The 56057-nt window shown below is 70.1% G+C and carries 53 protein-coding genes and 2 pseudogenes (2 of these 55 cut by a window edge); 34 read left to right on the top strand and 21 right to left on the bottom strand.

Going from position 1 to position 56057, the window contains the following annotated elements; translation table 11 throughout:
- Positions 1–22: the 5' portion of a hypothetical protein gene (locus tag ACGF5C_RS23010; RefSeq protein ID WP_393304656.1), read on the bottom strand. Its footprint begins 1106 nt before the window's first position; the window shows 22 of its 1128 coding nt (coding positions 1–22); it begins with the start codon at positions 20–22; its stop codon lies off the left edge, out of view.
- Positions 23–211: 189 nt separating this feature from the next.
- On the opposite strand from ACGF5C_RS23010, the gene ACGF5C_RS23005 reads away from it, so the two are divergent.
- The 4 genes from ACGF5C_RS23005 (at position 212) to ACGF5C_RS22990 (ending at position 6674) form a co-directional block, all read left to right on the top strand.
- The gene (locus ACGF5C_RS23005) at positions 212–1018 is read left to right on the top strand and encodes a DUF2249 domain-containing protein (RefSeq protein WP_393304654.1); all 807 of its coding nucleotides are present in this window, start codon (positions 212–214) and stop codon (positions 1016–1018) included.
- Positions 1019–1149: 131 nt separating this feature from the next.
- Positions 1150–1599 carry a hemerythrin domain-containing protein gene (locus ACGF5C_RS23000; protein ID WP_393304652.1) on the top strand — a complete coding sequence of 150 codons (450 nt, stop codon included), beginning with the start codon at positions 1150–1152 and terminating at the stop codon, positions 1597–1599.
- A 171-nt stretch (positions 1600–1770) separates the two neighbouring features.
- On the top strand, positions 1771–2475 hold the full coding sequence (locus tag ACGF5C_RS22995; RefSeq protein WP_393304650.1) for a hypothetical protein: 705 nt from the start codon (positions 1771–1773) through the stop codon (positions 2473–2475).
- Between the two features lie 875 nt (positions 2476–3350).
- The gene (locus ACGF5C_RS22990; protein ID WP_393304648.1) at positions 3351–6674 is read left to right on the top strand and encodes a beta-N-acetylglucosaminidase domain-containing protein; all 3324 of its coding nucleotides are present in this window, start codon (positions 3351–3353) and stop codon (positions 6672–6674) included.
- Positions 6675–6694: 20 nt separating this feature from the next.
- Here ACGF5C_RS22990 and ACGF5C_RS22985 read toward each other — a convergent pair whose 3' ends face one another.
- A complete protein-coding gene (locus ACGF5C_RS22985; RefSeq protein ID WP_393304646.1) occupies positions 6695–7468 on the bottom strand; it encodes a GntR family transcriptional regulator in 774 nt (257 codons plus the stop codon).
- 140 nt (positions 7469–7608) lie between these two features.
- Between ACGF5C_RS22985 and ACGF5C_RS22980 the strand changes: the two genes are divergently transcribed.
- From ACGF5C_RS22980 to ACGF5C_RS22940, 9 genes are all read left to right on the top strand, one after another.
- On the top strand, positions 7609–8901 hold the full coding sequence (locus tag ACGF5C_RS22980) for an ABC transporter substrate-binding protein (protein ID WP_393304644.1): 1293 nt from the start codon (positions 7609–7611) through the stop codon (positions 8899–8901).
- Positions 8880–9830, top strand: a complete 951-nt coding sequence (locus ACGF5C_RS22975) for a carbohydrate ABC transporter permease (protein ID WP_393304642.1) — start codon at positions 8880–8882, stop codon at positions 9828–9830. Before ACGF5C_RS22980 ends, ACGF5C_RS22975 begins: the two co-directional genes overlap by 22 nt.
- Positions 9831–10730, top strand: a complete 900-nt coding sequence (locus ACGF5C_RS22970) for a carbohydrate ABC transporter permease (protein ID WP_393304640.1) — start codon at positions 9831–9833, stop codon at positions 10728–10730.
- Positions 10727–11662, top strand: a complete 936-nt coding sequence (locus ACGF5C_RS22965; protein ID WP_393304638.1) for an N-acetylglucosamine kinase — start codon at positions 10727–10729, stop codon at positions 11660–11662. Before ACGF5C_RS22970 ends, ACGF5C_RS22965 begins: the two co-directional genes overlap by 4 nt.
- 14 nt (positions 11663–11676) lie before the next feature.
- Entirely contained in the window at positions 11677–12903 is a 1227-nt protein-coding gene (locus ACGF5C_RS22960) for a hypothetical protein (protein WP_393304636.1), read from the top strand.
- Complete coding sequence (locus ACGF5C_RS22955) at positions 12896–13645, top strand: sugar isomerase domain-containing protein (RefSeq protein WP_393304634.1); 750 nt, start codon at positions 12896–12898, stop codon at positions 13643–13645. The genes ACGF5C_RS22960 and ACGF5C_RS22955 overlap by 8 nt, the downstream gene beginning before the upstream one ends.
- 466 nt (positions 13646–14111) lie before the next feature.
- Complete coding sequence (locus ACGF5C_RS22950; RefSeq protein WP_393304632.1) at positions 14112–17579, top strand: LamG-like jellyroll fold domain-containing protein; 3468 nt, start codon at positions 14112–14114, stop codon at positions 17577–17579.
- A gap of 800 nt (positions 17580–18379) precedes the next feature.
- Positions 18380–18733, top strand: coding sequence for a hypothetical protein (locus ACGF5C_RS22945; RefSeq protein WP_393304630.1), 354 nt, complete (start codon positions 18380–18382; stop codon positions 18731–18733).
- 230 nt (positions 18734–18963) lie between these two features.
- Positions 18964–19443, top strand: coding sequence for a nucleoside deaminase (locus tag ACGF5C_RS22940; protein WP_393304629.1), 480 nt, complete (start codon positions 18964–18966; stop codon positions 19441–19443).
- A gap of 413 nt (positions 19444–19856) precedes the next feature.
- Here the strand turns inward: ACGF5C_RS22940 and ACGF5C_RS22935 are convergent, their stop codons facing one another.
- Together ACGF5C_RS22935 and ACGF5C_RS22930 are read right to left on the bottom strand one after the other, a co-directional pair.
- The gene (locus tag ACGF5C_RS22935) at positions 19857–21209 is read right to left on the bottom strand and encodes a serine hydrolase domain-containing protein (protein ID WP_393304627.1); all 1353 of its coding nucleotides are present in this window, start codon (positions 21207–21209) and stop codon (positions 19857–19859) included.
- A 91-nt stretch (positions 21210–21300) separates the two neighbouring features.
- Entirely contained in the window at positions 21301–21570 is a 270-nt protein-coding gene (locus ACGF5C_RS22930; RefSeq protein WP_393304625.1) for a hypothetical protein, read from the bottom strand.
- A 106-nt stretch (positions 21571–21676) separates the two neighbouring features.
- Between ACGF5C_RS22930 and ACGF5C_RS22925 the strand changes: the two genes are divergently transcribed.
- The 3 genes from ACGF5C_RS22925 to ACGF5C_RS22915 all read left to right on the top strand — a co-directional run bounded on the left by ACGF5C_RS22925 (position 21677) and on the right by ACGF5C_RS22915 (position 23795).
- Entirely contained in the window at positions 21677–22063 is a 387-nt protein-coding gene (locus ACGF5C_RS22925) for a VOC family protein (RefSeq protein WP_393304622.1), read from the top strand.
- 174 nt (positions 22064–22237) lie between these two features.
- Complete coding sequence (locus ACGF5C_RS22920; protein WP_393304620.1) at positions 22238–22645, top strand: YciI family protein; 408 nt, start codon at positions 22238–22240, stop codon at positions 22643–22645.
- A gap of 4 nt (positions 22646–22649) precedes the next feature.
- A complete protein-coding gene (locus ACGF5C_RS22915; protein WP_393304618.1) occupies positions 22650–23795 on the top strand; it encodes an RNA polymerase sigma factor in 1146 nt (381 codons plus the stop codon).
- A gap of 238 nt (positions 23796–24033) precedes the next feature.
- Here the strand turns inward: ACGF5C_RS22915 and rox are convergent, their stop codons facing one another.
- The 3 genes from rox to ACGF5C_RS22900 form a co-directional block, all read right to left on the bottom strand.
- Positions 24034–25497, bottom strand: coding sequence for a rifampin monooxygenase (gene rox / locus ACGF5C_RS22910; RefSeq protein WP_393304616.1), 1464 nt, complete (start codon positions 25495–25497; stop codon positions 24034–24036).
- A 475-nt stretch (positions 25498–25972) separates the two neighbouring features.
- Positions 25973–26236: a type B 50S ribosomal protein L31 gene (locus ACGF5C_RS22905; protein WP_393304614.1), complete on the bottom strand. Its 264-nt coding sequence runs from the start codon at positions 26234–26236 to the stop codon at positions 25973–25975.
- Complete coding sequence (locus tag ACGF5C_RS22900) at positions 26233–27531, bottom strand: CobW family GTP-binding protein (protein ID WP_393304611.1); 1299 nt, start codon at positions 27529–27531, stop codon at positions 26233–26235. The genes ACGF5C_RS22905 and ACGF5C_RS22900 overlap by 4 nt, the downstream gene beginning before the upstream one ends.
- A gap of 163 nt (positions 27532–27694) precedes the next feature.
- Here ACGF5C_RS22900 and rpmB point away from each other — a divergent pair, with 163 nt between their 5' ends.
- Genes rpmB through rpsN form a run of 3 tightly spaced genes read left to right on the top strand, consistent with a single transcriptional unit; the run spans position 27695 to position 28405 of the window.
- Positions 27695–27931: a 50S ribosomal protein L28 gene (gene rpmB, locus ACGF5C_RS22895; RefSeq protein WP_363708474.1), complete on the top strand. Its 237-nt coding sequence runs from the start codon at positions 27695–27697 to the stop codon at positions 27929–27931.
- Complete coding sequence (gene rpmG / locus ACGF5C_RS22890) at positions 27931–28098, top strand: 50S ribosomal protein L33 (RefSeq protein WP_393304609.1); 168 nt, start codon at positions 27931–27933, stop codon at positions 28096–28098. The genes rpmB and rpmG overlap by 1 nt, the downstream gene beginning before the upstream one ends.
- 1 nt (position 28099) lies before the next feature.
- Complete coding sequence (rpsN, locus tag ACGF5C_RS22885) at positions 28100–28405, top strand: 30S ribosomal protein S14 (protein WP_393304607.1); 306 nt, start codon at positions 28100–28102, stop codon at positions 28403–28405.
- Between the two features lie 240 nt (positions 28406–28645).
- On the opposite strand, the gene ACGF5C_RS22880 is transcribed toward rpsN, so the two are convergent.
- Positions 28646–30577, bottom strand: a complete 1932-nt coding sequence (locus ACGF5C_RS22880; RefSeq protein WP_393304605.1) for a hypothetical protein — start codon at positions 30575–30577, stop codon at positions 28646–28648.
- A 390-nt stretch (positions 30578–30967) separates the two neighbouring features.
- Between ACGF5C_RS22880 and ACGF5C_RS22875 the strand changes: the two genes are divergently transcribed.
- A complete protein-coding gene (locus ACGF5C_RS22875) occupies positions 30968–31981 on the top strand; it encodes an acetylxylan esterase (protein WP_393304603.1) in 1014 nt (337 codons plus the stop codon).
- 101 nt (positions 31982–32082) lie between these two features.
- Positions 32083–32835: pseudogene (locus ACGF5C_RS22870) on the top strand (heavy metal translocating P-type ATPase); the annotation flags it as partial.
- Between the two features lie 142 nt (positions 32836–32977).
- Here the strand turns inward: ACGF5C_RS22870 and ACGF5C_RS22865 are convergent.
- Both ACGF5C_RS22865 and ACGF5C_RS22860 read right to left on the bottom strand, forming a co-directional pair.
- Positions 32978–33766, bottom strand: a complete 789-nt coding sequence (locus ACGF5C_RS22865; protein ID WP_393304601.1) for an ABC transporter permease subunit — start codon at positions 33764–33766, stop codon at positions 32978–32980.
- Complete coding sequence (locus tag ACGF5C_RS22860; RefSeq protein ID WP_393304599.1) at positions 33759–34685, bottom strand: ATP-binding cassette domain-containing protein; 927 nt, start codon at positions 34683–34685, stop codon at positions 33759–33761. Before ACGF5C_RS22860 ends, ACGF5C_RS22865 begins: the two co-directional genes overlap by 8 nt.
- A gap of 142 nt (positions 34686–34827) precedes the next feature.
- Between ACGF5C_RS22860 and ACGF5C_RS22855 the strand changes: the two genes are divergently transcribed.
- A complete protein-coding gene (locus ACGF5C_RS22855; RefSeq protein ID WP_393304597.1) occupies positions 34828–35226 on the top strand; it encodes a GbsR/MarR family transcriptional regulator in 399 nt (132 codons plus the stop codon).
- Positions 35227–35525: 299 nt separating this feature from the next.
- Here ACGF5C_RS22855 and ACGF5C_RS22850 read toward each other — a convergent pair whose 3' ends face one another.
- Genes ACGF5C_RS22850 through ACGF5C_RS22840 form a run of 3 tightly spaced genes read right to left on the bottom strand, consistent with a single transcriptional unit; the run spans position 35526 to position 36345 of the window.
- Positions 35526–35816 (bottom strand): sulfurtransferase TusA family protein, encoded by a 291-nt coding sequence (locus tag ACGF5C_RS22850; RefSeq protein ID WP_393304595.1) that lies wholly within the window; start codon positions 35814–35816, stop codon positions 35526–35528.
- Positions 35813–36016, bottom strand: a complete 204-nt coding sequence (locus ACGF5C_RS22845) for a hypothetical protein (protein WP_393304593.1) — start codon at positions 36014–36016, stop codon at positions 35813–35815. The genes ACGF5C_RS22850 and ACGF5C_RS22845 overlap by 4 nt, the downstream gene beginning before the upstream one ends.
- Positions 36013–36345, bottom strand: coding sequence for an NAD(P)-binding protein (locus ACGF5C_RS22840; RefSeq protein WP_393304591.1), 333 nt, complete (start codon positions 36343–36345; stop codon positions 36013–36015). Before ACGF5C_RS22840 ends, ACGF5C_RS22845 begins: the two co-directional genes overlap by 4 nt.
- Positions 36346–36371: 26 nt before the next feature.
- On the opposite strand from ACGF5C_RS22840, the pseudogene ACGF5C_RS22835 reads away from it, so the two are divergent.
- Positions 36372–36706, top strand: a pseudogene (locus ACGF5C_RS22835) (SDR family NAD(P)-dependent oxidoreductase); the annotation flags it as partial.
- Positions 36707–36895: 189 nt separating this feature from the next.
- Here ACGF5C_RS22835 and ACGF5C_RS22830 read toward each other — a convergent pair.
- The 6 genes from ACGF5C_RS22830 to ACGF5C_RS22805 all read right to left on the bottom strand — a co-directional run bounded on the left by ACGF5C_RS22830 (position 36896) and on the right by ACGF5C_RS22805 (position 42562).
- Complete coding sequence (locus ACGF5C_RS22830; protein ID WP_357695054.1) at positions 36896–37543, bottom strand: GntR family transcriptional regulator; 648 nt, start codon at positions 37541–37543, stop codon at positions 36896–36898.
- A gap of 55 nt (positions 37544–37598) precedes the next feature.
- A complete protein-coding gene (locus ACGF5C_RS22825; protein ID WP_393304589.1) occupies positions 37599–38441 on the bottom strand; it encodes a cytochrome c biogenesis CcdA family protein in 843 nt (280 codons plus the stop codon).
- Positions 38438–39238 carry a DsbA family protein gene (locus ACGF5C_RS22820; RefSeq protein ID WP_393304587.1) on the bottom strand — a complete coding sequence of 267 codons (801 nt, stop codon included), beginning with the start codon at positions 39236–39238 and terminating at the stop codon, positions 38438–38440. Before ACGF5C_RS22820 ends, ACGF5C_RS22825 begins: the two co-directional genes overlap by 4 nt.
- Before the next feature lie 289 nt (positions 39239–39527).
- On the bottom strand, positions 39528–40610 hold the full coding sequence (locus ACGF5C_RS22815; RefSeq protein WP_393304585.1) for a hypothetical protein: 1083 nt from the start codon (positions 40608–40610) through the stop codon (positions 39528–39530).
- Positions 40607–41173: an RNA polymerase sigma factor gene (locus tag ACGF5C_RS22810; protein ID WP_393304583.1), complete on the bottom strand. Its 567-nt coding sequence runs from the start codon at positions 41171–41173 to the stop codon at positions 40607–40609. Before ACGF5C_RS22810 ends, ACGF5C_RS22815 begins: the two co-directional genes overlap by 4 nt.
- 189 nt (positions 41174–41362) lie before the next feature.
- On the bottom strand, positions 41363–42562 hold the full coding sequence (locus ACGF5C_RS22805; RefSeq protein ID WP_393304581.1) for an FAD-dependent oxidoreductase: 1200 nt from the start codon (positions 42560–42562) through the stop codon (positions 41363–41365).
- Positions 42563–42652: 90 nt separating this feature from the next.
- Here ACGF5C_RS22805 and ACGF5C_RS22800 point away from each other — a divergent pair, with 90 nt between their 5' ends.
- Both ACGF5C_RS22800 and ACGF5C_RS22795 read left to right on the top strand, forming a co-directional pair.
- On the top strand, positions 42653–43321 hold the full coding sequence (locus ACGF5C_RS22800) for a TetR/AcrR family transcriptional regulator C-terminal ligand-binding domain-containing protein (protein ID WP_393304579.1): 669 nt from the start codon (positions 42653–42655) through the stop codon (positions 43319–43321).
- Between the two features lie 216 nt (positions 43322–43537).
- A complete protein-coding gene (locus ACGF5C_RS22795) occupies positions 43538–44386 on the top strand; it encodes an alpha/beta fold hydrolase (RefSeq protein WP_393304577.1) in 849 nt (282 codons plus the stop codon).
- Between the two features lie 134 nt (positions 44387–44520).
- Here the strand turns inward: ACGF5C_RS22795 and rph are convergent, their stop codons facing one another.
- Entirely contained in the window at positions 44521–47121 is a 2601-nt protein-coding gene (gene rph, locus ACGF5C_RS22790; RefSeq protein WP_393304575.1) for a rifamycin-inactivating phosphotransferase, read from the bottom strand.
- A 633-nt stretch (positions 47122–47754) separates the two neighbouring features.
- Here rph and ACGF5C_RS22785 point away from each other — a divergent pair.
- Complete coding sequence (locus tag ACGF5C_RS22785) at positions 47755–48258, top strand: HAD domain-containing protein (protein WP_393304573.1); 504 nt, start codon at positions 47755–47757, stop codon at positions 48256–48258.
- A complete protein-coding gene (locus tag ACGF5C_RS22780) occupies positions 48243–48455 on the top strand; it encodes a hypothetical protein (RefSeq protein ID WP_393304571.1) in 213 nt (70 codons plus the stop codon). The genes ACGF5C_RS22785 and ACGF5C_RS22780 overlap by 16 nt, the downstream gene beginning before the upstream one ends.
- An 87-nt stretch (positions 48456–48542) precedes the next feature.
- Here the strand turns inward: ACGF5C_RS22780 and ACGF5C_RS22775 are convergent, their stop codons facing one another.
- Entirely contained in the window at positions 48543–49649 is a 1107-nt protein-coding gene (locus ACGF5C_RS22775; RefSeq protein WP_393304569.1) for a LacI family DNA-binding transcriptional regulator, read from the bottom strand.
- 117 nt (positions 49650–49766) lie between these two features.
- On the opposite strand from ACGF5C_RS22775, the gene ACGF5C_RS22770 reads away from it, so the two are divergent.
- The 7 genes from ACGF5C_RS22770 to ACGF5C_RS22740 all read left to right on the top strand — a co-directional run.
- Positions 49767–50993, top strand: coding sequence for an amino acid ABC transporter substrate-binding protein (locus tag ACGF5C_RS22770; RefSeq protein WP_393304567.1), 1227 nt, complete (start codon positions 49767–49769; stop codon positions 50991–50993).
- Positions 50994–50999: 6 nt separating this feature from the next.
- On the top strand, positions 51000–51887 hold the full coding sequence (locus ACGF5C_RS22765) for a branched-chain amino acid ABC transporter permease (RefSeq protein ID WP_393304565.1): 888 nt from the start codon (positions 51000–51002) through the stop codon (positions 51885–51887).
- Complete coding sequence (locus tag ACGF5C_RS22760; RefSeq protein ID WP_393304563.1) at positions 51871–53034, top strand: branched-chain amino acid ABC transporter permease; 1164 nt, start codon at positions 51871–51873, stop codon at positions 53032–53034. Before ACGF5C_RS22765 ends, ACGF5C_RS22760 begins: the two co-directional genes overlap by 17 nt.
- Positions 53035–53190: 156 nt before the next feature.
- Positions 53191–53931 carry an ABC transporter ATP-binding protein gene (locus ACGF5C_RS22755; RefSeq protein ID WP_393304561.1) on the top strand — a complete coding sequence of 247 codons (741 nt, stop codon included), beginning with the start codon at positions 53191–53193 and terminating at the stop codon, positions 53929–53931.
- Positions 53921–54670, top strand: coding sequence for an ABC transporter ATP-binding protein (locus tag ACGF5C_RS22750; protein ID WP_350682651.1), 750 nt, complete (start codon positions 53921–53923; stop codon positions 54668–54670). Before ACGF5C_RS22755 ends, ACGF5C_RS22750 begins: the two co-directional genes overlap by 11 nt.
- Positions 54671–54773: 103 nt before the next feature.
- Positions 54774–55730, top strand: coding sequence for a LamG-like jellyroll fold domain-containing protein (locus tag ACGF5C_RS22745; protein WP_393304559.1), 957 nt, complete (start codon positions 54774–54776; stop codon positions 55728–55730).
- Between the two features lie 37 nt (positions 55731–55767).
- Positions 55768–56057 carry the start of a PQQ-dependent sugar dehydrogenase gene (locus ACGF5C_RS22740; protein ID WP_393304557.1) on the top strand. It continues 1798 nt past the right edge of the window, so the window shows 290 of its 2088 coding nt (coding positions 1–290); it begins with the start codon at positions 55768–55770; its stop codon lies beyond the right edge, outside the window.

Here is a 56057-nt window from a genome sequence, read left to right as displayed (position 1 = left end):
GTATCGGCCGGGGCGTGGTCATGACCGGCCCGAGCCGGACGATGCCGGAGGCAGGGAGAGCCGCACGAGGTTGCGGATCGCCGTCCGGCTCTGGGTGCCGAGGGCCCGATGGCGGGGAGTGTCGATCGTCTCCCCAACCGGCCCTTCTCGACGGGTTTTCACGATGGTTAACGTTACAACGTCAAACGGCATCAAAACCCGGGAGGGCGCCATGTCACAGTCGGAAGCGACCGCGGACCGCCAGGCGGCCGAGGCGGTCGTACGGCACCACGCCGCACTCGCCACCACCCTCGACACGCTGACCAACCACCTGGTGGAGGCAGCCGGCTGCGGCGACGACGCGGAGGCGATGCGCGCTCGCGACGAACTCGTCCGGTGGCTGCACGCCGAGCTGCTGCCGCACGCGCACGCTGAGGAGGCCGCCCTGTACCCCGCCGCGGCGGCACTCGCCGAGGGGAAGCTGCTCGTCGACGGCATGCTCGGTGAGCACAAGGCGATCGTCGGGCTCGTCTCCGAGCTGGCCGGCCTCACCCGCGCGGTGCCCGCGGCAGCGGCCGCCCGCGCCCTCGCCGCGCTGTTCGCGGTGCACCTCGACAAGGAAAACCACCTGGTCGTACCGCTACTGGTCGGAGCCGCGGACGTCTCGCTCGCGGGGTTGCTCGCCGGCATGCACGACCTGCTGGGTGAGGCGACGCCGGCCGCCGGGGGCGGGTGCGGCGGCGGCTCCTGTGGTTGCGGCGGGGACGCCCCGGCCGGCGCAGGCGCGGCGCCGGTGTTGAGCATCGACCCCCGGCTGGACGTCCGGGACCTGCCGCACGGGCAGCGGCACGCTACCGTGCTCGCCGCCCTTGACGGGCTGCGGGCGGGAAACGCGCTGGTCCTGGTCGCGCCGCACGCGCCCCGGCCGCTGCTCGCCGAGATCGACCAGCGCTACGGCGGCGCGGTGACGACCGAGTGGCTGCAGGACGGCCCGCAGGTGTGGCAGATCCGGCTGAGCCGGACGCTCACACCCAGCTGACCGGCACGACGACGGATTGCGGGACGCGGGGCGGTGTGACCACCGCCCCGGCGCCGGCGGGTCTTTCGGCCTGGCTGGCCACGCCGCACCGGGTGGACGATCGAACCGCGCCTGGAGGAAGGGAGAAGGACATGTGCAACTACTGCGGCTGCCGCGACTTCCCGCTGATCGGCCGGCTGTCGGCCGAGCATGACGAGATCGCCAACGCGGCCGGCGAGCTCCGCCGGGCCATCCTCGCGGAGACCGACGACAGGCTGGCCACCCTGGACGCCCTGCTCTCCCTGCTGCTGCCGCACACCGCGACCGAGGAGAGCGGCCTCTTCGTCGAACTGCGCGAGGAGGGCAGCCTGGCCGAGGCCGTCGACAAGCTCTGCGCCGAACACGACGACATCCACGGCGTGCTCGGTGCGGTGGACCGGACGGCCCCGGACTGGCCCGCCGTGCTCGCCGCCATGGACCGGCTGCACCGGCACATCGACAACGAGGAGCACGGGCTTTTCCCGGCCGCCGTGATCGCCCTGCCCATCCCGGCGTGGGACCGGATCACCGGCATGGCGGAGGTCGATCCGGCGACGTCGTAGGTACGGGTACGCCGTGAGCCCCGTCCGACCCCTTTGGACGTTCGACCCGTTTCGTATGCCGACAGCCCGCTTTCGGCACCGTCAGCTACGCGGGACGACGTAGCGTGATGGCGGGTTAAGTTTTGCTTATCGCGTTGCCGGTCAACGAGGGAAGCTCGGTACCTTGCCCGAATGCGACACATCAAGACCGTAATCGCCGCGCTCGTCGTGGGTCCGCTGGCCTGGGTCCTGCTCGCCGCTGGACAAGGCCGGTCGCTGCGGGTGTTCGGGGATGCGCAGGAAAGTGGTGGTGCCCTCGACCCTGACGCTCTGCTGAAGCCGTTGCTGGTGCTTGCGGCTGCTGGCCTTCTTCTCGGACTCATCGCCACCGTACGGATTTCCCCGCTCGGCTCGGTGCTGACCGGACTGGCGTATTCGATCAGCTACGTAGGCCTGTTGTTCAGCCCGGCGCGGCTGCTGGATCTACTCGGTCACAAGCTGAGCGTGGCGGGTTACCAGATTGACCTGCTCACCCCCGTGCGGACCGGGACGACGCTGCTGCTGGGCTCACTGCTCCTGGTCGGGGTCGCCAGTGCCCAGCGGTGGCGGCGCTGGCCGCAGCCGGACGCCGATGAGCCGGCGGGCGTTGTCCCCGACAAGATCATTCCGGCGGTATCGGAACGGGACCGCCCGCTCGGTGCGGATGGACTCCGCCCGCTCGGTGCCGACGGGCTCGGGTCGACGAAACAGGCGGAGGATCCGACGAAGCCGGGTAGGGCCGACGAACCGGAGCCGGCGATGGTCGGCGGTTCCCCCTGGACCGATTCGCTGCCCGGCGATTCCACGAAGGAGCCCTGGCGGTCGGGCTTTCCAGTTCACCGGCGACCTCGTTCCTGACGTACGACACGCCGGTCGAGCTGGTCGAACAGATGGTCCGGCTGCTCCGTAACTCCGTCGGGGACGTCTCCCCGCGCTGCCGAGCAGTGCCTGGACGCGGGTGAACGCCCCGTCGTCGACCCGCAGTTCGTAGGCGAGGGCGCCGAGTAGTAGGTCACCCGGCCGCCGGGCTCGAGGCCGTGGTCGACCGCCGGCGCCAGACCTGTTCGAGTTCGGTGAGCATGGATGCCGCCGACCGCACCGCCGCCCGTCGCCGCTGGCCAACTGCTCGCGGCCGCTGTCGGCGAGCGCGTGGAGCAGGGCGTCCGCCCGGTCGGCGTCTTCCTCGGTCACGAGGGCGCACGCACAACCGTCTGGTTGTGCGTGCGCCTCGTTTCGCTTCCGTGGCTGTCGTGCCGATCGACGTGGTTCGGCGCCGCGCCGAGTCGCGAGCTCGTTACGCCGAGTGCTGCGCGCGGCGGTTGATGGCCGGCCGCCTGCATCTGCGGTTCGGCGGCAGGGTTGACGTGGCCAGGCGTGGCATGGATTCTTGTTACTGGTATAGACCGGTCTGGCTTGGCTGATCTCGGTGGGGAGTCGAGGATGCGGCGCGGAGCTCAGGTGCCGTTCGGCGCCGCGACTGTCGTGATGGCTGTGGGTCAACCTGGGCGGCATCCGCACGAGCGAGTCCGGTTGCACCGGCCCGGCTCAGCCAGTCGCCGGGAGGCCCGTCGCGCGGGCGCGAACCCCCGAATCCGCCAACCGGCCGCCTGCCTGCTGACCCACCGGAGCGGCGGACCTCGGGCCCCAGCCTTCGTGGCGCTCCGCCCGGTGTGCGCCACGCCGGGATACCTGCCGATACCAAGCGCCAGCCACATTGAAGGAGTGGAGGTGTGATGTTTCTGTCGCGTTCGTTTCGTGGCTATCGCCGCGCCGGAATATTCGCCGGGTTGGTCGGGCTCGCCATCGGGCTGGTGAGCTCTCCTCCTGCTCGGGGCGAGGCCCAGGCTCCTGATCGGGTGGATGCGGCGCGAATTCTTCCGGTGCCGCAGCACGCAGCGCCGCGTCCGGGGTCCGTCGTCCTGCCCGGCAATGTCGATGTCGTCGCGGGTGCGGCTGTGGATTCGGCGGCCGAGGAATCGCTCGTGGATCTGCTCGGGGCGCACGGTGTCACAGCCAGGGTCGTCCGAAGCGCGGACATGTCGACGTCGCGCCCGTTGATCCTCCTCGGTGGACCGCGCGAGACGTCGGCGAGCACCATCGTGCTGGACGCCCTCGGGGTCGAGGGGCCAGCGGGGTTGCCCGGCGAGGGGTACGTCCTGGCGGCCGGGCCTGATCGTCTCGGGCGACCGCGGATCGTCCTCGCGGGTGTGGACGGCCCCGGCACCTTCTACGCCGTGCAGTCACTGCGTCAGCTGCTCGTGTCGGAAGGCTCCCGGGTAACGGTTGACGGTGTAGCGGTACGCGACTGGCCGGGTTACCGAATTCGTGGCGGCATGGAGTCGTTCTACGGACCGGTGTGGTCGCAGGAGGACCGGCGCTCGCAGATCGAGTTCCTGGCTCGGCACAAGATGAACCAGTTCTTCTACGGGCCTGCGGACGATCTGCGTACCGGCTCGAACTGGGACTCCCTCTACGACGAGGCGGAACTGGGCCGGTTGAGGGAGATCGTGGACCTGGCGCGGTCGCGTCATGTCGATTTCGTGTACCGGGTCTCGCCGGAGGCGCCCTTGGCACCCGGTCAGGGGATCTGCCACGTGCGCGAGTCCGACCGGGCCAAGCTGCTGGCCCGCTTCGCGCAGTTGTGGCAGATCGGGATCCGCAGTTACGTCATCGCCTGGGACGACGTGTCCGGTAACTTCGCGTGCCAGGAGGACCGGGACGCCTACCAGGGCGACTCGTCGCCGCTCGCCGCCGCCCAGGCCGGGGTCACCAACCTGGTCCAACGCGAGTTCATCGAGAAGCACCCCGGCGCCACCCGTCTGGTGACCGTGCCGACCGAGTACTGGGGCATGGCCCGTACGCCGTACAAGAACCGGTTCGACGAGTTGGTGAGCGCCGACGTCGACCTCTGCTGGACCGGGCCGGAAGTGGTCTCGCCGAGCATCACCAGGGACGACCTCCGGGCCGCGCAGGCCGCCTGGCCGCGGCACCGGATCATGCTCTGGGACAACTACCCGGTCAACGACTACAGCCCCAACCGGCTGCTGTTGGGCCCACTGGTGAACCGCGACGCCAGCATGGCGGACGACGTCATCGGCATCTCGTTCAACGAACTCGTCCAGCACCAGGAGGCCTCGCTGATCTCACTCGGCACGCAGGCCGACTACGCCTGGAACCCCGGGGCCTACGACCCGGAGCGCTCATGGACGCGCACGCTGCAGACCGTCGGCGGCGACGCCTACCAGGAGCTTCGGCTGTTCGCGGAGAACAACCGGGCCAGCGTCCTCGACAACACCGCACGGCCGCAGTTCGCCGCGCTCATCAACCGGCTCATCGCCGAGTACTCGGCGGGCCGGCCGGTGGGCGACGAACTCGAGCAGCTCGATCGTGAGATGCGCCGCCTGGCGGACCTGCCCGCCGCGCTCCGGGCGCGGCTCGACAACCCCGCGCTGCTCAAGCAGATCGGGCCCTGGCTGGACCGCGTCGGAATGACTGGCCAGGCAGGCCGGGCGGCCGTGGCCATCCTCCGGGCCCAGGACCGGGGGGACGGCGAAGCCGCCTGGCTGGCACGACGGGATCAGGCGCGGGCCCGCGGCATCCTCGACCGGACGTGGCACCAGATCAGTCCCGGTCCGGTCGACGACCTGCTCAGCTTCGCGGCCTCCCAGAGCGACGGCTACATCGGTGACCGCTGGTACGGCGACCTTGGGGCTCCCACGGGCCTACCGGCTGCCACCCAGGGGTCGGCGCTGGGCAACCTGACCGACCGGCGCGACGACACGGCGTACGTCGCCGCCGGCAAGCCGCAGGACGGCGACGCGATCACGGTTCCGATCACCAAGCCGCACTGGCTGTCGGCGGTGACCGTGGTGCAGGACGCGACCGCTCCCGCCGACGGCATGATCCAGGCGCTGGTCGACGGCGCCTGGGTGGATCTCGGACCGCTCGCTGACGGGTTCACCAAGGTGCCGGCCACGGACCTCGCGGCCAGCGCGGTACGCATCCGGTGGACATCGGGCAGCGCGGCCCCGCGCATCTACGAGATCGTCCCGCACTACTCTGACGTGTTCAGCGGCACCGTGTCGGTCGATCCGCCGGGATCGCTCATCGCGCCCGGGAAGACGAAGCGGTTCCAGGTCACCTTCGAGGTGTTCGCGGACCACCGGATCAGTGGCCAGGTGAGCGCCACCGGCCCGGCTGGCTGGACCGTCGACCCGGCGAAGCAGGTGTTCCGTGCCCAGCCGGGTGGCCGAACCATCGGCGCGAGCGTGCCGGTGGAGGTGACCGTCCCGGCCGGTGCAGAGACGGGACGCCACCAGGTGACGGTGTCCTTCGCCGAGGACGGCGCGCCACCGGTGAACGTGTCGCTCCCGATCCTGGTCGGGGAGCAGAGCTACCCGAACCTCGTGACCGGGGCGAACCCGGCCGGCTACTGGCGGCTCGGCGACGCGACCGACTCCAGCACCGCCGTGGACGGCTCCGCCAGCCGGCAGAACGGCACCTACCTGGCCGGTGCCCACGCGGGGGCCGAGGGTGCGATCACCGGTGACCGGGCGGCGGACCTCTCCGCCGGGTACATCGAGGCGCCGCGAAGCCCGCGAACCGACCTCCAGGGCGCGTTCACCCTTGAGGCGTGGGTGAAGCTCGACACGCTCGCCCCGGCGCCGGGGCAGGCGATCATCGAGAGTTACAGCGGGCCGGCGGTCAACGGGTATGCGCTGAGGGTGACGGACGGCGTCCTGCAGGCGTGGTCGCTGGGCGCTGCCGGAAAGGGGTACGGCCTCGTGACCGGCCGCACCCGGCTGACACCGAACACGTGGCACCACGTCGCCGCCGTCTTCGACGGGTCACGGCTGACCGTGTACCTCGACGGGGTGGCGGACAACAGCGTCGCGACGTCGGTGTCGCCAGGCAGCGGTACGGCGAGCGTCAAGCTCGGTGGCCGCGGAGACGACGCGAACCAGCGACTCCAGGGCGACCTCGACGAGGCGGCGATCTACGACCGGGCCCTGACCGCGGCCGAACTCGAGGCGCACCACCTCACCGGTCTCGGCTGACCGGCCTCCGCCGATGTGCGTCAGCCCTCCGGCGACGGGGGGCTGACGTGCATCTGGATGGCGTAACGATCCCCGCGGTAGAGCGAACGGCCGAACTCCACGACCTTTCCCATGTTGTCCACCGAGATGCGCTCGATCAGGAACGCCGGGCTGTCCTCCGCGACTTCGAGCCGCTTTGCCTCGGCGTCGGTCAGCCGGGCGATGGTGACCGTCTGCCGCGCCGATTCCAGCCGCACCCCGAAGACGCGGCCCAGCACCTCGTACAGCGAGTCGTCGCGCCCCATCACCGCCGGCAGGTTGGGGAACCGCGCCGCGGCGAGGTTGGTCCGCTCCAGCGCCATCGGGATGCCGTCCGCGGTGCGGATCCGCTCGATGTAATGGGTCGGCTCGCCCGGGGCGATGTCGAGGCTGGCGGCGACGGCGCGGGTGGCCGGGCGGGTGCGGGCGCGGTACGACTTGGCGCCCGGTGTCATGCCGCGCATCCGCATGTCCTCGCTGAACGAGCGGAAGATCTCCGAGTGGGTCAGCGTGGGGTGCTGCACGAAGGTCCCGCGCCCGGGCACCCGCCGGACCATTCTCTTCGCCTCCAGCGCGTCGATGGAGCCCCGGACGGTCATCCGGGCGACGCCGAACCGTTCGGCGAGGACCCGCTCCGAGGGAAGCAGCGCGCCGTCCCGCGAGCTCAGGACCATGGCGGTGAGCACGTCTCTGATGTGCTCACCCTTGCCGCGGTTGTGCTCCGCCAGCAACGATTCAAGCGCCCCGTCGCTCGGCTCGTGTCGCCTCCTTGGCACGGACCCGATCCCCTTTCCCCGTAGTTGGAGCCATCCTACGGGCAGTTTCCGCCCCGCCGTCGACATCGATGCAACCCGTTGACCTCCGGTCTATACCAGTATTACGCTCGGCGCGTCCGCAGGTCTCGAGGATGGCGGCCATGACGATCGGAGACGAGATGCCCAGAAGATTCGGTGTGATAGGGGTGGTGGCGACACTCGCCGTCACCCTTGCCGCCTGCGCGCCGGGCGGCAGCGGGGATGGCGGTGGCGACGCCGTCAACCTGAAGGTCTGGGGCTGGCGGCAGGAGGACGTCGCGGCGTACAAGAAGATCTTCCAGATCTACGAGAAGGCCCACCCGGGCGTGACCGTGGAGTACGTCCCCTACAAGAACACCGAGTACGACACGATCCTCAAGACCGGGCTCACCGATGCCAACGGTCCCGACGTCGCGCAGCTGCGCTCCTACGGACTGCTCCAGCCGCTGGTCGGCTCCGGCAGCCTGGTGCCCCTCGACGACCAGGTCGACAAGCTGGGCGGGTTCCCGAAGCCGATCCTCGACGGCGCGAAGGGCGAGAAGGACGGGCGCGTCTACGGCGTTCCGTTCGCGATCCAGACGCTGCACGTCATCTACAACAAGAAGATCTTCGCCGACAACGGCATCGCCGCCCCCACCACCTGGGCGGACATGATCGCGGGCTTCGACAAGCTCAGCAAGGCCGGCGTCACCCCGCTGGCGAACACCGTCACCGACAAGTGGATGCTGCCGATCGAGCAGGAGATCTTCGGAGCCACCACGTACGGCGGCCCCGACTACCTCACCAAGATGCTCAACGGCTCGGCGAAGTTCACCGACGCGCCCTGGGTGAGGTCGCTCGAGACCTGGAAGAGCACCCAGAAGTACTGGCCGGCGCAGGCGTCCGGGGTGAACTACAGCGACGCGCAGGCCCTCTTCACCTCCGGCCGGGCCGCCATGTTCCCCGGTGGCGTGTGGGAGCTCGCCGGGTTCAAGAAGGCCAACCCCCAGCTCGACATGGGCATCTTCAACGTGCCGCCGGCGCCCGGCGCGGCGGTCGACAAGACGCTGGTGCCAGGCTACGTCGACGGGTCGTTCGGCGTCTCGGCGAAGTCCCGCCACCGGGACGCGGCGCTGGACCTCGTGCGGTGGATGGCGACGGAGGAGTTCGGCAAGGCGCTGTCCAACGAGCTTCAGCAGATCTCCCCGGTACCGGGCGTCGAGCCGCAGGACGAACTCCTGGCGCAGGCACTCAAGGGGTACCAGGCGAACCCCAGCCCGTACGTCACCTACGCGTACTTCTCCGGCGGCACACCCACCGCCTGGGACCTCGCCTCCGAGGCGTTCTCCGACTACGTCCTGGGCCGAAGCAACGCCGCTGATGTGGCCGCACATATCCAACGAGGGGTCGATCAGTGGTTCCGGCCCAAGAACTGACGGTCCGTCCCGCCCGGCGGTCACGCCGCCGGGCAGGACGGGTCTCGGCAGGGTGGATCACGTCGTTCTGCCTGCCGGCGTTCGCGCTCTACGGGCTGTTCCTCGTGGTGCCGCTCGTCACCGCCTTCTACTACGGGCTGTTCCGCTGGGACGGCACCCGCCAGGGGGAGTTCGTCGGGATCGGCAACTACCGGGAGATCCTCACCCGCTACCCGCTGAGCGACGAGATCCCCGCCGCGCTCGGACACAACGTGCTCTTCTTCGTCGGCACCATGGCGATCCAGAACACCATCGGGCTCGGCCTGGCGGTGCTCCTGCATCGCAACCCCTGGGGCAAGCGGCTGTTCCAGACGCTCTTCTCGCTCCCGTACCTCATCAGCCCGCTCATCGTCGGGTACATCTGGTCGCTGTTGCTGAGCCCCACCTTCGGCCCGATCAACTTCGCGCTCAGTACGGTCGGCCTGGACGCCTGGGCGCGCCCGTGGCTCGGCGAGCCGGACCTCGCCCTGCCGGTACTGATCCTGGTCAACGCCTGGCAGTGGATCGGCGGACCGATGCTCATCTTCGGCGCCGCTCTGGCCGGCATTCCCCGGGAGTTGGAGGAGGCGGCCGCGATGGACGGCGCGTCATCGACCCGGGCGTTCTGGAGCATCCGGTTCCCACTTCTGATGCCGGCGGTCGGAGTGATCACCGTGTTGACGTTCATCGGATGCTTCAACATCTTCGACCTCGTCTACGCGCTGGGCGGTTCCGACGGCGGGCCCGGCGGCGCCATGGACGTGCTGGGTCTGCTCTACTACCGGACCGCCTTCCAGGGCGGCAGCAACGCGATCGGAGAGTCGTCGGCGTTGGCCATGCTGATCTTCGTGCTCATCTTCGGCGTCTCCCTGGCCCTGGAGCGGGTGCTGCGCCGTCGGGAGGTCCACTAGATGCCTACCACCCTTCGTGCCGCCCCCCGCCGGGCATGGAAGGTCAGAGCCGAGACCGTACGTCCGCGCGGCACCCGCCAGCGTTCGCTGTTGCACGGCGCGGGCAGCCAGCTCCTCCTGTGGACGTACGCCGCGATCGCCTTCGGCCCGCTGTTGCTGGTGCTGATCGGCTCGCTCCGGCCCAACGCGGAGATCCTCCGCACGCCGGTCGGCCTGCCCACCTCGTTCGACCTGAACAACTACACCCGCGCGTGGCAGACCGCGTCGATCTCGACGTACTTCGTCAACTCCCTCACCGTCACCTGCGCTTCCGTGGCGTTGTGCGTCAGCGCGTCGGCGATGGCCGCCTACGCCCTGGCCAGGTGGAAGTTCCGGGGCCGCGCCCTGCTGGCGGCGTTCTTCCTGTCCGGGTTGATGATTCCCGCGAAACTCGGCCTGCTGCCGGTGTTCTACATGTTCCAGTCGATGGGACTGATCGACAGCCGGATCGGGCTGGTGCTGCTCTACGCGGCGAGCGGAATCCCGTTCTCGGTCTTCGTGATCATGGGCTTCATGCGGGGACTGCCCGGTGAGCTGGAGGAGGCCGCGCGGATCGACGGGGCGAACGAGGGCCGGCTGTTCGTGTCGGTCGTCCTGCCCCTGATGCGGCCGGCGCTCGCGGTGGCGACCGTCTTCCAGTTCGCGCCGACCTGGAACGACTTCTTCTACCCGTTGGTGCTGCTGCGCAGCGGCGACAAGTACACCATTCCGGTCGGGCTGACCCGGTTCTTCGGCGAGTTCGCCGCCGACCGCGGCACCCTGTTCGCCGGACTCGTGATCGCCCTGGTGCCGCTGGCCGTGGTGTTCGCACTCGCGACCAAGCAGATTGTGGCCGGGCTGACCGCAGGGATGTCGCGATGACCACGACGATCACCATCGACGGCGGCAAGTCGGAACTTCGGCTGCTGCTGCGTACCCCGGCGGGCCGCCAGCTCGGCGTCGGCCCGGGGTTCTCCTACCGGCCGGACGAGGACGGCGTCGACCGGATTCTGGCAGCCGTTCGTGGCGCCGCGGCGACGATCTCCCTCCCCGCACGGGTGGCCGGCGTGGTCGCCGGCCTGACCGGGGTACCGGGGGAGCGCGCCGAGCGCCGGCGGCTGGCCCTCGCCCTCGAGCGGCAGTTCGGCGGCCGGGCCGTGGTCGTGGAGGACAGCATCCTCGCGCACGCCGGCGCTCTCGGCGGTCCCGGCGTACTGCTGTGTGTCGGGACCGGGACGACCGTGCTCGCGGTGGACGCCGGTGGCGACCACGCCCGGCTCGACGGATGGGGTCCCCACCTCGGTGACCGGGGCAGCGCGTACGCCATCGGGCTGGCCGGAATGCGCGCCGCCACCGGGTCGCACGACCAGGTCGGGCCGGCAACGGTACTGGCCGACCGTCTCGTCACCGCGCTCGGCGGCATCGACCTGGCGTCGCTGCAGCGTTACTACCGGGACCCCGCCATGGTCGCCCGTACCGCGGCCTTCGCCCGCGACGTGCTCGACGCGGCCGCGCAGGCCGACCCGGTGGCGGGGCGGATCTGCGCCCAGGCCGCGGCCGATCTCGCCGATGCGGCGCAGGTGGCAGCCCTCCGCCTCGGCCTCAGCGGGGCAGCCCGACGGGTGTCCTTCAGCGGACGGCTGCTAGCCCCAGGTAACGCGCTCCACCAGGCGCTGGCGGCTGAACTCGAGGCCAGGGGGCTGTCCCTGGTCGCCCCCAGAGCGGAGCCGCTCGATGGCGGTCCGGCGCTGCTGAGCGCTGTCGACCCCTACGCACGACTGCTGGCGAGCCACGGAATCGGTGGCGACGCATGAGGGTCGGACACGGGGTGGTGCGGCTCGAGGTCGTGCCCGGAGAACCCATGGGTGGCTACGCCGACCGCTCCGACGGCGTCCAGAACGTGCTCGACCCGCTGGAGGTTCATGCCGTCACGTTCGCCGACGACGGCCACCGGTTCGCGCTGGTGGTCGCGGATCTGATCTGCGTCAATGCCGACGTCGTCGAGCGGATCCGGAGCGCCATGCGGGACATCGGCGTGCAGTCCTGCTGGGTCGCCGCCACCCACACCCACGCGAGTCCCGAGGCGGGCTGCAGCCCCGGCGGCGAGGCCACGCCACGGCACCTCGCCGACCGGCTCGAAGCCGCATCGCTGGCGGCCGCACGGTCCGCCATGGAGTCCGAGCGCGCCGCCAGACTCGGCTGTGTCCGCACACTGGTTCCCAAGCTGGCGGGTCGCCGTAACGTCGCCGACGCGGGCCCGCTGGACATTCCCGTCGACACCCTCACGGTCACCGCGGGTGCCGACGTGGTGGGGATGGTCGTGGTCTCTCCGGTCCACCCGACCATCCTTCCCGCCGACAACAACCATGTGAGCGCGGACCTGAACGGCGGCATCCGGCGGGCGCTGTCCGCACCAGGCAGGTGGGTGGTCGTCGCCACCGGTGCCGCCGGCGACATCAGTACCCGGCAAACCCGTCAGGGGCGGGGGCTCGACGAGGTGGATCGGCTCGGGGCCTGGTTGGCCGACCGGGTCCTACCGGTGCCGCCGCACGTCGGCGGGAGCACCCCGACGCCGGTACGGCCGCCGATCTCGCGAACCGTCACACTCGCCCCCAAGCAGCCCGCGGAGCTCGACGTAGCCCTGCGGCAGACGCCGCTGCCGGTGGGCAAGGACGAACGCATCCGCTGGGTCCTGCAACAGGGGAGGCGGATCGCGGAGGAGCAGGTGGCCCGCCGTCGCACCGAACCGTACGTCATCGACGTGGAGGCGGTGGACCTCGACGGGGTCACGGTCGTGGCCGTCCCCGGCGAGCTGTTCCTGGAGCTGGGCGAAACGATCCGTTCGGCAGCGCCCGACCAGGTGGGGGACATCGTGGTCCTCGGCTATGCGAACGGCTACCTCGGCTACCTACCCGCCCGCGACACGCAACCCTGCTACGAAACCTATGTCAGTCCGGTCACCTCGGGCAGCGGCGAGATCGTCGTCGAGGCTGCCGTCGAAGCCGCCATCGAAGCCGTCGGCGACCGTGAACACTCCAGGAGGATCAGTGCCTGAGCCGGCCTACGCCACCATCGCCCGGAACGCACTCGAACAGGTTCTGGCCACGGAGCTCGACGCCATCGAGGCCGCAGCCGGGCTCGTCGCCGACGCCATCGCCGCCGGTGGCGTCCTACAGGCGTTCGGGACCGGCCACTCGCGGATCGTCACCCTCGAACTCGCCGGGCGTGCCGGTGGGCTCGCCGCCGTCAGCATGCTGGCGGTCAAGGATCTCGTGATGTTCGGCGGCGCCGACCCGGGGCCGATCCTCGACCCGACGTACGAGCGCGAGTCCGGCCTCGCCGAGCGGATCTACCGCCTCGCCGCACCCTCCGAGCACGACGCCTTCCTCATCGTCTCCAACTCCGGCCTCAACGCCGCCGTCATCGAGATGGCGGCGCTGGCCCGCGACCGCGCGCATCCGATCGTGGCAGTCACGTCGCTCGCCCACACGCGCTCGGCCGCTGCACGTTCCACCCAGGGACCGCATCTCGCTGACCTGGCGGATGTGGTGATCGACAACCACGCGCCCGCAGGAGACGCGGCACTGGAGATCACCCCGGGAGTTCGGACAGGTGCGGTTTCGTCGTTCACCGGAGTCCTCATCGCGCAACTCCTCACCGAACTGGTCTGCCGCCGGCTGTTGGCCCGCGACGTCGAGCCGCCCGTCCACGTGTCCGCGAATCTTGCTCAGGGCGACGCGCACAATCGCGGCCTCTATGAGCGGTACCGGGATCAGGTCCGGCCGATCGAACCCTGATCCGCCACGGACGAGGGCTTCCAGGCGTCGGGGGGAGAAGTTTCATCGGGGAAGTCCTGGTTGAGTCGGCCTGGAGCGCGTGCCTGCGTTGCCGCTGGTCCGTTTCTTCAGGCCGCTCGCCGAACCCGCCGTGCGCGTCTCCGCGCAACGGGCTCGGCCGCGTTTGTGCGTGAGGCGCGCCTGCTCGGTGCGGACGATGGCCAGATCGTATCGATGGTCGCTCGGACGCTGGGCCGTTGAGTTCGCTTCAGCCAGCTACCAGTTTGGGGTAGGTGCTGCGGAGAGGCGCGCAGACGACGCATCTTGACCTCTGGTCTATACCAGTATTAGCGTCTGCCGCATCTGCCCGAACGCGCGGGTGGCCCCCGGGCACCGAGTGCACGGCCGCCAGCCCGCGTCGCGGTTACCAACTCGATGAGGAGCAGGGCTGATGGCTGCTAGAAAAAATACGAACCGATGGGCATGCATGGCTGCACTCCTGGTGGCTTGTCTCGCGGCCGGGGGAGTCGTCCTGGCGCCGGTTACAGCAGCGGCGCCGGCTTCACCCCGGGCGGCGTCCGGGCCGCCAGCTGGAGACGCCATGCCTGACGGGCCAATCGGTCGTCCAGACCAGCCGGCGTTCCCCGACGGATACGTCCAGCGCGTCCAGGCGGCCCTGCGGCAAGGGGCCGACACATGGGGCGAGCAGCTCATGGCGCTGCCTGACGGCCCGACGATGGCAAACATGCGGGACCTTCTCGTACCAGCCAACCACGGCGACGACTTCTGGCACGACACCCGGTGGAACAACCTTCCATTGACATACCCGATGCCGGACCTCAAGATCTTCAGCGCGCAACGGGACTTCAGCTTCCACTTCACCGACGGCAGCCAGATCAACTCGGACTTCGCCGACGGGCGGACTCGGCAGTGGGTCAAGTTCTACGTCGGCGACGGGACTGAACTCTACGGGTCGGCCGAGACCAGGCTTGACGAGCCGACGCTCGCCGATGGCTACCAGCCGGTGCTGCAGAACCGCTACACCGACCGCCAGGGACGGACCTATGAACGGGAGTCCTACGTCACCCGGTTCTCCGGCTCCGCTCGGCTCATGAGCATGATCCGCTTCATCGTCCGGCCGGGGAACTCCGGCCAGACGTCGGCCACGCTCCGCGTCAACCTGAACGGCATGTACGTTGCCGGGGCCGTGGCTGCCGAGAACAACCTCAAGGTGGGCGACAAGCTCGCGCTCGCCTACAGTGGCCAGGCTGCGTGGAGCGCACCGGATCTGACCTACACCCTCGACCTCAGCAAGGGCCCGGCGGAGGTCCACCTGCTCATGATGAACCAGCCCCAGGCGCTCGGGACGGTCGTCATGGACAGCAGCGGATACGACGCCAGGCGGGCACAGATGACTGCCTACTGGAAGGGCCAGCTCGACACCGGGAGTGGGGTGCAGATTCCGGAGAAGTACGCCGCCGACGCCATGCGGTCCATGCTGCTGGCCAACCTCGTCATGGGCTACAACCTCACGATCGGCAACGGCTACGAGCTGCCCGACGACCCGAAGTTCGCATGGATCCCCGAGGTGGTGGCCACGGTGGGGTCGCTCGGCGACTTCGGCTACGCGCCGCGCACCCGGCAGACGATGGACGAGTTCCTCGTCCGGGGGCAGTACCTTGACGGGTTCACGACCTGGGAGCGGGGTATCAAGCTCCAGGCGGCCGCGAGGTACCACCTCCAGACCGGGGACTCCGGACTCATCACGGCCCACCTGGCCACCTTCAAGGCGTGGCTCAACGACATCGCGGCCCAGCGGAGCAACGACCCCAACGGGCTGCTCGCCAAGACGAGCCTCTATTCCGACAACAGCGCACGGGCTCACGGCATCCACCACCAGGCAGACGTGTGGCGTGGCCTGCGCGACATGGGTGTCGTCCTGCGTCTCATCGGCCGCCCCGACGACGCGGCCGCCTTCACCGCACAGGCAGACGGGCTACGGGCCGCGACCCTCGCCGCGATCGACCGGAGCAAGACCCAGTTGCCCGACGGCTCGGTCTTCGTGCCCGTTGCGCTGCTCGAGCCGAACGACTTCGACCCAGCCGGGATGATCACGAACTCACCGCAGGGCAGCTACTGGAACCTCATCATGCCGTACGCCCTGGGCAGCGGCTTGATCGATCTCCAGAGCCCTATCGGTCAGGGGCTGACGACCTTCCTCAACAAGCACGGCGCCACGTTCCTCGGGCTCACCCGGTTCAATCTCAGCGGTGAGCCGGTCGAGGCGTGCCAGACCCGCCCTGCTGGCCCGTGGCCCGCAGCGGACGGTTACCGCTCGAGCGGCGTCGACCAGCAGTACGGCTGGTCCTACCTCAAGTATCTCGACCAGATCGGTGATGCCGATCGGATCGGGCTGACGTTCTACGGCATGCTCGCCCAGGGCTTCACCCGCAACACCTTCATCGGGGGCGAGGGCGAAACCGTCGCGCCGTGCCCGATGGAGTACTACCGCTCCCAGTTTCGGGCACCCCTGTCACCGAACAACGCCACGTACCTCAAGGCGCTGCGGGGGATGCTCGTCAACGAGACCCTCGACGCCGCGGGTGTGCCGACCGAACTCGACCTCGCGCCGGCAACGCCCAAGCCGTGGCTGTCCGACGGCCAGACGGTCGGGGTCACCAAACTGCCGACCTTGTTCGGCCCGGTGACCTACTCCATCACCTCGGCCGTTGCCCGGGGCACGATCGAAGCCACGGTGACGCCCCCGCCCACCCTGGCGGGTCGCCCCGGGCTCCAGCAGGTCAAGCTGCACCTACGACTGCCAGCCGGCTATCGGCTGGAGGCCGCAACCGCCAACGGCGCGGCAGTCGCCGTCGAGGGCGACGCCGTGACGGTACCGGGCACAGGGACGACGACCGTTCGGGCTACGGTGTCGCGTGTTCAAGTGGGCCAACTGTCCCGGGCGCAGGTCGTTGCGACCGAACTGGCGACCATGGTTGCCCCGGGGACGACGACCAATCTCGGGATGCTCGTCGAGATGTCCGGGACCGCAGTTGTCCAGGGCCGGATCTCGGTGGACCTTCCGAACGGATGGACGCCACCGTCCGAGCAGATCCTGTTCAGCCGCAACGCCAAGAACGGGCTCGCTTGGCAGCAGGTCCGCATGCGCGTCTCGGTCCCGGAGAATGCGGCGCCGGGCGACTACCGGATCGTCATGACCGCCCGCCCGGATGGCGGGGAGCCGAGGGCGTTCACCACGACCGTGACGGTGGCCAGGCCGGCTCCCGGGACCTACGCCGACCTGGTGCGGGCCGACGGCGCCGTCGGTTACTGGCGGCTCGACGACAGCGGGGCGACAGTGCTCGACAGGTCCGGGCACGGCAACAACGGGGTCGTCCGGGGATCCGTGATCCAGGGCCAGCCGGGGCCGCTGGCCGATGGGAACAGCCGGTCGATGAGCCTTGAGGGCGGCTACATCGAGGTACCCGATTCGGCAAGCCTGAGCCTGACCGGCCCCTATGCCCTGGAGGCATGGGTCTACGTCCGGGAGGGCGGCGACCAGGGCGTGCTGGAGAAGTACGACTCGCCCGCCCGTAACGGGTACCTCCTGCGCCTGGGTGCGAAGAACCGGCCGGCGGCGATGAACCTCTCGGACTCGCTGTCCACCACCGGTCCGGTCGGTGCCCCCGTGCTGCAGTGGGGCTGGCACCATCTGGTGTCCGTCTTCGACGGCTCGACGCTCAAGGTCTATCTCGACGGCACCGAGCGCGCATCCGTGCCGATCAGCCGGGTGCCGACCGACGGGGCTGCCTCGCTGAAGATCGGGGCACGAGGGGATGACGCGGCGAACCGCTTCGGCGGATGGATGTCCGAGGTCGCCGTTTACGATCGCGCGCTCACCCCGGACAAGGTGAAGGCCCACTACGTCAAGGGTGTGACGGTCGTGAGACGGTGAAGCCTGTTGATCAGTCGACCTCGGTCGTACTGTCGTAGAGGCGGACCTGGTGGCCCGTAGGGCCGGCACCCACCCGTCGGGTTGGCCGATGGCGGCCCGGATCGGCTCGGTGGTCGCCACCCACCGAGAAGAAGGTGTTCATGCCGTGCTGCGCAACGATCGGATGTGCGTCAGGAGGCCGTACATGCAGCCGGCCGAGTCCGACCGGATGGGGATCTCGGTGCCGTACCGGTGCGCGTCCGGGGTCTGCGCGAGGGCGGCGTCGCGGACGGTGATGTGATTCGCGGTGGTGTTCGACCCGGCCCGACCCCGACGTAACAGCCCGGACAGGGCCTCTCGGGGTTGTCTAGGACGGCAGAACAACGGGTGGTAGCCGTAAGGCCGGTCCGGGGCGTCCTGCAGCGTTGCCGCTGTGGGTCTCCCCGGACCGCCTTCCGACTGAAGTGGGGGCAGCCCGGTCGGTGAGCCGGCTGGTCCGTCGCCGAGCAGCGCTGCGGCTGTCGTCCTTGATCGGTCGGCTTCCCACGATCGCCTCGTCGGCGGCACGTGGACGCGGCAGCGGCGACCCGGAATCCGCCAGGCTTGTTGCGACGGGCGCGGAGGGACTGAATCTGCCCGAGGGGCCGGACGTGTTCGTCCTCCCCTTGCGGCAGCACCACCAGCGAGCGGCAGCAGAGCTATCACGGCTTCCGTCGTCGGATCCTGGCCGCAGCGCCGCGGCCGCTTCTCGTCGCTCACCGTCACGGCCACGCTGCCGCGACGCTGCGGCGCGGGTTCAGCGGGGCTGGCACACTCGTCGCATGACAAGACCCACCATCCGAGCCAGAGTCGAGTCGGGTGCCACGTACGACGACCCGGCCGAGGAACTGCTGCTGGATCTCGCCGAGCGGGTGCACTCGATGGGCGAGGAGTTCCTGGTCGTCAATCGCACTGGGGCCTCCGACGGTCAGACCTATGTCCAGTGCGCCGAGACCCAGGACGACGACGGGAGGTGGCGTCTGGTCGTCGAGTACCGCGAAGGCGGGCCGGACCGCCACTTCCGGGCGTACGTCGACGAACTGGACGTGCTCCAGTCGGTCATCACCGGTTGGGCGGCCGGCCGGTCCGACTGGCGCGGCGGCCTCGAATGGGAGCGGCTCACGTTCGATCAATGAGACGCTCTCGAACCCGACACAAACGGACCCGGCCTCCGGGGTCGGCCGCGCGGTGCCGGCCACGGCTGGGTGGTTGTGCATTGACGCGGTGTAGCACAACGCGCGGCGGCTGCGGCAACACCGCGATCATCGCTATCCTGTCGCAGCAGCCGACCGGCTGACCTCCGTTGCCAACAGCGAAGCCACGTGAAGCGGTGCCCTGGCAGCGGCGGTTTACTCCCGGGAGACCCATGGTAGGCGACACGGAACTGCGGCATCTCCGCCGCTGTATCGAGCTGGCCGTCGAGGCTCTGGAAGAGGGCGACGAGCCGTTCGGCTCGGTGCTGGTCGACGCCGACGGGACCGCCCTCGCCGAGGACCGCAACCGGGTGGCGGGCGGCGACCGGACCCGCCACCCGGAGTTCGAGCTGGCCCGCTGGGCCGCGGCGAACATGTCCCCTGAACAACGAGCGCAGGCGACCGTCTTCACCTCCGGCGAGCACTGCCCCATGTGTGCTGCGGCGCACGGCTGGGTGGGTCTCGGCCGGATCGTGTACGTGGCATCTTCCGAGCAGTTGGCGGGCTGGCTGACCGAGATGAACGTGCCGCCGCCACCCGTGCGGTCTCTGCCGATCCGGGACATCGCTCCCAACGTCGTGGTGGAAGGGCCCGTGCCTGACCTCGCCGCGCAGGTGCACGACCTGCACCGCCGCTACTACGGCGCACGCTGAGGCGCGTCTCCACCCGATGCCGCCGCAGCGGTCCGGGCGGCTTCACGCAGGCTCAACGACAGCTGAGGCTGCACGCAGGGCTTGGGTAACCCGCTGTCCCTCTGTCCTGTCCTGTCGATCAGCGACGTGTACTGCGGCGGCGGTGCCGGATGCACCGCCCCGAGGCCAGGACGTGGTGACGTGGTGACGTCTTGGAACCTGCCGCGGAAGTAGCCGCACGCCCAGGCCTCGCCCCGCACTTGGTCCCGCTGGGCCGTCGTGGTCCCTTCCGAGCGGCCGGCACCTGACCATCGTTCTGTGCGCCCACGCCTACCTGCACATCGATGGTCGCGATGGCGACGCCATCACCAGTACGGTGCCAGAACAGCCCATTACCAGCGAAGACTCCGACTCCACCAGGTGCGGCCGGAGTGCTAGCGCGGAGTCGCGTTGGTGGAGACGACGTTGGCGACGGCCACCCGGACCGGGTCGGGGTTCGCCCAGCTCCAGTTCGGGTGGGCACGGTTTGTCAGGAGGACGAGGACCATCCGGCGGTCCGGGTGGACCGCCAGGGAGGTGCCGGTGAAGCCGGTGTGCCCGAAGGTGCGGGGGCTGCTGAGCCGGCCCATGAACCAGGGCTGGTCGAGTACGACGCCGAGGCCGTGCGCGGAGGTGCGGTTGGGTCGTTCCGGATCGACGGCGGGCAGGCCGGTGTTCACGTTGGTGAGCATCTGTCGGGTGATCTCTTCGGACAGGATCCGGGTGCCGTTGTGGATGCCGCCGTTGAGCAGCAGCTGCCCGATGACGGCCACCTCGGCGGCGGTGCTGAAGATGCCGGCGTGGCCGGCGATTCCCCCCATGTGGTTGGCGACGTCGTCGTGCACCACGCCGCGGAGCAGCCCTCGGGAGGACCGCGCGTCGGTGGCGACGAGTCGGCTTGCCTGATCTGAGGCGCTGAGCCAGGTCTTGGGGTTGAATCCGGTGTCCTTCAGGCCGAGTGGCCCGGTCAACCCGGTCGCGAGGGCCTGGTCGAGCCGCTGCCCGGTGACCTGCTCGACCAGGAATGCGAGGACCATCAGGCCGACGCTGGAGTAGCGGAAGACCGTGCCGGGGATCGCACCGCCGACCAGGGGAGTGGCGAGGACCGCCGCCCGGCGGGCCGCGTCGTCGGGCAGGCCGGCGACTTTGGCTCCGACGGGTAGTCCGCTGGTGTGCGTCAGCAGCATGGCGACGGTGACCGTGCTCTTGCCCGTGCCCGTGAAGGCCGGCAGGTATTCGGCCACGGGCGCGTGGAGATCGAGCCGTCCCTTGTCGACCTGTTGTAGTGCGAGGATCGCGGTGTAGACCTTGGTGATCGAGGCCAGGTCGAAGATCGAGTCGGGCCTCATCGCGACCTGCTTCGACTCGGGCAGCAGCACCGGGCCTGCGCCGTAGCGCAGCGCCTTGCCGACCCGCGCCTGCGCCGTGGTGGTGCCGTTCACCTGACAGAGCGCGACCGCGCCCGCGTACGCCGGATGCTCGGGGTTGGCGCTGGTCGGGACGAGGTGGCGGTCGAGTTCGCGGAGCAGCCTGCGCTCGGCGGACGTCACGTGGGTGCCAGTGGTGGCCGGCGTCGCGACCCTCGGAGCCGTGACCCGCCCCGCTGCCGGTCGCGGCGACGCGGCCGACGGGCTGGGTCCGGCGGTCGGGCCGGAAGTGGCCGAACGGACCACCTCGCGACAGCCTGCGAGGGTGGCGGCGGCTGCCGCGAGACCGGCGCCGAGCACGGTGCGGCGGTGCAGTGACATGCGCGGCATCATGGCAGTTCTACGCGACCGGATCCATCCTGCCCGGCCGGTCCGTCCCTTCGGCGGGCGGCGTGCGGCGGGCTGGCTGCGGTCAACTGCGACGGAACCAGGGGGCGGCGGTGGTGTCGTTCCGGTAGAAGCTGATCAGCGCCTGGGCGACCTTCTTCCGGCCGGAGGTGCTGGGGTGCACGCCGTCGCTCTGGTAGTCAGCGCAGGACCACTCCAGCCCGTCGCTGCGCCCCGGCACGCCGCCCACCACGTCGTCCGCGCCGAGCCCGTCCGCCCACAGATACGGGACCCAGGCCAGCCATGGAGCCGGGGCGCCGCTGCCGGCGTACTCGTCCGCTCCTCCACGCTCCACGGCGAACGGCGACGGCGCTTCCGGCCTGCACAATATATTGAGATACATCCATTAGGTGGTGGCGCGGTGGAGCGGACGCGGCTCAGCCTGTTACCCACCCTTGCGGGTGGGTGAGAATGACGGCATGCCGAGCCGTCTCACCGTCATCGCCATCGACGCCATCCGACCACAACTGATCGCCGACTTCTGGTGCTCGGTTCTCGGCTGGCGGGTTGTTGATGAGGATGGTGAGGTGATCACCATCGCAGCCTCAGACCGTTCCTGGCCGATGATCGACGTGGTGGCTGTGCCAGAGGGCAAGGTGATCAAGAACCGGTTGCATTTCGACCTGCGTGCCGACGGCGTGTCCACCGCGGAGGAGCTTGACCGGTTGCTCGCGCTCGGGGCGCGACGCGTCGACGTGGGACAGTCCTCCGACGTGAGCTGGGTCGTGCTTGCTGATCCTGAAGGCAACGAGTTCTGCCTGCTGTCACGTCCTGTCCAGGAGCTCTAGGACAGCTTCCAGTCAGGCGGGCCGGGGCATATATCGAAGTCAGTCGAGCGGGTGCAGGCGATCCGCCGCGGAGAGCCAAGAATTTCGGACGGCGATGTCGAGAACCCGTGACTGGCTCCGTCCCCGAGGTGAACGTGACCGGAATGGGTCGCACCAGCACCGAGGAGAAACACGATGGCCAAGTACCTGCTGCTCAAGCACTACCGCGGCGCGCCGGCTCCGGTCAACGACGTGCCCATGGACCAGTGGACGCCGGAGGAGATCTCGGCACATGTGCAGTACATGCGCGACTTCGCGGCGCGGCTCGAGGGGACCGGCGAGTTCGTCGACGGTCAGGCGCTCGCCCCCGAGGGGACGTTTGTCCGGTACGACGGTGAGGGGCGCCCGCCGGTCACCGACGGCCCGTTCGCCGAGACCAAGGACCTCATCGCCGGCTGGATGGTGATCGACGTCGACAGCTACGAGCGGGCCGTGGAGTTGGCCGGGGAACTGTCGGCCGCCCCTGGGGCGGGCGGGAAACCGATCCACGAGTGGCTCGAGCTGCGGCCCTTCCTGACCGAGCCGCCCACCATCACGGAGTGACCTGATGGACGAGGCCCTGCTCCGGAGCCTCACGCCGACCGTGCTCGGCATCCTCGTCCGCCGCGGAGCCGACTTCGCGGCGGCCGAGGACGCCGTGCAGGACGCGCTGGTCGAGGCGCTCCGCGTCTGGCCGGCCGACCCGCCGCGGGACCCGAAGGGCTGGCTGGTCACCGTGGCCTGGCGCCGGTTCCTCGACGCGACCCGGGCCGCCGGCGCCCGCCGCCGGCGCGAGGACCTCGTCGACTTCGAGCCGGCGCCCGGACCCGTGCCCGCAGTCGACGACACGCTCCAGCTCTACTTCCTGTGCGCCCACCCGTCGCTGACGCCGTCGTCCGCGGTCGCGCTCACGCTGCGCGCCGTCGGCGGCCTGACCACCCGCCAGATCGCCCAGGCCTACCTGGTGCCCGAGACGACCATGGCGCAGCGCATCAGCCGGGCCAAGCGCACCGTGGCCGACGTGCGCTTCAACCAGCCCGGCGACGTCGCCACCGTGCTACGCGTGCTCTACCTGGTCTTCAACGAGGGCTACTGCGGCGACGTCGACCTGGCCGCCGAGGCCATCCGGCTCACCCGGCAGCTCGCGGCCAAGTTCGACCACCCCGAGGTGACGGGGCTGCTCGCCCTCATGCTGCTGCACCACGCCCGCCGCGCCACCCGGACCGCGCCCGACGGCAGCCTGGTGCCGCTCGCCGAGCAGGACCGCCGCCGATGGGACACCACGTCGATCGCCGAGGGCGTCGAGATCCTGCAGGCGGCCCTGGCCCGTGACCGGCTGGGCGAGTTCCAGGCCCAGGCCGCCATCGCGGCCCTGCACGCCGACGCACCCACCGCCGAGGAGACCGACTGGGTGCAGATCGTCGAGTGGTACGACGAACTCGCGCGCCTGACCGACAGCCCGGTCGTCCGGCTCAACCGCGCGGTGGCCGTCGGCGAGGCCGACGGACCGCGCGTCGGGCTGGCGGCGCTCGCGGCGCTGGACGACTCACTGCCCCGTTACGCGGCGGTGGCGGCGTACCTCCACGAGCGCGACGGCGACCTGGCCACGGCGGCACGGCTGTACGCCGAGGCGGCCCTGAAAGCCCCCAACCTCGCCGAGCGCGACCACCTGACGCGCCAGGCCGCCCGGCTCAACGCCCGCCGGCGTCGCTGACGGGTCGCGCTCGGATCCCTGCCCGCGCCGGTGAGCGGGTGGTAGCGGCGTAGTCGTATGTCCGTATCGCCATCATCGCTGATCGCCTCGTTGTCGGCGTACCGGCTCCCGCCCGCCGGAGTTGACTGTCGGCCTACCCGCGACCCTGTCCCGGTACCCGATCCACGCGCTCGCCGAGATACCTGCGGCGCATCGTCCCACCGGCACCCCGAGGGCGTCGCAGTCCTCGCAGCGTCCCTCACCCGGCTGTAGGAGTTCCTGCGGGGCCGAACCATTTGGCCAGCGCGACCTCGAGCGTCTGCTGATCCTCGCCGACCCACGCGACGTGCCCGTCCGGCCGGAGCAGTGCCGCCGGTACGTCCAGCTCTTCGCTGATGTCGGCGACGTGGTCGACCCGGTCGGCCCAGCCGTCCACCGAAAGCCGCCCCGTCTGGTCGAGTAGCAGCCCGCTGCCGGTGCGCATCAGTTCGAACAGGCGCCCATGCTTCAGCTGGACGTCGCGCAGCCGCCGCCCGAGCAGGGCATGGCCCTCACCGAAGTCGTACCGGACGCTGATCGCCGTGATCTTCTCGATCAGGAACCGGTTGACGTCGTTGAAGTCCATCAGCTGCGCCAACAACCGCCGAACCGCCTGCGGCCCGGGCTCGTTGGTTGTCAGCTGCATCTGTGCACGGGTGTTGTCCAGCACGTCGGCGGCCACCGGATGCCGCTCGGACTCGTAGCTGTCCAGCAGGTCGTCCGGCGCCCAGCCGTTGATCGCCGCCGCCAGCTTCCAACCCAGGTTGAACGAGTCCTGGATCCCGAGATTGAGCCCCTGCCCACCCATCGGCGGGTGGACGTGCGCGGCGTCCCCGGCCAGAAACACCCGTCCGACCCGGTAGCGCTCGGCCTGGCGGGTCGCGTCGCCGAAGCGCGACAGCCAGCGGGGGGAGTGCACGCCGAAGTCGGTGCCAGCATACTTGCGCAGCTGTTGCTTGAACTCCTCGAGCGTCGGCGGCACCGAACGGTCTTCGGCCACGCCCTCCGCCGGCACGACCGCCCGGAACACCCCCGGCTTGCCCGACGGCCCGATCCCGAACCGCTTCTCGGTCTTGCGCACCTCGGTCATCACTTCGGTGATGTCGTCCGGGGACGCCGTCACCTCCATCTCGCCCAGCAGCGTGTCGATCTTCGACGGCTCGCCGGGGAATCCGACTCCGAGCAGTTTCCGAACCGTGCTGCGCCCACCGTCGCAGCCGACGGCGAACCGCGCCCGCAACGGCGTTGCAGTTCCGTTCGCAAGGTGGACGGTCACGCCGTCGTCGTCCTGCTCCAGCCCGGCCACCGCACAGCCGCGCCGGATCTCGGCTCCGACTTCGGCCGCGTGCTCGGCGAGCAGCCGGTCGGTGAGCGTCTGCGGAATGCCGAGCACGTACCCGTGGGCGGTGTTCAGCCCGGTGGGAGCGGGCTTTTCGATGCCTGCGAAGAATCCTCGGACGTCGCCGGGACGGATCGGGTACTGCTTGCCGTTTTCGAGAAACCGCTTCAACAGCCCCCGCTGATCCATCACCTCGATACTGCGCACGTGCAGCCCGAGCGACCGCACGAACGGCGGCAGTTCGGCCTCCTTCTCCAGCACGAGCACGTTGACGCCTCGCAGACGCAATTCGCTCGCCAGCATCATGCCGGTCGGCCCGCCGCCGACGATGATGACATCGAACATGCATTCCCCCATGGTGTGCTGATTCCTGCGCTCGGCCGACGATTGTGCGCCACGACCGGGGTCTTGCCGCAAGCCCGGGGGTGCGGTATATGTTAATAGTGGCAAGGAGTTCTCCTCCTTGCCTTTGTTGTTTCAGGCCAGCGTGCGCAGCCGATCCCACAGTTCACGGGCCCGAACGCGGCCGCCCAGGCTTAGCGGCACGAGCGGCGGCAGCGTTACCCTGGGATGGTCGGCTGGTGCCAGCTACTCACGGATTGGCAGCGAGCGGGCCAGCGAGGACGACGATGATGAGAACGGTCTCGTACAGTTCTCGGCCTTGTGGTCGAAACCCATTGCCACGACTCGGGGTGCGGCGTAGATCGCCATGAGCCCGAGCACGATTGTGACCACGGCGCTGCGCATCGCCCCATCGACGGGAACGGGTGGCTTCGCGGTTCCTTCGTGGTTCCCGCCGCCCGGTTGATGCGCGCCGTGCTCATCGTGGTTGCTGCCGATCGCGGCGGGCGTACCTGGCGCGGAACTTCTCCACTCGGCCCTCGGTGTCGAGCAGACGTTGCTTGCCGGTCCAGAAGGGGTGGCTGGCGGAGGAGATCTGCACGTCAATGACGGGGTATGTGTTGCCGTCGGTCCACTCGATCGTCTGGTCGCTGGTGGCGGTGGAGCGGGTGAGGAAGGCGAAGTCGGCGGCGCGGTCGCGGTAGACGACGGGCTTGTAGTTGGGGTGGATGTCGGGTCTCATACGGATTCTCCTTCGATGCCGGTGCCGGTGCCGGCCGGGTCGAGGTCGGCGAGCGGGAAGCAGCCGGTGAACGGGTCGTCGTAGTCGCGCCAGGTGTCCTCGCCGTCGGCGAGTTCGGCGTCGGTGAGCAGGCAGTTGGTGAGGGTGCGGTGTAGGCCGGCAGGGTCGAGGTCGAGGCCGATGAAGACGAGGTGCTGGTTCCGGTCGCCGTAGTACGGGTCCCAGTCGATGGTGGCGGCGAGCCGGCGGTGGTCGGAGGCCTCGTCCCAGTACGGGTCGGGGAGGGCGGCCAGCCAGCGGCCGAGGGAGCCGAGGCTGAGGCCGCCTCCGGCGAAGTCCCAGGCGATGACGGCGTCCGGTTGGCTGGCCAGCCACAGGTGCCCTCGGGAGCGGATCACCTCGGCGTTGACCTGCTCGAGTACGTCGTGCAACCGTCGGGGGTGGAAGGGGCGGCGGGCGCGGAAGACCGTGGACACCACTCCGCAGTCGGGGTGTGGATCGTGCAGGCCGAGGTGGTAGCCCTCCAATCCACGGGTCAGGACGCCGGGGGTTTCGGTGCGGTGCCGGTGGGTGCCGCGCAGCTGGCGGGTCAGCGCGGCGGCGTCGATCTGGTCGCCGTCGACGCGTATCTGAGTCGCCCATGGCGCCATGCGCTCCAGCAGCACCGACAGCCGGCTGGTCTCGTACGCACCCTCTCGTGACTGCCCCCACAGAACGAGGGTGTCGACGTACTCGATCTGGCGGACGATGACGTCGGCGAGCCCACGGTCGTCGTTGTCGGCGGCGTGGATGCCGAGGGTCTTGAGGTCGTCGGTACTGGCCAGCCCGTCGAGCAGGTGCTCCGCGTCGACGACGGTGACGTACGAGTCGACGTGCAACAGGTCGGTGATCGGCGCGCCGTCGACCAGGCAGTGCGCGCAGACGGCGGCGACGGCTTCCGGCTCGACCACCTCCGGCAGCATCAGCACCAGATCCCGGTGCGGGTGGGCGCGCGCCAGCCGGGCGAGGGTCGGCAGCACGTCCTCGCGCAGGGTGCAGGAGACACAGCCGTGGGCGAGTGCGATGCGCTCGTCCTCGAGTATTCCCTCGCTGTCGCGCACGATCCGGTGGACGGTGCCGGCGCCGAGGCCGGCGAGGTCGTGCCGGACCAGCAGCAACGCCGGGTCCGCCGCGAGCAGGCTGCGGGCTACGGCGTACGTGGCGGACGGCCAGAAGCCACTGAGCACGGTCAACGACGGTCGGGCGTCGGACGCCGGAACCCCGGCGTCGGCCGGTGCGAGCGGGGACGTTGACATCACGGTCCTCTCGACTTAGTTGAAAACGATTGTCATTATAGGCACATGGTCGACGGCGAGTGGCGGTCAGGGTCGTCCGGGCCCCGGGTGGAGGCCACCCGTCAGTCCACGGTAAGAATGAAAACGATTGTCGTTACGGCGCTTCATTTCTGAAGGAGTATCTGTGTCCCGTCGCTGTGATGTCACCGGCGCGAAGCCAAGCTTCGGCAACGCCGTGTCCCACTCCCACCGGCGCACCCGCCGCCGATGGAACCCCAACCTGCAGAACCACCGCTACTGGCTGCCCTCGGAGCGACGCTGGGTCCGTCTGACGCTGACCGCCAAGGCGCTGAAGACGGTGGATCGTAAGGGCATCGAGAAGGTCGTCGCGGAGCTGCGCACGCGGGGGGTGACGGTCTGATGGCTCGGCAGGCCGACGTCCGCCCGATCGTCCGGCTGCGCAGCACCGCCGGCACCGGCTACACGTACGTCACCCGCAAGAACCGCCGCAACGACCCCGACCGGCTGGTGCTGCGTAAGTACGACCCGGTCGTCCGCCGGCACGTCGAGTTCCGGGAGGCGCGCTGACATGGCCCGCAAGAGCCTCGCCAACCGACAGGCCCGCCGCGCCGACCTCGTCACCCGCCACGCGTCGCACCGCGCCGAGCTGAAACGGACCATCGCCTCTGCGGACACCGACCTGGCGGTGCGGGACGTCGCCGTCCGCCAGTTGGCGCAACTGCCCCGCGACTCCAGCCCGGTGCGGCTGCGCAACCGGGACGTCATCGACGGCCGACCGCGAGGTGTGCTGACCCGCTTCGGGTTGTCGCGAGTGCGGTTCCGGGAGATGGCGCTGCGGGGCGAGCTGCCGGGGATCCGCAAGGCGTCCTGGTGACGGCGCCACCCACCGCGCTGGCAGCCGATCCGACGAGGTCGACGTACCCGACGGGCGCGGGCGGGAGAAGAGGAATGACCAGGCCGTAGGCCGCGAGACAGGGACGGACCTCATCGACGGGGAGGACTGCCGCCGGCGTGGTGTCCACGCCGGCGGCCGCCTCGACCGCCGGAAGGGTGGCAGTTCACCGCCGGACCGTCGGCAACCGGTGCGGCAGCTGGTCGATACCAGACCGTACGGTCAGGACAGGGCGATGCCTACCTCGAACCGGCCGTCGTGCGGCACCCGCAGCGTGTGCACCCGTCGCCGGGCGTCGCGCAGATAGGTCCGGGACGTGTCGGTCACGGTGGCCGGCCGCACGCTGTCCCAACTGATCGTGATGACGGTGCCGCCGCGACGAATGGTCAGGCCGTCGGCGCTGGCAGCCGCGCTGGCGCCGTAGGCGACCGGGGTGCCGTCGGCGAACGTTACGACGTCCTCCGGTTGCAGCACCAGTGGGATCTGTTCGGTCGCGGTCGACGTGGCCCGCACCGAGCGAATCACGCTGTCCCGGGTGACGGTCAGCTCGGTGGTGATCCGCGAGTCCGGCAGACGGTAGCGCACCCGCACCGGTGCGTCGCCGGGGGAGAGGGATTTCCCGTCCCACTCCCGGTCGCCGACCTGGTATTCGGCGACCAGGTTGCTCCGGCCGTCCGGGTTGCCGTTGGGCAGCCGCGTCGACCAGCAGCCGATGTCGGTCTGCTGGGCGTGCACGATGGTGCCGGCCGCCGGGTGCCAGAGGAAGCCCGGTCCGCTGCGGACCGTGCTGGTCGGCCGGGTGCCGAAGAACGCTCCGAAATAGAGTCCAGGCCGCTTGACGTAGAGGTAGTCCTGGTTGAAGTCGGCGTCCCGGCGCACCTCGGCGAACTCCGGTCGCCGCAGGTAGGGCAGCGCCGCGATGGCCCGCTCCTTCTCGGCGTTGCTCGGCAACGTCTCCCCGTACGGCGCGTGCGCGATGATCCGGGGCGAGGTGTCCTGCTTGGCCGGTCCAGGGGCGGGACCCGGCTCGGCGGCCCAGGCGGTGCGGGCGGCGGCCCGGTCCTCCCTGGACGTGAAGAACGCGCCGAGTCTCGGCAGGTCGGGGATGAAGATCGAGCCAAGGTTGCTGCGGTCCGGGTCGGGGATCACGTTGTTGTAGAAGGCGACGCTGGTCCGGGCGGACATGGCGTAGTAGGTGAGCCAGCCCGAGCCGTCCGGCTCGCGGAGCAGGTTGTAGCCGAACCACTCGGTGAACCGGCGGGCCATCTCCAACACGGCCCGGTTGCCGGTGAGCAGATAGATCTCCGCCAACTCCGGCAGCATCACCTCGAAGTTGTAGTTGATGTCCATGCCGGTCGGGTCGTAGAAGAAGCCAGCCGGGCTCTGTCCGTGCTCGGCCAGGAAGCCGATCCGCTCGGCGAGCCGGGCGGCCAGCGCGGCGTCCGGGTGGAGCCGCAGCGCCAGGGCCGCGCCGGCCAGGCCGCCGGCGACCTGGTTGGTCCACCGGACCGGGGTACGCCAGATGCCGTTGGCCGGATTCAGCAGCCAGCCGATCCCGGCGTGCAGGGCCCGTTCGATCTCCGCCCGCCGCTGCGGCAGCGCCGCCGACTGCCGCAGGTTGGCCAGGGTCTTGGCCAGGTAACCGAGGCCGAAGCCGGTGGCCGCCAGCGAGTGCTCGTCGGGGTTGTACTCCGGCCAGGACCCGTCGTCGTGCTGGAGCCCGAGGTAGTGCCCGAGCGCCGCGTCGAGCCGCCCGGCCAGCGCCGCGTCTCCGGCGTACGGATTCCACGGCCGCTGGTTGGCGTGGAACCAGCTCAACGTGTAGACGTGCTCCTGCACCCGGGCGTTGTACGGCGCGTTCGGGGAGCGCCACCAGCCGCCGCCCATGAACCCGTAGCGGGCCGTGTCCTCGATGTCGTTGGTCATCGCCGGCAGGATCGCCAGGTAGCCGGCGAACCGCTGTTCCAGCGGGGCGAACAGGGTCCGGTCCGGTGCTCCGGGCGGCAGTGGGGCCAGCAGCGGCAGGCCCGACGCGGTGGTCTCCGACGCCCCGGCGAGCGCCCGGGGCGCTACGGCGAGCAGCGCTGCTCCGCCCGCTGCGGCGGCCAGCATCGCTCGGCGGCTGAACACGGTCGGGGTCGGATCGTTGGCCATGATGGTCCTCCTGTCGGAACGGGCAGGCGGGTCGGAGCGGAATCGGCGACTCGGACGAGGCACGGGGGACCGACCGGCGGTCGCGGCGAGGGCGGCGTCGGGGCACGGCCAACCCGACACCATCAGTGACGAAGGGCGCGGTAGGTGTCTGGCTGATCCGAGTGCTGAGTGTGGTCCCGGGCGATCCGTCGAGTCAAGAAGCTAATACGGATTACTGGCGCACTTCTCGGTCGTCGGGTCAGGCGCTCGGGCTCTTGACCCGGCCGCTCGCCGCAGCCAAGGATGACATCCGGCCGTTATCCGACCGTCCATGGTGGACATGAATCGTCACCCAGCGTGACCGTGGCTGGTTCGGGTCGGCCGACGCGACCAAATGAGATGGGGTACGCCATGCCGCTGACCGACCTGCCGTTGGCCGAACTCGCCGAATACCGGCCGGTGCGCCGCGAGCCTGCCGATTTCGACGAGTTCTGGGCCGACACCCTGGCCGAGGCGGCCCGCCGCGAGCTGGATGCCACCTTCGAGCCAGTCGACTCGCCGCTGCGGGCGATCACCGTCCACGACGTGACGTTCAGTGGCTTCGGCGGCGACCGGATCAAGGCGTGGCTCGCCGTCCCGGCCGGTGCCGAGGAGCCGCTGCCGTGCGTGGTGGAGTTTCCCGGTTACGGCGGCGGCCGGGGCCTGCCGCACGAGAACCTGCTCTACGCCGCCTCGGGCTATGCCCACCTGTTCATGGACGTACGCGGCCAGGGCAGCGGGTGGAGCGCCGGAGCGACCCCCGACCGCGAGCCGGCCGGCGGCAACCCGCAGCATCCCGGCTTCGTCACCCGGGGCGTGCTCGACCCCCGGACCCTCTACTACCGGCGGGTGGTCACCGACGCGGTGCGGGCCGTGCAGGCGGCCCGGACGCATCCGCTGGTCGACCCGGACCAGGTGGTGGCCACCGGGATCAGCCAGGGCGGCGGGCTGTCGCTGGCGGTCGCGGCCCTCGACCCCCGGCTGCGCGCGGTCGCGCCCGACGTGCCGTTCCTCTGTGACTTCCGGCGTGGCGCCGAGCGGGCCACCGCCGGCCCCTACCAGGAGATCGTCAAATACCTGAAGGTCCACCGGGGCAACGTGGAGCGGGTCTTCGACACGTTGAGCTATGTCGATGGGGTCAACTTTGCCGTCCGGGGGCGCTGCCCGGCACTGTTCAGCGTGGCGCTGATGGACGCCAGTTGCCCGGCGTCGACGGTGTTCGGCGCCTACCACCACTATGCCGGCCCGTCCCGGATGGAGGTGTATCCGTTCAACGGGCACGAAGGCGGTGAGTCGGTGCAGGACGAGGTCCGGTTGCGGTTCTTCGCCGAGGTGCTGGCCGCCGGAGGAAACCGGGGCGGCGAGGAGAACGGGGCGGCGGAGTAGCTCGGCGTCAAGCCTCGGATCGCTAATGGCATTCGCCAGGGATGTTTCGCTGGCTGGGATCTTGCCCCGGCCTCCCGGATTACCTCGGTTGCCTGGTCCGGTCGCCCGCGCTGCTGGGACGATCCGTAGGTGAGGGCGGAACCGCGCGAGTGCGTACCGGAGCGGCCGGTGGGCGGCTGGACCGGCTCGCCGACGCCGTCGACATCGCCCGGTACGCGCGCCGCATCGCGGTGCAGAGCGCCACCGTCGGCATGGGCCTGGCCGTCGTCGCCATGATCGCCGCGGCGGCCGGCGGGCTGCCCCCGGTCGCCGGCGCGTTCCTCCAGGAGGGCATCGACGTGCTGGTGATCCTCAACGCGCTGCGCGCCCTCGGGGGCGGCCTGCGCCGCCGCGACGTCCCGCCGGAAACCCGGAAACTGCTCGACCGGTACGCCGGCGAGCACGGCGGGGTGCGGGACATGCTGACCCGGCTGCGCGACACCGCCGACCTGGTGGCGACCCACCCCGACGCGCTGGAGTGCGTGCCGGCGCTGCGCGAGGTGCACCGCCGCCTGGTCGACGAGGTGCTGCCGCACGAGGCGGCCGAGGAACGCCACCTCTACCCGGCGTTGGCGGGCCCGCTCGGCGGCGACGACGCGACCTCGACGATGAGCCGCGCGCACGTGGAGATCCACCGGCTGATGAACCGGATCGGCGGCCACCTGGCCCAGCATCCGGACGGCCGGCTGCGCCGCGAGGAGGTGCCCGACCTGCTGGCCGCCCTGTACGGCCTGGACGCCGTGCTCCGGCTCCACCTCGCCCAGGAAGAGGAGGACTACTTCTCCCTCAACCCGACCTATGCGCCGGAAGGTTAGGGGTTCGAGTCCTTCGGAGGGCGCAGACGTCGTGGTCGACATGTTCCGCCCCGACCGGTGGGAGATCCTCGACGCTTGCTGGTCATGCGCCGCCCCGTCCCGCCGCTGGATTGCCAGGTCGGCGGGACGGGTGCGGCCGGGTTCAGCTGGTGAGGTCGCGCCGGTTGAACGCGGTGACGGCGACCAGCACGAGTACGGCGATTGTGGCGGAGAGAATGCCGAGGTCGGCCCATTGGAAGCCGTTTCGGAGCGGCTCGTTGCCGATGTAGTAGTGGAACGGGGAGGCGTAGCGGATTGCGTCGGCGCCGATCTGGCCGGCGAAGGTGTTCGCCACGTACCCGAGGACACCGATGCCGGCGCTGCCGCCGAGCGCGGCGGCCCGGCTGCCGGTGGCCGCGCCGATGGTGACGGCGATGGTGCCGAAGAGGGTGGCGAGCAGCGCCAGCGCTAAGCATTGGGCGGCGAACTGGTCCACGCGGATGGTGTCGAGTTGGGCGCTGCCGCGGACGGCGAGCATGGCGAGCAGGACGAGGCTGGCGAGGGTAGCGGCGCCGACGGCGAGCGCGCCGCAGCGGTGCAGCAGGAGCCGGGTACGGCTGACGGGGTGGGCGAGGAGCAGGTCGAGGTAGCCGGCCTCCTCGTCACCGGCGATGGCCCGGGTGCCGGTGGCGACACCGTAGCTGACGGCGATCAGGGGGAGAATTATGCCGAACACGCTGGAGCCGAGGTAGCCGGCGGCGCTGGCGATGTCTTCCATGTTGAGCGCGTCGCGCAGCGCGGGGGAGAAGCCCTCGACGGCTTGGCCCATCGCGCCGTCGGCGACCTGGGGGTAGAAACCGGCGTACATGGTGCCGACCAGAGCGGTGCCGACGGCGAAGCCTGCGAGGCTGCGGCGGGAGTCCCAGAGGGTCTTGGTCAGGATGTTAGGCATGGCTGGTCTCCTTGACGCCGGTCTCGGCGGGGTCGGTCTGTCGGTAGTAGGCGAAGAAGAGTTCTTCGAGGTCGGGTTCGCTGGCGCGCAGGCTCGCGACTTGGTGGCGGGCGAGGACCCGGATCAGCGCGTCGGGGCCGGTGGCCAGGGCAAAGCGGGCGCTCGAGCCGTCGACGGTCAGGTCGGAGATCCCGGGCAGTGCGGCGAGGGCCACCTGGTCGACCGGGCCGGCGAAGGTGATCTCGAAGCGGTGCACGGCGTGCTCGCGGAGCCGGGCGACGGTGTCGAGGGCGACGAGGCGGCCCTCGCGGATGATGCCGACCCTGTCGGCGACCGCTTGGACCTCGGTCATGATGTGCGAGGACATGAAGACGGTCTGTCCGGCGGCTTTGGCCTCGCGGACGAGGTCCAGGAAGGTCTGCTGTACCAGTGGGTCCAGCCCGGAGGTCGGCTCGTCGAGAATCAGCAGGTCGGGCTCGTGCATGAAGGCCTGCACCAGGCCGACCTTCTGCCGGTTGCCCTTGGACAGCGTCCTGATTCGAGCGGACAGGTCCAGATCCAGGCGGGCGGCCAGGTCCGTTATGCGGGTCTTGGGGACGCCGCCACGCAGGTCGGCCAGGAAGGCCAGGCACTCCCCGACCCGCTGGCGCGGGTTGACCACGAAGTCGCCGGCCAGGTAGCCGATCCGGTGGTGCAGCCCGACCGCGTGCTCGCGCGGGTCGCGGTCGAACAGCCGTGCCCGGCCGCCGGTGGGCCGGATCAGATCCAGCAGAAGCCGGATGGTGGTCGACTTCCCTGCCCCGTTCGGCCCAAGGTAGCCGAATACCTCGCCCTCGGTCACCGTCAGGTTGAGGTCGACCAACCCGCGGCGAGATCCGTACGTCTTGCTCAGCTTCTCCAGCCGAATCGCGTCTCCCATGACTCCGACAGTACCGAAGTTTCAGAAATCTCTGAAGACTTTGAAGTGTTAAGATCTCGTCGAAATGAGCGACGAGAGGACCCCGATGTCAGCGTTGAGTGATCCCGCGGAGCACCTTGCCTTGACTCTCACCCAGGGGGGCATGCAGCGGATGACCGCGCGGGTGCTCGCGGCGCTACTCTTCACCGAACGGGACACACTCACGGCCGGTGAGATCACCGAGTTGCTGACCATCAGCTCCGGCAGCGTCTCGACGGCCTTGAAGTCACTCACCTCGGTCGGGTTGGTCGAGCGGGTGCCCGCCCCTGGCAGTCGTCGGGAGCACTTCCGCTTCCGTGAAGGCGCCTGGGCCATCCTGATGTCGGATCAGAACCAGTTGGTGAAGGTGATGCGCGAGGCTGCCGAGCAGGGCATCGCGGTCACGGGTGAGGACAGCGCGGCGCATCGCCGCCTAGTCGAGATGCGCGACTTCTACGACTATCTCTGGCGGGAGCTGCCCGCCCTGATCGACCGGTGGAGAGCGCAGCACCGGATTCACTAGCCGTCGCGGCAACGACGTCCGCGTCGCCCTCCACAGGCATTTCCCACGATGTCACCGGAGCACGCGGCTTGCGGGCGGGTCAGACACGGTGCCGCGGGAACCGCGGCCGCCGCACCGACCCGACCCGCGCCAGTGGTGGCAGCGCCGTCGCCGGCCCCGGCGACCGCGGCGTACGGGCCATCCCGGGAGTAGATGACCCGCCGTCGCAGCCGATGCTGACCCCGACCGGGCAGGGGATCGCCGAATCGACAGCGGCTTACGCTCGGCACGGTGAAGTGGGTGAACACCCCGCAGGCCGGTCAGCGGCGGGTGATCCAGGGCCGCTGCTGGTCGACCGGTGTGGCTGCTGCGGTGACGCGGATCGCGTAGACCGTGCCGGACCCGGATGGCTGGCGGCCGAGCCAGGTGTGGCCGGTCAGATGGCACCAGGCGGGTAGGTCGATGGGTGCGGCGGGGTCGGTGGCGATGACGTGCACGATGGTGCCCGGCGGGACGCCGTCGATTTCCTTCCGCAGGCGGAGCAGGAGGGTGACGCAGAGAAGGCCGCTGCCGTCGACGGTGCGGACGGCAGGGTCGGTGGGCGGGTTCATCGGCTCCTCGCGGTGGCGGTGATGGCGGGCAGGATGGCGAGGGACACGAGGCCGCCGATGAGCGCCAGGACCGGATAGCCGGCGGCGGAGACGACCAGGCCGGAGGCCAGGCCGCCGGTGGCGCCGGCGACAGCGATGGACACGTCCACCATGCCCTGGGTCTTGGCCCGGTTGGCCAGGGGCACCGCGTCGGTGATCATCGCGGTGCCGGCGACGAATTGCCCGGCAGCCGGTGGGTGCCGGTGACGTCCTGGAAGAGTCCGCTGCCCGCGGTGTGCTGCGCGAAGGTGCCGAGGCCGAGCCGGGTGACGAGGGCTTGCACCCGGTGCTCCCCGTCCCAGAACCAGGTGGCCCCCAGGTCGAGGGCGCTCTCCCGGCCCACGGGGGTGCTGAGGAGGCGGCCTCCGGGGCGGTTGCGGGCCTCCAGGCACAGGGTGTCGCACCCGGCGTCGGTCAGGGCGGTGGCCGCGGCCAGTCCCGCAGCTCCCGCCCCGATCACGACGACGGGCTGGCCGTCAGGATGCGGCATGCGCGTCTTCCTTTCATCTCACGTGCCGAGCTGTCCCGGCGACGCAGTCGTCGGCATACTCCATGGCCAACGCCGGGCTGCACGCCCTCACCCAGCACCTGGCCCTGGAACTCGCCCCGCACGGCATCCGGGTGAACGCGGTCGCGCCCGCCGTCGTCCGCACCCCCATCTACGAGGAGTTCATCCCCAAGGCGGACGTCGCCTCCGCGTTCGACGGGTTCAACTCCTTCCACCCCTCGGGCGTACCGGAGACCCCGACGACGTCGCCGCCACCGTGGCATTCCTGCTGTCGGACCAGACCGGCTGGGTCACCGGCGCGCTCTGGGACGTCGACGGCGGCGTCATGGCCGGGCGCAACTAGCCCCCGGCCCCGCGGACCATGCCGCGCGCCTGGCGTACCGGTGTCAGGCAGTGTCGGGCTGCCGCAGCGGCACAAGCAACGCTGCGGGCGTCCTGCGGTGGTGCCTTGCCCGCCTCATCCGGGGCACTGCGCGAACCGCAGCCGGCGCCCTCGACCAGCATCAGGCGGGCGGCGCGGCGCGGCGAGTGGTCACCTGCCCAGCTGCCGCAGGTCGAAACCGTAGGTGTCGCCCACGTGCGAGCGGAGGGCCTCGGCGAAGCCCTGGGCGTCGTCGGCGCGTAGACAGGCGATGAGGTCCTCGTGCTCGGCGATGATGGCTTCGCAGCGGGCCAGAAGGGTCTCGCCGTAGCTCAGGAGCAAGAAGCGCTGACGGTCGGCGAGTCGGTCGTTGAGTTCGAGCATCACCAGATTGCCGCCGACCTCGACGAAGGAGCGGTGGAAGGCGATCGTGAGCTCGATGAAGCAGTTCACGTCGCCGTCGGCGAGTGCTTGCTTCTGCTGGTCGATCTCCTGCTCAAGGCGTGCGGCGAGGGCCAGCCGGCGCTCAGGTGTGGCGCGCTGCACCGCCCTGGCCTCGAGCATGAGCCGGGCGTCGGCGAGATCCTCCGCGACCTTTTCGCTCATCCTGCGTACGAGAGCGCCGCGCTTGGGATACACGGTGATCCAGCCTTCGTCCTGGAGCCGGGCCAGGGCGGCCCGCACAGGGGTGCGACTGACGCCGAGCTCGGCGGCGAGACTGGCTTCGCCGAGCATCGTGTCGGGTTTGTGTGCCCCGTTGAGGATGCCTGCGCGGATGGCCGCGTAGGCGCGCTCGGAGGCGCTCTCTGTCGTCGACATGGGAACCATCTTCTCCGGACCGGAGTGGGCGCCGGTAACCGCCGCGGCTACCGCGTTACTCGCCCCCGTGCTGGTTGGGGGACGTTTGCTGTTCGTAGACCGCTGACCGGCGGCGGTGGACGAGCCACGCGGCCGCGAGGACGAGAAGTGCGGCCAGGACGACGGCCAGGTCGGAGATGCGCGAGGCGCCAGCCAGGGCGCGGGATTCGATGGTGAACTGCTGGGAGGTGCCGAGGATGCCACTGAGTGAGGCGGTGCCGTCGGTCACGACGAGCAGGACGCCCAAGCCGATGCCCAGGCCCCCGCTCACGATCTGAGTCCAGGTATTGGTCCACCGGCCGATGCGGAGCTGGCGGGGACGCACCAGGCGGCGCACCCACGGCACTCTCGACCAGGCGATCGCCAGCACGAACAGCGGGACGGCCATGCCGAAGGCGAACACGGCCAGGACAATCCCACCGTAGAGCGGGTCGCCGCCGAGCGCGGCCAGAGCCAGTACGGAGCCGAGAACAGGGCCCGCGCACACGCCGGCCAGCCCGTAGACGGTGCCGAGGAGGAACACCGACGCAGTCGAAGTGGTCTCCCCGGCGGAGGTGCGGCTGAAGGCCGGCAGGGAGACGCCTGCGAGCTGCACCAGCCCCAGCACAATCACGACGCCAGCGGCGAGGGTCACCAGAAGAGCGCGGTGCTGACTGATGACCGCACCCAGACTCCCGGCGAGAACACCGATGGGCACGAGGGTCGTCAGCAGGCCCAAGTAGAACACCGTGGTGCGGGCAACCAGCCGGGTGGGGTTGGTGAAGGCGTAGGCGAAGAAGGCCGGCAGCAGCATCACCGAACACGGGCTCAGCAAGGTGAGGATGCCTCCGATGAGGGCTCCGGCCAGGCCGATGCTCACCGCGGGCCAGCCTTCGCGAGCTGAGCGTCGAGAAGCTGCCGGAACGCGGCGAGGGGCTGAGCGCCGGACAGTGCCTGGTCTCCGGCGACGAAGAACGGGACGCTGGTGATCCCCAGTTGATGGGCTTCGCTGGTGGCGGCATTCACCGCGTCGCGCAGATCCTTGCGGTCGAGGTCGCTCTCGAATGCCGCCATGTCGGGGACACCAGCAGATCGGGCGAACGCGATCAGCTTCTTGCGGGACAGGTCAGGATGCTTGTTCTCTGGGGCGGCGCCGTAGACCGCGGTCAGGTACTGCATGAAGCGGCCCTGCTCGGCTGCGGCGCGCAGCGCGACGGCGGCGTCGACCGATTGGTCGCCGAAGAAGGCCACGTCACGGAACTCGTAGCGAACCTTTCCGGTGTCGACGTAGTCCTTGAGCAGCGCTGGCAGGGTCTGCTGGGCGAACAGGGCGCAGTAGGGGCAGCGTAGGTCCGCGAACTCGACCAGGACCACCGGCGCATCGACATCGCCGACGGCGAGGGGGTCCTTCGGATCGCGTAACGCGATGGGGTCTGCCGCGTCCGTGCCGCCGGATGGGGTTCCGGCGGTGCCGTTCGGCGCCGACCGTTCGGCACCCGTCTTTCCGCTGCCGGACCCGGCGGTCTTGCCGCTGCCGGACCCGGCAATGGCCACGACGAGGAGGAACACGGCCGCGACGGCGAGCGCCACGTTGAGCCTGCGGGCGTTGTGCAGCCGCCGCGTCAGAACCTGCACCGACGCCGAGGAAGAGGACGAGGAAGATCGGGTAGCAGACACACATCTAGGATACATGCTGTGCACATGTGGAATACCTAGCGGGTGCGGTGATGGCGCACGCCCGAAGGCTCGCTTCGAGCGGCTCTGGAAAGGGCGGCACCGGGGGGTGCCCATTTTCTGGAGTGGCTCCCTCATGCCGGATACCTTTGTCTGCCCCGAGTTGCTCGGAGGCGGATCTGGAATCGCCGCTGCTGCCCCCGAGCGCGATGAGACGCAGAGCAGGCGCCGGGCGCTGAGGATCAGCGGATCCTCAGCGCCCGCCCGAGAACTGCTCGGCGGTCCGGGACGGCTACTCGCAGCCCAGGGCCTCTTTGTACCCGGCGGGCGGGCTTCCGGCGGCCACCTTGTCGGCGGTCTCCCAGAACACCTCCGGCCAGTCACCCTCGTCGTTCATCTGGTGTAGCACCTTCCACTTGTGGCTACTGCGCAACGCGTCCGCGGCCCGCTGGAGGGCGGCGTCGTCGCCGGCCTCTTTCGCCCGCAGCCATTCGGCGATCCATCCGCAGCCGATCCGGCTGGTCACCTTGGCACCGAACTGGTAGGCGTCGTTGGTGCCGAGGCCGGTCAGTGCGGCGATGTCGAAGCCTGGAGGGAGCGGCACGTCGGCGAGTACCTTGGCCGCCTGCTCGTTCACCCGCTCGGGTGTGACGATCTCGGCCGGAAGCGCGGCCAGCCAGGTGCGGGCGTCGACGCGGACCACGTCGGCGACAACGCGATCGAACTCGCTCCGCGTCCAGGCGCTCCCGGTACGCAGTTCGACGAAGGAACCGTCGCGGGGACGGAGCATGACGGCGAAGTCGCTCGCGCTGTACCGGAACAGGTCGGCCGGCCAGCCGTCGACCTTCACCGGTTCCGGCTTGCTGACCTGGAGCCGATCCTTGTGGTAGCCGTCGTACTGGGCGGCCGGGTACCAGTTCATCTCCAGTTGCCGTCCGCCGTTGCTGAACGCGATGGTGCCCTCCTTCTCGGCGAACCCGTAGACGGTGGTCGCCTTCCAGCCAGGCTGGTCGATCAGCAGCCGCGGGTTCTCCTCGGCCGCCTTGAGCACCATCGCCGAATACGCGGCCGGGTCCGTCGCTTCGGAGGTGATCGGCGGGGTCGCCGGGCGCCCTTCCGGCTGATCGACTTTCATGATCGAGACGGCCAGGACACCGGCGAGAAGGGTGGCCGCGACGCTTGCGCCGGCGAGCCCGCTCATCATGCCGCGGCGCGCCCGGGGGCGTTTGCCGGGCGGCTCGGCGACGGGTCCGAGGGTCGGCACGGACATGATCTCCTCCAAGAGGTTCTGCGCGGCCCCGTCGAGGTGCCTGATGACGTCGGGTCGGTACGGGTCGGCGTCTCGGACCATCCGGCCGAGATGCTCGTCGGTCATCTGCCCTCCTCCGAGGTGCGTGCTGCCATGACGTCGAGTACATGTCCGGGCGGGCCGAGGTCGTCACCGACGAGATCTCGCAAACGGGCCCGGGCACGCGACAGCCGGGTACGGACCGCAGCCGGGCTCACGTGAAGGACCGCAGCGGCCTCGCGCGGCTCCAGGCCCTCCCAGAAGGTCAGCATCAACACCTCGCGATCCAACTCACCCAGCCGGGCCAGCGCGGCGCGGACCGTGAGTCGTTCGGGCACCTCACTGCCCGGGTCGACGGCGACGGCGACCCTGAGTCGTTGCCGCAACCGTTCACCGAGCCGATCCCGGCGCACTCCGCCGCGGTGGTGGTTGGCCAGCACCCGTCGGGCCACGCCGTACAGCCACAGCCGAACCTCAGCCTCCGGCGGCATGTCACGGCTGCGCCGCCAGGCGACGAGAAACGTCTCGGCGACTACATCCGCCGCGTCTTCGGGCTGCTCGACGCGCCGCATGGCGTACGCCAGCAGCTGCTCGAAGTTCGCCGCGTAGACGCGTCGGAAGCGGTCCTCGTGCTCAGTCCCCGAACCCACGCCTACTCCATGTCCGGGTGAGCGCCCATCGTGACGGACCCGACCCAGCAATCACGGGCGCTCGCCGGGTCGACCTCGCACCAACGTCTGGGCCAGAACCCAAACCCGGCCGCCGGCTGGGGTCTACTGGTCCAGACTGCACGGACCCGACGACCCAGCGGTTTCCGCCCGGTTGTCGGGGCGGGTGGGTCAGCGTACGTGTTCGGGGCGTACGCCGATACCGACCAGCCGGGCGGGGAGGGCCTGTAGTGCCGGGAACCGTCTCGCCAGGCGCATTGGCGTCGGGGCGTCGATCCGGCCGGTGGCGTGCAGCAGCGGGTCGACGATGCGCCGCTGTGCGGCGCGCTGGATGTTCTGTGTCAGCACCGTCGGCAAGTGCCGGCGCTTCTGCACCGCGGCGAGGTCGGCTTCGGTGACCGGCTGCCCGGCGGCGAGGTTCGGGCCCAGCATCCGGGCGGTGGCCGCGGCGTCCTGCACCGCCAGGTTGATGCCGACGCCGCCGATCGGGGACATGGCGTGTGCGGCGTCGCCGATGAGCAGCGCGCCGGGCGCGTGCCAGCGCTGCAGCCGGTTGACCTTCACCGTCAGCAGCTTGACGTCGTCCCAGGTGGCGAGCTCACCGACCCGGTCGGCGAGGACGGGGTGCCGCCGCGTCACCTGTTCCCGCAGCGCCTCCAGCCCGGCTGCGCGGATCGTCTCGTAGCCGCCCTTGGCGATGACGTACGCGCACTGGTAGTAGTCGCCGCGGTCGATGGCGAGCATCAGCCCGCCGGCGCCGACCCGCATCGCCAGGCCGTCGCCGTCGTCTGCGCGGCGCGAGATCCGGAACCACAGCACGTCCATGGGCGCGCCGTAGTCGACCGGCCGCAGGCCGAGCTCGCGGCGTACCACCGAATCGCGGCCGTCGCAGGCGACGGTGAGCGACGCCCCGATCTCCAGTTCGCCCTCAGGGCCAACAGCGCGCACGCCGGTGACGACGCCGGACGCGTCGCGGAGCAGGCCCGTCACGGTGGTGGAGCGAAGCAGCGTGAAGGTGGGGAACCTCGCCGCCTCGGTCGCGAGCATCTCCAGGAAGTCCCACTGGGGAACGAAGTACAGGTAGTTGTGCGGCGCCGGCAGGCGCGTGAAGTCCGCGACGCTGTATGTGCCGTCGTCGAAGGTGACGCGCAACGCGCCGGCCTTGCGCCCCGGCAGCGCCGCGACCCGTTCGCCGAGCCCGATCTCGTCGAGCATGTCCAGTGTGGAGGGATGTACGGTGTCGCCGCGGAAGTCCCGGAGGAAGTCGCCGTGCTTCTCCAACACGGTGACCTCCACTCCCTGTCGAGCGAGCAGCAGCCCCAGGACGAGCCCGGCGGGCCCGCCGCCGACGACGCAGACAGTGGTCTTCATAGCTTCTCCAATCGCAACTCGTGTTGCTTTTTGAGTCTGACATGATGGGAGGAGGTAACGCAACAGTCGGTGCGTTAAAGGAGGTGTCCGATGTCTGCCGGCCAGCGACCGGGCGGGCGCAGCGCCCGTGTCCGGGCCGCGGTCCTCGCGGCTGCCCGTGGTCTTCTCGTTGACGGGTACGGCGAGCTGACCGTCGAACGGATCGCCCAGGCGGCCGGCGTCAACAAGACGTCGGTCTACCGCCGGTGGACCGACCTGGAAGGCGTCCTCGGCGACCTGCTCAGCGAATACGCCAGTGCGGTCGTCCCGATCCCGGACACCGGCGACCTCGAGACTGACCTCGAAGAACTGGCGTTGCTGATCCGGCGCGGCATGACCGGCGAACCTGGCGACCTGATCATGGCCCTGGCCGCGGCCGCGCCCCGCAACCCGCGCGCCGCGCAGGTTGTCCGCGGCTTCTTCGCCGAACGGTTCGGCCTGGCCGAGGCCGTCGTCGACCACGCGGTCGCCTGCGGCGAACTGGCTGAGGGCACCGATATCCGGGCCGCGATCGAGATCCTGGGCGCGCCCTTCTTCCTGCGGCTGCTCGTCGTCGACGAACCCATCGACGAGGAGTTCGCCCGACGTGCCGCCGCCGCGGCCGCCGCGGCCCTGCGAGCCGGCGTCTTCAGTCCGGCGCGAGAACCTCGTCCGGCCGTGGGTACCGGTGCAGTGGCTTCCGCCAGCCGTCCCGGCCGGCAGCCCGATCCCGGGCGGTGACATCGATACGTGCGTCGAACCGCGACGCGGAAGCCCTGGTTCACGACGGTGCCGATGGACGCCGGGGTTACGCTCTGGCCCGCGGCCATCGCGTGATCCTGTCAGCAAAGTTCCTACGGCTCCGCCGCAGGGACCGCCGCTTCTGCGTAGTCGGCGTTGCCTGTCCCGCTCCGTCAACGTGCCGTGGCGGACCTTCCATCAGCTACCTTCGGGCCCATGCTTCCCTTGCACGTCACCACCTGGGACGCGCCCCAAGCACGTGACGACCAGGTCATCCTGATCCACGGCACCATGACATGGGGACTCGCCGCGTTCGGGGCGCAGCAGCCACTCGCCGGTCATCGACGGATTCTGGTAGTCGACCGGCGTGGCTTCGGCGCCAGTCCGGACACCGAGCAGGGCGACTACGACGTGGACGCCGACGACATCCTCGAGCTGATGGATCGACCCACTCATCTCGTGGGTCACTCGTACGGCGGCGTAGTCGCGCTCCTCGCCGCGGTCCGGCGCCCGGAGTTGGTGCGCTCGCTGGCGTTGATCGAGCCGTCGGCGCTGGCGGTCGCGGCCGACCACCCGGTCGTGGCCGCAGCGCTGGAGAACAACCGGCGGTACGTGGCGGCCTCGCGATCGATGTCGGCGGAGGAATACCTCCTCGCGGCGTACGGCCCGGACGAACATGTGATCCCCGAGCCCCGAGAGTTCGCGGTGCGGGCCGCGGAAACCGCCCTGCGGGAGCGCCCGTGTTGGGAGGCCGACCTGCCTGTCGACGCGCTCCGCCCGCACGACTACCCCAAGCTGGTGCTCGCGGGCACCTGGGAAACCGCGCAGTCAGACTACCGGTCCAGTACCGGCGAGGCGTTGATCGTCACCGCCAGCATCGTGGCGCGGCGGATCGGCGCCCGCCTGCATCGAGTGCCGGGGGCGGACCATGCACCGCATCAGCAGCGCCCGGACGAGGTCAACCGCCTGCTGCTGCAGCTGTGGGATGAGGCAGACGACACCTCAGCCTGTAGCGGCGGTGGCGGGCAGTTGACCCCGGCCAGCGGCCGCGGCACCGACGACTGACCCGGTCTCCTGCTGGCCACCGGCTCGGCCGGTCCCAGCACGACAACTAACGATCAGGCGGCAGCCTCATCGTGCTGCCTCCTTCCTGGTCGCCGACGGGGTCGTCGCCGGATATCCCTCTCGGTCGATGGGAGTCAAGGCAGGATCTCGACGTACCCGTCGGTTCCGTGCACGCGAATCCGCTGCCCATCCCGGATCAGCTTGGTCGCGTGCTCCACACCGACGACGGCGGGCAGGCCGTACTCCCGGGCGACCACCGCCCCGTGGGTCATGAGGCCGCCCGCCTCCGTCACCAGCCCCTCAACCACGACGAACAGGGGTGACCAACTCGGGTCGGTGTAGGCGGTGACCAGGATGTCGCCTGGTGCGAGGTCGGCCTCGGACATGTCCAGGATGACGCGAGCTCGCCCCTCGACGATTCCACCGGAAACCGGGAGGCCGACCAGCGCGTCGTCCGGCACATCGTCTCGTCGGTACGCCCCGGCGACGCCTTCCCCTTCCGACGTGAGCACCCGGGGCGGTGTGAGTGCTTGATACGACCTGAACGCGTCCTTGCGCCGCCGGATGAGCTGATAATCCGCCTGGTTCGTGCGCACGGCGTCGTGAAGCTCCTGGAACGTGAGGTAGAAGCTGTCTTCCTTCTCACGAAGCACGTTGGCCTGCACGAGGCGCTCGGCCTCTTTCAGCAGGGCCTGCTTGTAGACGAAGTAGCGGCTGACAATGCCGTACTTCGGATACTCCCGGTACCCGATGAAGGTCCGGACTCGGTCGATCATCCGCTTGGTCTCTTCGGCTTTCCGCTCCCCGTCCGGCAGCGCACGCAAGCGCTCCAGGACGTCGTGTTCCTTCTTCTCCGCCTCCTGGCGCCCCTGCTCGACGCGCCGCTCGCGAGCGCCCGGCTCGAAGTTCCTGATGTTGTCGAGGATGACGGACACCAGCGTGGTGGGGCGTTCGCCCCAACGCGGCCTCGTGATGTCGATCTCGCCGACGCAGCGCATGCCGTACCTGTCGAGGTAGGCCCTGATGGCGTCTCGCGCATCCCGGCCGCCCGGGAGCTCGGCCAACTCATCCAGGAAGCCTTCGTCCCTGACCTCCTGCAGGAAGGCCACCACCTCCGGATGCGGGCGGATGACGTCGGCGACGTCCAGGAGCGCCAGCCCCATCTCCGACGTGACGTTGTGGGGCGCGGACAACGTGAGCGTGTCGGCCGCATTCTTTTCGCCCAGCCACGCCTGCAACTGCTCGTTGAGCCACCACGAGGCTTCCATCCCCGCCATGATCACCTGCATGCTCCGCGGATCGCCGAGGAGCCGCTTGTGCTCCTGAAAGGACGCCAGGAGGAAGTCGAACAGCGCCGGCCCGGACTTCGTCGCGATGTCGCGCTGCAAGGTGGCGACGGAGGCCTGGCTGCGTTCGATCAGCTCGGTGACGATGGCCGGGTCGGTCTCGACCGGTTCGGGGGCGCCGCCACCACCGGGCGGCCCTGCCGGACCCTGATCGGGCAGCGACGGGATGAAGTCGCCGCGGTCGATGACGGTCTCCATCGCGTTCCTGGTCAGCGGATCGGATTTTCCCATGGCCTCCAGCAGGCCGGCGCGGCTCGACGGCGTTGCCAGGGCTCGGGTGACGTCGACGAACAGCCTCCCACCGGCGTCCTGCATCGGCGCGAGGGCCGTCAGCTTCCACATGGAAAGCCCCAGGGGTTTCATGGGGTCGGTCATCATCTGCTGGTGACCGACGGAGACGTAGACGTGGTTGGCTCCGTCGCCGGCCTCGGGGACGGGGAACAGCGTGGTGATCGGCCGGCTCTGGACGACATGGAAGTCACCGTCGACCAGGCACCATTCGATGTCCTGAGGATGACCGAAGTGGGCCTCGATCCGCCGGCCCAGCTGCACCAGCCGCACGACCTGCGCATCCGTCAGCGCCGGCTGCTCCTGCCGCTGCGAGTCGACCGCCTGTTCCTTCGTCCCGCCAGCCGGCAGGGCGTGGATGGCGAGCCGCTTGGTGGCGATCGCCTTGTCGATGATCTCACCGTCGCGCACCTTGTAGGCGTCCGCGTTCACCAACCCGGAGACCAGGGCCTCGCCGAGGCCGAAGCTGGCCTCCACAGAGGCGACCTTCCGGTTGGACGTGACGGGGTCGGCCGTGAACAGGACGCCGGCCACCTGCGGAAAAACCATCTTCTGCACGACAACGGCCATGTGGACGGTGCGGTGGTCGATGCCGTTGCGCTGACGGTAGGTCACGGCCCGCTCGGTGAACAGCGAGGCCCAGCACCGGCTGACGTGCTGGAGGATCGCCGCCAGCCCCATGATGTTCAGGTACGTGTCCTGCTGCCCTGCGAAGGAGGCCGTCGGCAGGTCCTCTGCCGTCGCGCTGGACCGGACGGCGTAGGCAGTTCGCTCACCCAGCTGGGTGAGAGCCCGGGTGATGGCTGCCGCCACATCGTCGGGGAGGACGATCGCTTCGATGGTCCGGCGGATATCCGCGCTGAGCGTGCGGATCGCCTCCCGGTCGTCCGGCTTCAGGCGCGACAGCTGGTCGAGCATGCCGTCGATCGGCGGCGCTTCGGCGATGATCCGCCGGAAGGCGTCCGTCGTCACGCAAAAGCCAGCCGGCACCCGGATGCCGTCGATTCGCGATAACGCACCCAGGTGCGCGCCCTTGCCGCCAACGACCGCGACCTGCGTCTCGTTGACCTCTTGAAGATTCAACACGTACTGCTCGATCATCGCGATACCTCCGAGGCGGCCGTCCCGCGCCGCACCCCACCCACCGGGCGGATCACCCGCGTCTCGAGCTCGGTCCCACCTTCTGGGGTTGTCGTCACCTCGCCCTGCCTTCCCCTGTGACGGTCGGCTGGCCCCTCCGTCCGTTCGGGCGGCGCGCACACCCACATCTCCGCGCCGATCGGCCGCGATCGCACCCCGAACGCGGCCAGCGGTTCGACGTCACCGGGCCTGCCATGGGTCGTCAACAACACACGCACGTCGTGCACCATTTCCTCGTCCGTTTTGGGTCCGGCCGACGATTCTGCGGTAGACCCCGGGTCTTGTGGCAAGGCCCCCGGTGCGATATACGTTCAAGTGGGATCGTTCACTTCGTTGTTGCCCCTGCGGTCTGAAGCTCTTTCTGAAGCGGTGGCATGACGCGAACGGCGGTACACAGCGTCGGCCCAGCAGGATGTCGAATCGGTCTAGGGATGCAGCCGAGGACGAGACGTCTTCCCTTCTTCGGCAAACCCCGAACGTGAGCGCAACCCCAAGTCTCCTCACGACTTGTATGCCATGCATGCCACAGCGATGGCCGCATCGTCTGGATCAGGCTGCAGCACAGGCTCGTAACCCACGATAAGGTCACAACCGATGGGCGGCCGTGACGACAGCACCTTGATCTTTCTCGACGTGGATGGGCCGCTGATCCCGTTCAAAGCCCGCTCGGGGAGCCGCAAGCTTTCGCCAGGAGGCGCTGTCCCGCCGGACGGTAGAGGCAACCCGCTGCTCGATCGGCTTGATCCGGAGGACGGCCGGCGGCTGTTGGCCCTGGGATGCGAGCTGGTTTGGGCGACGACGTGGATGGCGGATGCGAACGAGGTTGTCTCGCCGCTGCTCGGGCTTCCCGCTCTGCCCGTGGTCGAGTGGCCGGACGGTGACGAGGAGCCGGAGTCCGGCCTGCACTGGAAGACCATGACTCTGGCTTGGTGGGCGATGGGACGGCCGTTCGTCTGGCTTGACGACGAGATAACAGAGGCTGACCGGCGCCGGGTCACGGTCAACCATCCGGCGCGAGCGCTGTTATGCCGTGTCGACCCGTACGTGGGTCTGACCGAAGCCGACTTCTCGGAGGTGCGTCAGTGGCTCGCCCAGTGACGACCGGTGACATCGGGGTCAGCGAGCTACCGGGTCGTCCAGGTCAGCCGAGCGACACCGCGGTGCTCGACCGGGCCGCGCTGTCCGCGACCCTCGGCATGGCCGGCGAGTTCGGGCAGGTCGCGGACCGGCTGACCGAGCTGGCGTACGAGAAGGGGGCGCCCGACAACATCGCCTGCGTCGTCGTACCCGCGTAGGCGCCACCGCCGCACCCGCCCTGCACCCCGGGGCCGGTGCGTGCCGGACGGTCGTCACCGGCGGCCGACGAGTGCCGGCGGAGAGTTTCAGCCGACGGGCCCGACTGCTCCACTCAGGTCGCCGGCCTCGGTGCGGTGGCCTTCGGCGCGGCTCGCCGGCAGCACCGTGGGGGCGGGCCCGGTCGAGTCGCGGACCACCAGGAGGTGGCCGGTCGACCGGCGGCGGGGGCGGGTCGACCGGGGCTTGAGCGCGAGCGACAGCGCCATCCGCCCCATGTCGGTCATCGGCAGCCGGATGGTGGTGAGGCTGGGGGCGAGGTCGGCGGCGACGGAGACGTCGTCGAACCCGACGACCGACATCCGCTCGGGCACGGGGATGCGGTTCGCCCGCAGCGTCGACAGCACGCCGATGGCCATCGCATCGTTGAGCGCGATGATCGCGGTGGTGCGGGGGTGGTCGCGCAGGATCCGTTCGGCGGCGACCCGGCCGCCGTCGCGGGTGAAGTCGCAGTGCACGACGGGAAGGTCGTCGAGGGAGAGCCCGCGTTGCCGCAGGGCGGTCGCCACGCCGGCGAGCCGGTCGGCGACGGTGGTGAGCCCGGCCGTGCCGGCTGCGACGGCGATGTGGCGGTGCCCGAGGTCCAGCAGGTGCTCGGTGAGGGCGCGGCCGCCGGCCTCGTTGTCGGGCAGGACCGCGTCGACGCCGAGGGCGTGCCGGCCGATGACGGCGACCCGGCCGCCCTGGCTCTGGAACTCGGCGAGCTCCGCGCGGGCCTCGGCCTCGATCCGGGCGTCGTCGTAGCCAGAGCCGGCGACCAGGATGATCCCGACCCGCTGCGCGATGAGGTGGCGTAGCTGGCGTAGCTCCGCGTCCGGGTCCCGGCCGGAGTGGCAGATCTGCACCAGCAGCCCCTCCTCGGCGGCCACCTGGATGACCCCGCCGGCGATCTCCGAGAAGTAGGGGTCGTCGACCTGGTGCACGACCAGCCCGACCGTCGAACTCGCGCCGCCGGCGAGGGTGCGGGCGTACGGGTTGGCGACATACCCCAGCTCCTGGGCGACCTGCCGCACGCGCCCCGCGACCTCCTCGCTGACCCCCTCCCGTCCGGCGAGCGCGCGGGACGCGGTCGCCAGGGAGACGCCCGCGCGCTCCGCCACGTCGATCAGCCGCAGTCTCGGGCCTGGCCTGGGCATCGGCAACTCCCTGGAAACATCGATGTCAGCTGAACTATTGCCAGTGACGCAAGCCACAGCCTAGTCTACGAAAGCGCTTTCGCAAGCGCTTCCGTCCCGGCAAAGGAGCGTCTCGGGATGACAACCCGTTTGAAGCGAATCCAGTGGATGACAGCACTCGGCGCGAGCCTCACCCTCGCGCTGGCGGCCTGTGGTGGCGGCGGTGGCGGGGGCTCCTCCGACGCCGACGATCCGATCGTCGTGGGGATCTCCCTTCCCCTGACCGGGGACTTCTCCGAACCGGGCAAGGGTGTCCAGCGCGGCTACGAGGCCTGGGCCAAGATCACCAATGACAAGGGCGGCCTCCTGGGCCGCAAGGTCGAGCTGAAGATCCTCGACGACCAGTCCAACGCGGACCGTGTGGTCGCCGACTACGAGCAGCTGATCGGCAAGGACAACGTGGACCTCGTGGTGGGCCCGTTCTCGACCCGTCTCGTCGTGCCCGCGGCCCGGGTCGCCGAGGAGTACGGCATGCTCTTCGTCGAGCCGGCGGGCGCGGCGAAGGAGGTCTTCGAGCAGGGCTTCAAGAACCTGTTCTACGCCGCCCCGGCGGTGGCGAACGACCACTACAACCACCTGGCCGAGTACATCCTGGCACTGCCGCCCGACCAGCGGCCGAAGACCGCGGCGTACGCGGCCATGGACGACCCGTTCGCGCAGGGCACGGCGTACGGACTGAAGGAGAAGCTCGAAGCGGGCGGCGTCCGCACCGTCGTCGACGAGGTCTACCCGCCGAACACCACCGACTTCGGCAGCATCGCCGCGAAGATCGCGTCGTCCAGGGCCGACCTCGTGGTGGGCGGCTCCCAGTACCAGGACGGCGTGAACCTGATCGTCGCCCTCCAGCAGTTCAGGTACCAGCCGAAGCTGGCCGCCTTCTCCACCGCCCCGACGAACCCCGAGTTCGCCGCGGCGATCGGCAACAAGACCGAGGGGATCCTCTCGCCGACCGGGTACACGCAGGACGCGCCGTACCCGAGCAACAAGGAGTTCGTCGAGAAGTACACCGCGCAGTTCGGCTCGCCGCCGGAGGAGGACGAGGCCAACGCGTACACGACCGGGCAGGTCGTCGCGGCGGCGATCACCGCGGTGGGCTGCGCCGAGCAGGGTGAGTGCCAGAAGAAGTTGGTCGAGTGGGTCCGCGGCAACACCGTGGAGACGGTGGTCGGCCCGCTCTCCTGGGACGAGACGGGCAAGCCCAAGGGCGCCCACATGATCCAGCAGTGGGTGGGCGGCAAGATCCAGATCGTGCTGCCGGCCGACGCCAAGGAGACCGACCTCGTCTACCCGAAGCCGGCCTGGTAGGACGACATGCCCTCCGGTGCCCTGCTCTTCCAGAGCGTCATCCTGGGTCTGCTGCTGGGAGGGCTCTACGCCCTCCTGGCAGCGGGACTCACCCTCTACTTCGGGATCATGCGGGTCGTGATGATCGCCCACTCGGCGTTCCTCATCCTCGCCGCGTACCTCGCCTGGTGGTCCCACACCCGGCTGGGCGTCGATCCGCTGCTGTCGATGATTGCCACCGTGCCGCTCTTCTTCGCCTGCGGCGTCCTGCTGCAGCGGCTGCTCCTGGCCCGGCTGCGCCCGACCACGCTGACCATGATGTCGGTGCTGCTGACCTTCGCGATCGCGGTCGCCATCGAGGGTCTGCTCGGCTACGTGTTCGACGGCACCCAGCGGCGGGTCCAGCTCGGCTACGGCTCGGCGAGCTTCGGGATCTTCGGTGCCCGGGTCGCGGTGGTCAAGCTGATCGCGTTCGGCCTCGCCGCCGTCGCCCTGGCCACCCTCTACCTGCTGATGAAGAGGACCACCTTCGGCTGGGCCCTGCGGGCGACCATCCAGCACCGCGACGCGGCGCGCCTGGTGGGCATCGAGACCGAGCGGGTGGCCGGGTACGGCTTCGGCCTCGGCCTCGCCACCGCGGCCGTCGGCGGCACGGCCCTGGCCCTCGACACCACCATCTACCCGTCGCTGCACTGGCACTGGATCGGCCCGCTGATGGCCATCATCGTGGTGGGCGGGCTGGGCAGCGTACCCGGTGCCGCGATGGCCGCGATGGTGCTCGGCATGCTGCAGAGCCTGCTGCAGATCCCGCTCGGCACGACCTGGGCGCAGACCATCTTCTACCTGGCCCTGTTCGCGACGCTGGCGTTCCGGCCACAAGGTTTCTTCGGAGGTCGCCTTGCCCAGCGCTTCTGACCCGACGACGGTGGCCGTCCCGCCGGCCGGGGCGGTGACCGCGCGGCGCAGCCTCGACCGGGCCCTCCAGGTGGCGGCGGTCGTGCTGCTCGCCGCGGCGGTGCTGGCCTTCCCGTCCCTGGCACCCAACCCGTACATCCTCTCGGCGGGCGTCGTGGTGCTCAACTACGCGGTGCTCTCGACGTCGTGGAACTTCGTCGGCGGGTTCACCGGGTACATCTCCCTCGGCCACGGCGCCCTCGCCGGGCTCGGCGGCTACGGGACCGCCCTGCTGGTCACGAAGGCCGGCCTGCCGAGCTTCGTGGCCCTCGCGGTGGCGGCCCTGCTGGTGGCCGCCCTCGCCGTACCGATCGGCTTCGCCGCGCTGCGGGTCCGCGGCGCGTCGTTCGTCATCGTCTCGATCGCGCTGGTGCTGATCCTGCTGCTGGTCTTCCAGAGCTGGGCGTCGCTCACCGGCGGGTCACGCGGTCTGGTGGTGCCGCGCCCGTTCCCGGACCTGCTCCGTCCGGAGCACCACCGGGCGTTCTACTACCTGTTCACCGGCCTGCTCGCGCTGGCCCTGCTGGCCTGGTGGGTCGTCGACCGCTCCCGGTTCGGCCTCGGGCTGAAGGCCATCCGGGAGGACGAGGACAAGGCGGAGGCGCTGGGCACCCCGACCTTTGCGTACAAGCTGGTGGTGTTCGTGGTCTCTGCGGGGTTCACCGCCCTGGGCGGCGGGCTCTACGCGCTCTGGTTCGGCGACCTCGACCCGGTGTTCCAGTTCTCCATCCTCACCGGCTCGTACCTGGTGCTGATGGCGCTGCTCGGCGGCGTCCGGAACCTGTTCGGCCCGCTGATCGGCGCGCTGGTGGTCGGCATCGGGCTGGAGTACTTCAAGGTGGAGTTCGGCGACACCCAGCTGCACCTGGTCGCGACGGGCCTGCTGCTCGCGCTGGTCGTGCTCTTCATGCCCGACGGCGTGCTGCCTGCGATCGGTTCCCTGCTCGGTCGGATGCGGCCGGCGCAGAACTCGATCCGCGAGATCACGGCCGCGCAGCTGCGCCAGCAGCGTGCCACGGCCGCCGCCGCGCCGGCCGCGCGGGAACCGGTGGACGCCGCCGCCGGCACCGCCGGTGCGCGGGCCCAGTCGACGGAGGAGCGGGCATGAGCGAGCGAAGTGAGCGAGTCGTTTGGCTCAGTGCGGTGGTGCCTCATGACGGCACGGAGCGAAGCGGAGTGCCGGCATGAGCGAGCGAAGTGAGCGAATCGTTTGGCTCAGTGCGGTGGTGCCTCATGACGGCACGGAGCGAAGCGGAGTGCCGGCATGAGCGAGGTACGAGGGTTGGCCACCGCCGGGCTCACCAAGGCGTTCGGTGGCGTGGTGGCGCTCGACGGCGCGACCATCGCGTTCCAGCACGGCAAGGTCAACGCGCTGATCGGGCCGAACGGGTCGGGCAAGACGACCTTCTTCAACTGCGTCACCGGGATGATCCGGCCGGACGGGGGGCAGGTCACCTACCGCGGGCGGGACATCACCGGCGCGGCCCCGCACCGCATCGTCCACGCCGGCGTCGGCCGTACGTTCCAGCTGTGCCGCGTCTTTCCCCGGATGACGGCGCTGGACAACGTCCTCGCGGCCGTGCGCCCGACCGGCCTGACCGGCCTGCTGCGTGGCGCCCGCGCCCACGCGGAGGTCGACCGTGCCCGGGGCTGGCTCACCCGCCTCGGCATCGAGCACCTGACCGACGTGGAGGCGCGCAACATGTCCTGGGGCCAGCAGAAGCTGCTGGAACTCGCCGGTGTGCTGATGAGCGACCCGGAAACCGTCCTGCTCGACGAGCCGGCCGGCGGCGTCAACCCGGCACTGCTGGACCGGATCGGCACCCTGGTCCGCGAACTCAACGCCGAGGGGCGCACGTTCGTGATCGTCGAGCACAACATGGACCTCGTGATGAGCGTCAGCGACCACATCGTGGTGTTCGACCGCGGCCGCCCGATCGCCGAGGGTCCGCCGTCGCTCATCCGCTCCGACGAACGCGTCCTGGGGGCCTACCTTGGCGTCTGAAATCGAACTCGTCGACATCCAGGCCGGCTACGGGCGCGCCGCGCCGGTGCTGCGCGGCCTGACCGTCTCGGTGCCCGCGGGCCAGATCGTCTGCCTGGTCGGCCCCAACGGCGCCGGGAAGTCCACCGTCCTGAAGGTCGCCAGCGGGCTGCTCAGGCCCCGCTCCGGGCGGATCCTCGTCGGCGGCGTGGACGTGACCGGCCAGGGGCCGCAGCGGATGCTCGCCTCCGGCGTCGCACACGTCCTGCAGGGGCACAGCGTCTTCCGCGAGATGACCGTGGCCGAGAACGTCCTGCTGGGCGGCTACACGTTGAAGGACAAGGCATTGATCGCCGAACGGACGGCCTTCGTCAAGGAGGTCTTCCCGGTCGTCGCGCAGCGCTGGAACTCGCTGGCCGGGCTGCTCTCCGGCGGGCAGCAGAAGCAGGTGGAGTTCGCCCGGTCGCTCATGGTCAACCCGAAGGTCGTGCTCCTCGACGAGCCGTCCATGGGCCTGGACCCGAAGGCGACGACGACCGTGTTCGAACAGGTCGTGCGAATGCGCGACGCCGGTACGGCGGTGCTGCTCGTGGAGCAGAACGCCCGGCGGGCGCTGGAGACGGCCGATCTCGGCTGCGTGCTCGACCTCGGGCGCGTGCACATCTCCGGGCCGGCGCCGCAACTGTTGGCCGACCCGCAGCTCGGCGAGCTGTACCTCGGCGGACGGCCCGCCGAGCCGACGGCACCGCCGAAGCGGTAACAGACCCCGACGTGACAGCGGCACACAGAGTTGGAGCGTGAGCACGTAAGCGCTTCCGAAAGCGGTTGCTTGCTCCGCCAGAGCTGAAACGAGGCGTATCGCGATGACCAGAACGAGACGGCTCGCCGTCGCCGCCGCCGCCGTACTGGCGACCGGTGTGCTGGCGGGCGCCGGGGCACCACCGGCCCAGGCCGACCGGAGCAAACCCCGCGACGTCCATCCCCACCTGCGATCGGGCCTGGTCGCCTTCTACGACTTCGACCACCCGGCGGTGGGTGACGCGGCGCTCGAGCGGGACCTGGGCCGCTCCGGCACCGAGATCGAACTCGTCGACGGCGGCGCCGACATGCGCGTGGCCGAGCATGCCTACCCGGGCAGCGGCAACGCGTTGCAGACCCGGCAGGTGAACCCCGCCCAGGCCGGCAACGACGACTGGAAGGCGGGCGCCTGGTCGGCCAGCGGCGTACGCACCCTGCGCCCCTTCGCCGGCACCCGGGGCACCACCGTGATGGGCTGGTTCAAGATGGAGATGGACGCCCCGGCGCTCAACTCCACCACCGCCAACCCGGCCGACCGGTTCAACGCGATCGGGCTGGCCGGCGTGCTGACCGGCGACTCGGACGGCCACGGCGTCCGGGCGCTGCTGGAACTCATCGACGTCAACGGCGAACTGCGGCTGGTCGCCCTCGGCCGGCGCCTCGACGGGGGCAACTCGCAGACCTTCGCGGCGAGGGAGGACTGGCGGACGCTGCTGCCGAAGGGGGAGTGGGTCCACCTCGCGGCCACCTTCGACTTCAACACCGGCGCGCTGGCGCTCTACCGCAACGGTCAGCCGGTGGACGGCTTCTACACCCGCACCGACGACCCGTGGCTCGTGTCCGGCCCCGGCCCGCACGTCACCACCGCCTCGGACCCGCGAGGCATCAAGATCGGCGGGAGCTTCCCGCAGGACACGCTGGAGCGGAACCCGTGCGACTGCCGCATGGACGCCCTGATGTTCCTCGACACCGTCGTCTCGGCGTCCGACGTCGAGAAGCAGTACCGCTACATGGCCCGCTGACCACCCTCCGCACCGCTTCACCGGGAAGGAGACCCGCGTGCGCAGCATCCGCAAGACCCGCAGATCCGCGCTGACGGCCGGGCTGACCGCCGCCACCCTCGTCCTGTCCACCCTGGTAGCCGGCCCCGCCCGAGCCGCCGGCCCCGTCCACGACCCGGTCGTCGAGATGCCCAGCCAGTCTCGGCTCGGACTGGTCCTGACCGAGTACGCCAGCTTCCCGCAGTCGTTTCCCATCCCGGCACCGACCGACCAGCGGCTGATGCGTACCGCCCGCATCAACACCATCATGGAGCTGCCCGACGGCTCCGGCCGGCGTGCCGTGCCGGA

Origin of the sequence: Micromonospora sp. NPDC047620, from assembly GCF_043205005.1 — a bacterium.
Classification (GTDB): Bacteria; Actinomycetota; Actinomycetes; order Mycobacteriales; family Micromonosporaceae; genus Micromonospora.
The sequence above is the reverse complement of the archived record's forward strand: the minus strand, read 5'-3'. Positions and strand labels throughout refer to the sequence as shown.

Bases quoted from the DNA above. Each gene is read 5' to 3' on its own strand.
- ACGF5C_RS22770 (WP_393304567.1), top strand. From the start codon at position 49,767: ATGACAACCCGTTTGAAGCGAATCCAGTGGATGACAGCACTCGGCGCG.
- ACGF5C_RS22965 (WP_393304638.1), top strand. From the start codon at position 10,727: ATGACCACGACGATCACCATCGACGGCGGCAAGTCGGAACTTCGGCTG.
- rpmG (WP_393304609.1), top strand. From the start codon at position 27,931: ATGGCTCGGCAGGCCGACGTCCGCCCGATCGTCCGGCTGCGCAGCACC.
- ACGF5C_RS22915 (WP_393304618.1), top strand. From the start codon at position 22,650: ATGGACGAGGCCCTGCTCCGGAGCCTCACGCCGACCGTGCTCGGCATC.
- ACGF5C_RS22805 (WP_393304581.1), bottom strand. From the start codon at position 42,562: ATGAAGACCACTGTCTGCGTCGTCGGCGGCGGGCCCGCCGGGCTCGTC.
- ACGF5C_RS22935 (WP_393304627.1), bottom strand. From the start codon at position 21,209: ATGTCACTGCACCGCCGCACCGTGCTCGGCGCCGGTCTCGCGGCAGCC.
- ACGF5C_RS22970 (WP_393304640.1), top strand. From the start codon at position 9,831: ATGCCTACCACCCTTCGTGCCGCCCCCCGCCGGGCATGGAAGGTCAGA.
- ACGF5C_RS22920 (WP_393304620.1), top strand. From the start codon at position 22,238: ATGGCCAAGTACCTGCTGCTCAAGCACTACCGCGGCGCGCCGGCTCCG.
- ACGF5C_RS22880 (WP_393304605.1), bottom strand. From the start codon at position 30,577: ATGGCCAACGATCCGACCCCGACCGTGTTCAGCCGCCGAGCGATGCTG.
- ACGF5C_RS22990 (WP_393304648.1), top strand. From the start codon at position 3,351: ATGTTTCTGTCGCGTTCGTTTCGTGGCTATCGCCGCGCCGGAATATTC.
- ACGF5C_RS22755 (WP_393304561.1), top strand. From the start codon at position 53,191: ATGAGCGAGGTACGAGGGTTGGCCACCGCCGGGCTCACCAAGGCGTTC.
- ACGF5C_RS22855 (WP_393304597.1), top strand. From the start codon at position 34,828: ATGCAGCGGATGACCGCGCGGGTGCTCGCGGCGCTACTCTTCACCGAA.
- ACGF5C_RS22800 (WP_393304579.1), top strand. From the start codon at position 42,653: ATGTCTGCCGGCCAGCGACCGGGCGGGCGCAGCGCCCGTGTCCGGGCC.
- ACGF5C_RS22765 (WP_393304565.1), top strand. From the start codon at position 51,000: ATGCCCTCCGGTGCCCTGCTCTTCCAGAGCGTCATCCTGGGTCTGCTG.
- ACGF5C_RS22785 (WP_393304573.1), top strand. From the start codon at position 47,755: ATGGGCGGCCGTGACGACAGCACCTTGATCTTTCTCGACGTGGATGGG.
- ACGF5C_RS22860 (WP_393304599.1), bottom strand. From the start codon at position 34,685: ATGGGAGACGCGATTCGGCTGGAGAAGCTGAGCAAGACGTACGGATCT.
- ACGF5C_RS23005 (WP_393304654.1), top strand. From the start codon at position 212: ATGTCACAGTCGGAAGCGACCGCGGACCGCCAGGCGGCCGAGGCGGTC.
- ACGF5C_RS22950 (WP_393304632.1), top strand. From the start codon at position 14,112: ATGGCTGCACTCCTGGTGGCTTGTCTCGCGGCCGGGGGAGTCGTCCTG.
- ACGF5C_RS22840 (WP_393304591.1), bottom strand. From the start codon at position 36,345: ATGCCGCATCCTGACGGCCAGCCCGTCGTCGTGATCGGGGCGGGAGCT.
- ACGF5C_RS22905 (WP_393304614.1), bottom strand. From the start codon at position 26,236: ATGAGACCCGACATCCACCCCAACTACAAGCCCGTCGTCTACCGCGAC.
- rox (WP_393304616.1), bottom strand. From the start codon at position 25,497: ATGTTCGATGTCATCATCGTCGGCGGCGGGCCGACCGGCATGATGCTG.
- ACGF5C_RS22945 (WP_393304630.1), top strand. From the start codon at position 18,380: ATGACAAGACCCACCATCCGAGCCAGAGTCGAGTCGGGTGCCACGTAC.
- ACGF5C_RS22845 (WP_393304593.1), bottom strand. From the start codon at position 36,016: ATGATCACCGACGCGGTGCCCCTGGCCAACCGGGCCAAGACCCAGGGC.
- ACGF5C_RS22850 (WP_393304595.1), bottom strand. From the start codon at position 35,816: ATGAACCCGCCCACCGACCCTGCCGTCCGCACCGTCGACGGCAGCGGC.
- ACGF5C_RS23000 (WP_393304652.1), top strand. From the start codon at position 1,150: ATGTGCAACTACTGCGGCTGCCGCGACTTCCCGCTGATCGGCCGGCTG.
- ACGF5C_RS22775 (WP_393304569.1), bottom strand. From the start codon at position 49,649: ATGCCCAGGCCAGGCCCGAGACTGCGGCTGATCGACGTGGCGGAGCGC.
- ACGF5C_RS22815 (WP_393304585.1), bottom strand. From the start codon at position 40,610: ATGACCGACGAGCATCTCGGCCGGATGGTCCGAGACGCCGACCCGTAC.
- ACGF5C_RS22940 (WP_393304629.1), top strand. From the start codon at position 18,964: ATGGTAGGCGACACGGAACTGCGGCATCTCCGCCGCTGTATCGAGCTG.
- ACGF5C_RS22795 (WP_393304577.1), top strand. From the start codon at position 43,538: ATGCTTCCCTTGCACGTCACCACCTGGGACGCGCCCCAAGCACGTGAC.
- ACGF5C_RS22745 (WP_393304559.1), top strand. From the start codon at position 54,774: ATGACCAGAACGAGACGGCTCGCCGTCGCCGCCGCCGCCGTACTGGCG.
- ACGF5C_RS22830 (WP_357695054.1), bottom strand. From the start codon at position 37,543: ATGTCGACGACAGAGAGCGCCTCCGAGCGCGCCTACGCGGCCATCCGC.
- ACGF5C_RS22980 (WP_393304644.1), top strand. From the start codon at position 7,609: ATGACGATCGGAGACGAGATGCCCAGAAGATTCGGTGTGATAGGGGTG.
- ACGF5C_RS22865 (WP_393304601.1), bottom strand. From the start codon at position 33,766: ATGCCTAACATCCTGACCAAGACCCTCTGGGACTCCCGCCGCAGCCTC.
- ACGF5C_RS22900 (WP_393304611.1), bottom strand. From the start codon at position 27,531: ATGTCAACGTCCCCGCTCGCACCGGCCGACGCCGGGGTTCCGGCGTCC.
- ACGF5C_RS22875 (WP_393304603.1), top strand. From the start codon at position 30,968: ATGCCGCTGACCGACCTGCCGTTGGCCGAACTCGCCGAATACCGGCCG.
- rph (WP_393304575.1), bottom strand. From the start codon at position 47,121: ATGATCGAGCAGTACGTGTTGAATCTTCAAGAGGTCAACGAGACGCAG.
- rpsN (WP_393304607.1), top strand. From the start codon at position 28,100: ATGGCCCGCAAGAGCCTCGCCAACCGACAGGCCCGCCGCGCCGACCTC.
- ACGF5C_RS22995 (WP_393304650.1), top strand. From the start codon at position 1,771: ATGCGACACATCAAGACCGTAATCGCCGCGCTCGTCGTGGGTCCGCTG.